At 73.1% G+C, this 55,497-nt stretch carries 55 protein-coding genes, 1 other RNA gene and 1 pseudogene (2 of these 57 only partly in view); 30 read left to right on the forward strand and 27 right to left on the reverse strand.

Annotated features, from left to right (window positions below):
- Positions 1-762, reverse strand: partial view of a DUF2330 domain-containing protein gene (locus IE124_RS03215; protein WP_189504781.1) — the 5' portion only. 363 nt of this gene lie to the left of the window's left edge; only the first 762 of its 1,125 coding nucleotides appear in the window; the start codon lies at positions 760-762; the stop codon falls past the left edge of the window.
- Positions 763-831: 69 nt separating this feature from the next.
- A complete protein-coding gene (locus IE124_RS03220) occupies positions 832-2,079 on the reverse strand; it encodes a cytochrome P450 (RefSeq protein ID WP_189504508.1) in 1,248 nt (415 codons plus the stop codon).
- A gap of 230 nt (positions 2,080-2,309) precedes the next feature.
- Between IE124_RS03220 and IE124_RS03225 the strand changes: the two genes are divergently transcribed.
- The gene (locus tag IE124_RS03225) at positions 2,310-3,479 is read left to right on the forward strand and encodes a steroid 3-ketoacyl-CoA thiolase (RefSeq protein ID WP_189504510.1); all 1,170 of its coding nucleotides are present in this window, start codon (positions 2,310-2,312) and stop codon (positions 3,477-3,479) included.
- On the opposite strand, the gene IE124_RS03230 is transcribed toward IE124_RS03225, so the two are convergent.
- From IE124_RS03230 to IE124_RS03265, 8 genes are all read right to left on the reverse strand, one after another.
- Positions 3,463-4,698: an NAD(P)H-dependent flavin oxidoreductase gene (locus tag IE124_RS03230; RefSeq protein ID WP_189504512.1), complete on the reverse strand. Its 1,236-nt coding sequence runs from the start codon at positions 4,696-4,698 to the stop codon at positions 3,463-3,465. The genes IE124_RS03225 and IE124_RS03230 overlap by 17 nt on opposite strands.
- A 174-nt stretch (positions 4,699-4,872) precedes the next feature.
- The gene (locus IE124_RS03235) at positions 4,873-5,274 is read right to left on the reverse strand and encodes an aggregation-promoting factor C-terminal-like domain-containing protein (protein WP_189504514.1); all 402 of its coding nucleotides are present in this window, start codon (positions 5,272-5,274) and stop codon (positions 4,873-4,875) included.
- 286 nt (positions 5,275-5,560) lie between these two features.
- Positions 5,561-6,466, reverse strand: a complete 906-nt coding sequence (locus tag IE124_RS03240) for an ECF transporter S component (RefSeq protein ID WP_189504516.1) — start codon at positions 6,464-6,466, stop codon at positions 5,561-5,563.
- Entirely contained in the window at positions 6,463-8,256 is a 1,794-nt protein-coding gene (locus IE124_RS03245) for an ABC transporter ATP-binding protein (RefSeq protein WP_189504518.1), read from the reverse strand. Before IE124_RS03245 ends, IE124_RS03240 begins: the two co-directional genes overlap by 4 nt.
- The gene (locus IE124_RS03250; RefSeq protein WP_189504520.1) at positions 8,253-9,395 is read right to left on the reverse strand and encodes an energy-coupling factor transporter transmembrane component T; all 1,143 of its coding nucleotides are present in this window, start codon (positions 9,393-9,395) and stop codon (positions 8,253-8,255) included. Before IE124_RS03250 ends, IE124_RS03245 begins: the two co-directional genes overlap by 4 nt.
- A gap of 7 nt (positions 9,396-9,402) precedes the next feature.
- Positions 9,403-10,137 carry an SCO2322 family protein gene (locus tag IE124_RS03255; RefSeq protein WP_229832068.1) on the reverse strand — a complete coding sequence of 245 codons (735 nt, stop codon included), beginning with the start codon at positions 10,135-10,137 and terminating at the stop codon, positions 9,403-9,405.
- Entirely contained in the window at positions 10,134-11,405 is a 1,272-nt protein-coding gene (locus tag IE124_RS03260; protein ID WP_189504522.1) for an SCO2321 family membrane protein, read from the reverse strand. Before IE124_RS03260 ends, IE124_RS03255 begins: the two co-directional genes overlap by 4 nt.
- Positions 11,406-11,684: 279 nt before the next feature.
- The gene (locus tag IE124_RS03265; protein WP_189504524.1) at positions 11,685-12,722 is read right to left on the reverse strand and encodes a Strvi_7410 family MBL fold metallo-hydrolase; all 1,038 of its coding nucleotides are present in this window, start codon (positions 12,720-12,722) and stop codon (positions 11,685-11,687) included.
- Positions 12,723-12,853: 131 nt separating this feature from the next.
- Between IE124_RS03265 and IE124_RS03270 the strand changes: the two genes are divergently transcribed.
- The 4 genes from IE124_RS03270 (at position 12,854) to IE124_RS03285 (ending at position 15,886) form a co-directional block, all read left to right on the forward strand.
- Positions 12,854-14,314: an aldehyde dehydrogenase gene (locus tag IE124_RS03270; protein ID WP_189504526.1), complete on the forward strand. Its 1,461-nt coding sequence runs from the start codon at positions 12,854-12,856 to the stop codon at positions 14,312-14,314.
- Positions 14,314-14,547, forward strand: coding sequence for a ferredoxin (locus tag IE124_RS03275; protein WP_189504528.1), 234 nt, complete (start codon positions 14,314-14,316; stop codon positions 14,545-14,547). Before IE124_RS03270 ends, IE124_RS03275 begins: the two co-directional genes overlap by 1 nt.
- A gap of 119 nt (positions 14,548-14,666) precedes the next feature.
- Entirely contained in the window at positions 14,667-15,245 is a 579-nt protein-coding gene (locus tag IE124_RS03280) for a hypothetical protein (RefSeq protein ID WP_189504530.1), read from the forward strand.
- A gap of 98 nt (positions 15,246-15,343) precedes the next feature.
- Positions 15,344-15,886, forward strand: coding sequence for a hypothetical protein (locus tag IE124_RS03285; RefSeq protein ID WP_189504531.1), 543 nt, complete (start codon positions 15,344-15,346; stop codon positions 15,884-15,886).
- 278 nt (positions 15,887-16,164) lie between these two features.
- Here IE124_RS03285 and IE124_RS03290 read toward each other — a convergent pair whose 3' ends face one another.
- Positions 16,165-16,833 carry a TetR family transcriptional regulator gene (locus IE124_RS03290; RefSeq protein ID WP_189504533.1) on the reverse strand — a complete coding sequence of 223 codons (669 nt, stop codon included), beginning with the start codon at positions 16,831-16,833 and terminating at the stop codon, positions 16,165-16,167.
- Between the two features lie 262 nt (positions 16,834-17,095).
- On the opposite strand from IE124_RS03290, the gene IE124_RS03295 reads away from it, so the two are divergent.
- The 4 genes from IE124_RS03295 (at position 17,096) to IE124_RS03310 (ending at position 21,221) form a co-directional block, all read left to right on the forward strand.
- Entirely contained in the window at positions 17,096-18,466 is a 1,371-nt protein-coding gene (locus IE124_RS03295) for a glycosyltransferase family 4 protein (RefSeq protein WP_189504535.1), read from the forward strand.
- A gap of 79 nt (positions 18,467-18,545) precedes the next feature.
- The gene (locus tag IE124_RS03300) at positions 18,546-19,280 is read left to right on the forward strand and encodes a class I SAM-dependent methyltransferase (RefSeq protein ID WP_189504537.1); all 735 of its coding nucleotides are present in this window, start codon (positions 18,546-18,548) and stop codon (positions 19,278-19,280) included.
- Positions 19,277-20,368, forward strand: a complete 1,092-nt coding sequence (locus IE124_RS03305) for a prenyltransferase/squalene oxidase repeat-containing protein (RefSeq protein WP_189504539.1) — start codon at positions 19,277-19,279, stop codon at positions 20,366-20,368. Before IE124_RS03300 ends, IE124_RS03305 begins: the two co-directional genes overlap by 4 nt.
- 277 nt (positions 20,369-20,645) lie before the next feature.
- Positions 20,646-21,221, forward strand: coding sequence for a hypothetical protein (locus IE124_RS03310; protein ID WP_229832070.1), 576 nt, complete (start codon positions 20,646-20,648; stop codon positions 21,219-21,221).
- A gap of 38 nt (positions 21,222-21,259) precedes the next feature.
- Here IE124_RS03310 and IE124_RS03315 read toward each other — a convergent pair whose 3' ends face one another.
- The 3 genes from IE124_RS03315 to IE124_RS03325 all read right to left on the reverse strand — a co-directional run bounded on the left by IE124_RS03315 (position 21,260) and on the right by IE124_RS03325 (position 24,317).
- Positions 21,260-22,270 (reverse strand): LLM class F420-dependent oxidoreductase, encoded by a 1,011-nt coding sequence (locus IE124_RS03315; RefSeq protein WP_189504541.1) that lies wholly within the window; start codon positions 22,268-22,270, stop codon positions 21,260-21,262.
- A 114-nt stretch (positions 22,271-22,384) separates the two neighbouring features.
- Positions 22,385-23,263 carry a DUF5336 domain-containing protein gene (locus tag IE124_RS03320; protein ID WP_189504543.1) on the reverse strand — a complete coding sequence of 293 codons (879 nt, stop codon included), beginning with the start codon at positions 23,261-23,263 and terminating at the stop codon, positions 22,385-22,387.
- 112 nt (positions 23,264-23,375) lie between these two features.
- Positions 23,376-24,317, reverse strand: coding sequence for an N-acetylmuramoyl-L-alanine amidase (locus IE124_RS03325; RefSeq protein WP_189504544.1), 942 nt, complete (start codon positions 24,315-24,317; stop codon positions 23,376-23,378).
- Between the two features lie 234 nt (positions 24,318-24,551).
- Here IE124_RS03325 and IE124_RS03330 point away from each other — a divergent pair, with 234 nt between their 5' ends.
- A complete protein-coding gene (locus IE124_RS03330) occupies positions 24,552-26,402 on the forward strand; it encodes a hypothetical protein (protein ID WP_229832072.1) in 1,851 nt (616 codons plus the stop codon).
- 85 nt (positions 26,403-26,487) lie between these two features.
- On the opposite strand, the gene IE124_RS03335 is transcribed toward IE124_RS03330, so the two are convergent.
- The 3 genes from IE124_RS03335 to IE124_RS03345 form a co-directional block, all read right to left on the reverse strand.
- On the reverse strand, positions 26,488-26,754 hold the full coding sequence (locus IE124_RS03335) for a hypothetical protein (RefSeq protein ID WP_189504546.1): 267 nt from the start codon (positions 26,752-26,754) through the stop codon (positions 26,488-26,490).
- Between the two features lie 87 nt (positions 26,755-26,841).
- On the reverse strand, positions 26,842-27,471 hold the full coding sequence (locus tag IE124_RS03340; RefSeq protein WP_189504548.1) for a class I SAM-dependent methyltransferase: 630 nt from the start codon (positions 27,469-27,471) through the stop codon (positions 26,842-26,844).
- Positions 27,472-27,518: 47 nt separating this feature from the next.
- Positions 27,519-27,947, reverse strand: a complete 429-nt coding sequence (locus IE124_RS03345) for an ATP-binding protein (protein ID WP_229832074.1) — start codon at positions 27,945-27,947, stop codon at positions 27,519-27,521.
- A gap of 84 nt (positions 27,948-28,031) precedes the next feature.
- On the opposite strand from IE124_RS03345, the gene IE124_RS03350 reads away from it, so the two are divergent.
- From IE124_RS03350 to IE124_RS03360, 3 genes are read left to right on the forward strand one after another with little or no spacing between them, the layout of a single operon-like run.
- Positions 28,032-28,871: a helix-turn-helix domain-containing protein gene (locus IE124_RS03350; protein ID WP_189504550.1), complete on the forward strand. Its 840-nt coding sequence runs from the start codon at positions 28,032-28,034 to the stop codon at positions 28,869-28,871.
- Entirely contained in the window at positions 28,840-29,115 is a 276-nt protein-coding gene (locus IE124_RS03355; protein WP_189504552.1) for a DUF397 domain-containing protein, read from the forward strand. Before IE124_RS03350 ends, IE124_RS03355 begins: the two co-directional genes overlap by 32 nt.
- Positions 29,116-29,117: 2 nt before the next feature.
- The gene (locus tag IE124_RS03360; RefSeq protein ID WP_189504555.1) at positions 29,118-29,576 is read left to right on the forward strand and encodes a hypothetical protein; all 459 of its coding nucleotides are present in this window, start codon (positions 29,118-29,120) and stop codon (positions 29,574-29,576) included.
- A 68-nt stretch (positions 29,577-29,644) separates the two neighbouring features.
- Here IE124_RS03360 and IE124_RS03365 read toward each other — a convergent pair whose 3' ends face one another.
- Together IE124_RS03365 and IE124_RS03370 are read right to left on the reverse strand one after the other, a co-directional pair.
- On the reverse strand, positions 29,645-30,049 hold the full coding sequence (locus IE124_RS03365; RefSeq protein ID WP_189504791.1) for a DUF4259 domain-containing protein: 405 nt from the start codon (positions 30,047-30,049) through the stop codon (positions 29,645-29,647).
- A gap of 77 nt (positions 30,050-30,126) precedes the next feature.
- A complete protein-coding gene (locus tag IE124_RS03370; protein ID WP_189504557.1) occupies positions 30,127-30,528 on the reverse strand; it encodes a cupin domain-containing protein in 402 nt (133 codons plus the stop codon).
- Positions 30,529-30,652: 124 nt separating this feature from the next.
- Between IE124_RS03370 and IE124_RS03375 the strand changes: the two genes are divergently transcribed.
- From IE124_RS03375 to IE124_RS03400, 6 genes are all read left to right on the forward strand, one after another.
- On the forward strand, positions 30,653-30,979 hold the full coding sequence (locus IE124_RS03375; RefSeq protein WP_189504559.1) for an FKBP-type peptidyl-prolyl cis-trans isomerase: 327 nt from the start codon (positions 30,653-30,655) through the stop codon (positions 30,977-30,979).
- A 136-nt stretch (positions 30,980-31,115) separates the two neighbouring features.
- Complete coding sequence (locus IE124_RS03380) at positions 31,116-32,111, forward strand: GlxA family transcriptional regulator (protein ID WP_189504561.1); 996 nt, start codon at positions 31,116-31,118, stop codon at positions 32,109-32,111.
- A gap of 54 nt (positions 32,112-32,165) precedes the next feature.
- Positions 32,166-34,364 (forward strand): acyl-CoA dehydrogenase family protein, encoded by a 2,199-nt coding sequence (locus IE124_RS03385; RefSeq protein ID WP_189504563.1) that lies wholly within the window; start codon positions 32,166-32,168, stop codon positions 34,362-34,364.
- Positions 34,365-34,376: 12 nt separating this feature from the next.
- A complete protein-coding gene (locus IE124_RS03390; RefSeq protein WP_189504565.1) occupies positions 34,377-35,585 on the forward strand; it encodes a lipid-transfer protein in 1,209 nt (402 codons plus the stop codon).
- A 137-nt stretch (positions 35,586-35,722) separates the two neighbouring features.
- A complete protein-coding gene (locus IE124_RS03395; protein ID WP_189504567.1) occupies positions 35,723-37,195 on the forward strand; it encodes an MFS transporter in 1,473 nt (490 codons plus the stop codon).
- A gap of 10 nt (positions 37,196-37,205) precedes the next feature.
- Positions 37,206-38,543: a phospholipase D-like domain-containing protein gene (locus IE124_RS03400; RefSeq protein ID WP_189504569.1), complete on the forward strand. Its 1,338-nt coding sequence runs from the start codon at positions 37,206-37,208 to the stop codon at positions 38,541-38,543.
- A 19-nt stretch (positions 38,544-38,562) separates the two neighbouring features.
- Here IE124_RS03400 and IE124_RS03405 read toward each other — a convergent pair whose 3' ends face one another.
- The 3 genes and pseudogenes from IE124_RS03405 to IE124_RS35985 form a co-directional block, all read right to left on the reverse strand.
- Positions 38,563-39,204: a response regulator transcription factor gene (locus tag IE124_RS03405; protein WP_189504571.1), complete on the reverse strand. Its 642-nt coding sequence runs from the start codon at positions 39,202-39,204 to the stop codon at positions 38,563-38,565.
- 102 nt (positions 39,205-39,306) lie between these two features.
- Positions 39,307-39,792 carry an HIT family protein gene (locus tag IE124_RS03410; protein WP_229832075.1) on the reverse strand — a complete coding sequence of 162 codons (486 nt, stop codon included), beginning with the start codon at positions 39,790-39,792 and terminating at the stop codon, positions 39,307-39,309.
- Positions 39,793-39,946: 154 nt separating this feature from the next.
- Positions 39,947-40,126, reverse strand: a pseudogene (locus IE124_RS35985) (ATP-binding protein); the annotation flags it as partial.
- 355 nt (positions 40,127-40,481) lie between these two features.
- On the opposite strand from IE124_RS35985, the gene chsH3 reads away from it, so the two are divergent.
- The 3 genes from chsH3 (at position 40,482) to IE124_RS03425 (ending at position 43,450) form a co-directional block, all read left to right on the forward strand.
- On the forward strand, positions 40,482-41,336 hold the full coding sequence (gene chsH3, locus IE124_RS03415; protein ID WP_189504573.1) for an enoyl-CoA hydratase ChsH3: 855 nt from the start codon (positions 40,482-40,484) through the stop codon (positions 41,334-41,336).
- A 77-nt stretch (positions 41,337-41,413) separates the two neighbouring features.
- The gene (locus IE124_RS03420; RefSeq protein ID WP_189504575.1) at positions 41,414-42,490 is read left to right on the forward strand and encodes a Zn-dependent alcohol dehydrogenase; all 1,077 of its coding nucleotides are present in this window, start codon (positions 41,414-41,416) and stop codon (positions 42,488-42,490) included.
- A 15-nt stretch (positions 42,491-42,505) separates the two neighbouring features.
- On the forward strand, positions 42,506-43,450 hold the full coding sequence (locus tag IE124_RS03425; RefSeq protein WP_189504577.1) for a 3-oxoacyl-ACP reductase: 945 nt from the start codon (positions 42,506-42,508) through the stop codon (positions 43,448-43,450).
- Positions 43,451-43,777: 327 nt separating this feature from the next.
- Here IE124_RS03425 and IE124_RS03430 read toward each other — a convergent pair whose 3' ends face one another.
- The gene (locus IE124_RS03430; protein WP_189504579.1) at positions 43,778-44,917 is read right to left on the reverse strand and encodes a hypothetical protein; all 1,140 of its coding nucleotides are present in this window, start codon (positions 44,915-44,917) and stop codon (positions 43,778-43,780) included.
- A gap of 286 nt (positions 44,918-45,203) precedes the next feature.
- On the opposite strand from IE124_RS03430, the gene IE124_RS03435 reads away from it, so the two are divergent.
- From IE124_RS03435 to IE124_RS03450, 4 genes are all read left to right on the forward strand, one after another.
- The gene (locus IE124_RS03435; RefSeq protein WP_189504582.1) at positions 45,204-46,241 is read left to right on the forward strand and encodes an ABC transporter substrate-binding protein; all 1,038 of its coding nucleotides are present in this window, start codon (positions 45,204-45,206) and stop codon (positions 46,239-46,241) included.
- A 92-nt stretch (positions 46,242-46,333) separates the two neighbouring features.
- Positions 46,334-47,167, forward strand: coding sequence for a Nif3-like dinuclear metal center hexameric protein (locus IE124_RS03440; protein ID WP_189504583.1), 834 nt, complete (start codon positions 46,334-46,336; stop codon positions 47,165-47,167).
- Positions 47,164-47,907 (forward strand): zinc ribbon domain-containing protein, encoded by a 744-nt coding sequence (locus IE124_RS03445; protein ID WP_189504793.1) that lies wholly within the window; start codon positions 47,164-47,166, stop codon positions 47,905-47,907. Before IE124_RS03440 ends, IE124_RS03445 begins: the two co-directional genes overlap by 4 nt.
- Positions 47,907-49,472 carry a bifunctional RNase H/acid phosphatase gene (locus IE124_RS03450; protein WP_189504585.1) on the forward strand — a complete coding sequence of 522 codons (1,566 nt, stop codon included), beginning with the start codon at positions 47,907-47,909 and terminating at the stop codon, positions 49,470-49,472. The genes IE124_RS03445 and IE124_RS03450 overlap by 1 nt, the downstream gene beginning before the upstream one ends.
- Before the next feature lie 25 nt (positions 49,473-49,497).
- Here the strand turns inward: IE124_RS03450 and eda are convergent, their stop codons facing one another.
- Together eda and yaaA are read right to left on the reverse strand one after the other, a co-directional pair.
- A complete protein-coding gene (gene eda, locus IE124_RS03455) occupies positions 49,498-50,154 on the reverse strand; it encodes a bifunctional 4-hydroxy-2-oxoglutarate aldolase/2-dehydro-3-deoxy-phosphogluconate aldolase (protein WP_189504587.1) in 657 nt (218 codons plus the stop codon).
- A 61-nt stretch (positions 50,155-50,215) separates the two neighbouring features.
- A complete protein-coding gene (yaaA, locus tag IE124_RS03460; protein WP_189504588.1) occupies positions 50,216-50,983 on the reverse strand; it encodes a peroxide stress protein YaaA in 768 nt (255 codons plus the stop codon).
- 85 nt (positions 50,984-51,068) lie between these two features.
- On the opposite strand from yaaA, the gene IE124_RS03465 reads away from it, so the two are divergent.
- The gene (locus tag IE124_RS03465; RefSeq protein ID WP_189504590.1) at positions 51,069-52,511 is read left to right on the forward strand and encodes an RNB domain-containing ribonuclease; all 1,443 of its coding nucleotides are present in this window, start codon (positions 51,069-51,071) and stop codon (positions 52,509-52,511) included.
- On the opposite strand, the gene IE124_RS03470 is transcribed toward IE124_RS03465, so the two are convergent.
- Both IE124_RS03470 and IE124_RS03475 read right to left on the reverse strand, forming a co-directional pair.
- Positions 52,456-53,319: a hypothetical protein gene (locus tag IE124_RS03470; RefSeq protein ID WP_189504592.1), complete on the reverse strand. Its 864-nt coding sequence runs from the start codon at positions 53,317-53,319 to the stop codon at positions 52,456-52,458. The two genes, IE124_RS03465 and IE124_RS03470, sit on opposite strands and share 56 nt — an antisense overlap.
- Positions 53,316-54,077, reverse strand: a complete 762-nt coding sequence (locus IE124_RS03475) for a MerR family transcriptional regulator (RefSeq protein WP_189504594.1) — start codon at positions 54,075-54,077, stop codon at positions 53,316-53,318. The genes IE124_RS03470 and IE124_RS03475 overlap by 4 nt, the downstream gene beginning before the upstream one ends.
- A 133-nt stretch (positions 54,078-54,210) precedes the next feature.
- Between IE124_RS03475 and IE124_RS03480 the strand changes: the two genes are divergently transcribed.
- From IE124_RS03480 to IE124_RS03490, 3 genes are all read left to right on the forward strand, one after another.
- Positions 54,211-54,789, forward strand: coding sequence for a Uma2 family endonuclease (locus IE124_RS03480; protein ID WP_189504597.1), 579 nt, complete (start codon positions 54,211-54,213; stop codon positions 54,787-54,789).
- Positions 54,790-54,819: 30 nt separating this feature from the next.
- Positions 54,820-55,218: RNase P RNA component class A (gene rnpB, locus IE124_RS03485), an RNA gene on the forward strand.
- 187 nt (positions 55,219-55,405) lie between these two features.
- Positions 55,406-55,497, forward strand: the 5' end (the start) of a protein-coding gene (locus tag IE124_RS03490; protein ID WP_189504599.1) for an acyltransferase domain-containing protein. The gene runs 1,039 nt beyond the window's last position; only the first 92 of its 1,131 coding nucleotides appear in the window; the start codon lies at positions 55,406-55,408; its stop codon lies beyond the right edge, outside the window.

The raw sequence follows: 55,497 nt of genomic DNA on the forward strand, positions 1-55,497 counted from the left end.
CATCCGGTGGTCGGCGAGGACGTACAGGCCGAGCGTCTGCGGTGTCCGCGCGAGCCGGGACAGCCGCATGGGATAGACGAGTTCGGGGGAGGCGAAGCTGATCCGCAGCGGGGACAGCTTGCCCTGGAGGGACGCGCCCTTCTCCTGCGGGGCGAGACGGACGGCGACGTACTCCCACCTCCGGTCCACATACGGCCGGAGCGCGCCGGGGAGCCGTTCGGGCAGCTCGAAGCCGTTGGCGTGCAGCCAGTCGCCGAGCGCGGCGGGGTCGGTGGCGGTCAGCCGGGCCACGTCGAAGGGGCCGAGCCGCTCGCGGCCCACGACGCCGACGCCGGAGCCCGCGCCGGGCGGGGCGGCGCCGGCCGCGCCGTCGCCGTACGAGCTGTCGAAGGGCCAGTCGCCCTCGCGCGGCCAGAAGTAGTGCCGGTCGCGTTCTTCGGGCGCGGTGAGCGATTCGAGCGCGTCGAAGAGGGCAGGGTCGCCGAGGGTGACCTCGGCGCGGCTCGGTACCGGCATGATCCAGGCGGCCCGCCTGGCGTTCCCGTGGACGTTGAAGCGCATGACGATGGTCTCGGTGCGCCCGTCCCAGCGGACGGCCGACTCCTCCCGGTCGACGCCGATGCGCTCGGAGCTGTCCGGGATCATCGCGCCGCAGCCGCAGGCGTACGCCGGTGCGACGAGCGAGCCGATCTGGAGCGCGAGCAGCGCGACGAGCGTCGTCAGGATTCTGGTGGCCGGATTGCTTCCGTGTGTCCCCCGCATGTGGGGTCGGACGCGGCCGGAGACGTTCCGGTTCCGGCCGGTCACCGTTCCTCGGCGGGGTCCTGCCGATCAGGCCGACGTGCGGACCCTGAGTTCCTTCACCCCGTTCAGCCAGGCGGCCCGCAGCCGGCGCGGTTCGCCCACGAGCGTGAGGTCGGGCAGGACGTCCGCGATCGCGTTGAAGATCAGCTCGATCTCCTTGATGGCGAGGGACTTGCCGAGGCAGAAGTGCGGTCCGCCGCCGCCGAAGCCGAGGTGGGGATTCGGGTCGCGGGTGATGTCGAAGCGCTCGGGGTCGGTGAAGACCTCGGGGTCGTTGTTGGCGGAGGAGTAGAAGATGCCGACGCGGTCGCCCGCGCGGATCTTCTGCCCGCCGATCTCGGTGTCCTGCGTCGCGGTCCGCTGGAAGGAGACCACGGGTGTCGCCCAGCGGACGATCTCCTCGGCGGCGGTCGCCGGCCGCTCCCGCTTGAAGAGTTCCCACTGGTCGGGGTGGGTGAGGAAGGCGTGCATGCCGTGGCTGATGGCGTTGCGCGTGGTCTCGTTGCCGGCGACGGCGAGGAGGAGGACGAAGAGGCCGAACTCGTCGGAGGAGAGGTTGCCCTGGCCCTCGGCGGCGACGAGCTGGCTCACGATGTCGGCGGCCGGGCATTCCTTGCGGGCGGCGGCCATGGTCATCGCGTAGCCGATGAGTTCCATGGCGGCCTCGGCGCCGACCTCTTCGGTGATGGCGTACTCGGGATCGTCGTAGGCGATCATCTTGTTCGACCAGTCGAAGATCCGGGAGCGGTCCTCCTGGGGGACGCCGATGAGCTCGGCGATCGCCTGGAGGGGCAGTTCGACGGCGACCCGGGTGACGAAGTCGAAGCTGCCGTCGGGTCCCGCGCCCTGCCGGGCCTCCTCGGCGATGGCGCGGGCGCGGTCGCGCAGGGCCGTCTCCAGGCTCCGGATCGCCCGGGGCGTGAAGCCGCGCTGGACGATCTGGCGGACCCGGGTGTGCTCGGGCGGGTCCATGTTGAGCATGATCAGCTTCTGGACGTCGATCTGCTCCTGGGCGATGCTCTCGTTGAAGCGGATCACGGCGGTGTTGAGGTTCGAGGAGAACAACTCCGGGTGCGTGGAGACGTACTTGACGTCCGCGTGGCGCGTGACGGCCCAGTACCCCTCGTCCCTGAAGCCCGTGATGCCGGCCGGCTGCGGGCACCACCACACGGGGGCGGTCTTCCGCAGTTCGGCGAACTCCGGGAAGGGTATGCGCGTACGGAGCAGGTCGGGGTCGGTGGCGTCGAACCCTTCGGGGAGATGGGGGCAGGGCATCGGCAACACGCTCCATTATCTGATGGCCCATCAGAAACTGCCGGGAAAGTTAGTAACGACTTCGCCAAGTAGCAAGAGGCGGGGCGAGAACTGTTGCGGCCCGGACCCTTGCGTACCCGGGGTAGCAGTCATAAGACTGCACTCAGAACTAGAACGCGTACTAGTTCCCCCGGGACGCCGACCGGACGAGGTGCCGGGACACCTCGACCGGTCGAGGAGAGGACGAGCTCATGGCCGCGGAACCCGTCATCGTCGAAGCCGTACGCACCCCCATCGGCAAGCGCGGAGGCGCGCTCGCCAACCTCCATCCCGCCTACCTCCTGGGCGAGACCTACCGTGAACTCCTCGGCCGCACCGGCATCCACGCCGACTGCGTCGAACAGATCGTCGGCGGTACGGTCACCCACGCCGGCGAGCAATCCATGAACCCGGCGCGCACCGCCTGGCTCACCATGGGCCTCCCCTACGAGACGGCCGCCACCACCGTCGACTGTCAGTGCGGCTCCTCGCAGCAGGCCAGCCACATGGTCGCCAACATGGTCGCGGCCGGCGTCATCGACATCGGCATCAGCTGCGGCGTCGAGGCCATGTCCCGCGTCCCGCTCGGCTCCGGTTCCAAGCACGGCCCCGGCAAGCCGTTCCCCGACGAGTGGAACGTCGACCTGCCCAACCAGTTCGAGGCCGCCGAGCGCATCGCCCGCCGTCGCGGACTCACCCGCGAGCGAGTCGACTCCCTCGGCCTCCTCTCCCAGGAACGGGCCGCGGCCGCCTGGGCCGAGGAGCGGTACAAGCGCGAGACCTTCGCCGTCCAGGTCCCCACCACGGAGGCCGAACAGGCCGCGGGACAGGGCATGTGGCGGCTCGTCGACCGTGACGAGGGCCTGCGCGACACCAGCATGGAAGGCCTGGCCCGGCTCAAGCCCGTCATGCCGACCGCCGTCCACACCGCCGGGAACTCCTCCCAGATCTCCGACGGCGCCTCCGCCATCATGTGGGCCTCCAAGCGCATGGCCCGTGCCCTCAAACTCCGCCCGCGCGCCCGCATCGTCGCCCAGGCCCTCGTCGGCGCCGACCCGCACTTCCACCTCGACGGACCGGTCGACGCGACCCGCGCGGTGCTCGGCAAGGCCGGCATGTCGCTCAAGGACATCGACCTCGTCGAGATCAACGAGGCCTTCGCCTCGGTGGTCCTGAGCTGGGCCCAGGTCTTCGACCAGGACCTGGAGAAGGTCAACGTCAACGGCGGCGCCATCGCCCTCGGCCACCCGGTCGGAGCCACGGGAGCCCGTCTCATCACCACCGCCCTGCACGAACTGGAGCGCACCGACAAGGAGTTCGCGCTCATCACCATGTGCGCCGGCGGGGCTCTGGCCACGGGCACCATCATCCAGAGGCTGTGATCCCCGTTGTGGTCGGGATCCCTGTGCTGTCCGGGGTCGCCGTGGTGTCACGGATTCCCGTGGCGGCCGGCGCCCCGCCCAGGGCCCGCGTCGCCTGTGCGACGAGTGCGGTGAGGTAGGAACCCGCCGACGGGGACTCCTGGGCCAGGGCCGCCGCCTGCCCGGCCCACAGGTTCAGGTACTCGGGCCGGTCCTGGGCGGCGGCGGCCCGGCGGACGGGCTGCATCAGGGCGTTCTGCACGGGGTACGGCGGCACACGGCCCTCGTGGGCCGCCATGTCCCGGACGAAGCGGTTCGGGATGCCCCGGGCCGTGCGCCCGGAGAAGAGTCGGGTGAGCACGGTCGTCCGGGCCTCCGGGGTGCCGAGGGTCCGCCGGTGGGCCTCGCTCGCCCCCGACTCGCGGGCGGCGAGGAAGCCCGTGCCGATCTGGACCGCGTCCGCGCCGAGGGCGAGGGCGGCGGCGATCCCGCGGCCGTCGGCGATCCCGCCCGCCGCGACGACGGGGACGGACACCGCGTCCGCCACCTGCGGGACGAGGGAGAAGGTGCCGACCAGGGATTCCCGTACCGGCCGGAGGAAAGCGCCCCGGTGGCCGCCCGCGTCGCTGCCGGAGGCGACGACCGCGTCCGCCCCGGCCCGCTCCAGGGCCACCGCCTCCTCGACGGTCGTCGCCGTGCCCACCACGACGATCCCGCGCCGCCGGGCCTCGGTGACGAGGCGGCGCGGCGGCAGGCCCATGACCAGGCTGATCACCGGCGGCGACGCCGCGAGCAGGGCGTCGAGCTGCTCGTCGAAGTCCGGCCACGCCCGTACGTCCACGGCGCTCGGCGGTCGTGCGCCCAGCTCCTCGTAGTACGGCCGCAGGCGCTCGACGTGCTCCGCGTGCTCCGCCGTCATCGGTTCCGTGACGGCGGCGAGGGCCTCGGCCTCACCCTCCTGCGGGACCCAGAGGTTCACGGCGAAGGGCCGGCCGGTGGCCGCGCGGAGCCGGGCCACGAGCGCGGTGATCTCCTCGGGGGTGTGGATGTGGGCCCCGTACGAGCCGAGGCCACCGCCCTCGGACACGGCCGCCGCGAGCGCGACGGAGGACAGACCGCCGCCGAAGGGGCCCTGGACGACGGGGAGCGCGGTGCCGACGAGCTCGCCGAAGCGGCCGGGGGCGAGGGGGCCCGGCTCCGTGAGGAGCGGGAGCGGGTGCGGGGTGGGTACTGCGGACATGGGCAGCCTCCGGCGTCGTCGCGACGGGATCTCTGGCCCGCCGACCTCATGGACACTAGACGACCGGTCTACTAAATTTCCACAGCGGAAAGCGCCGCCGGCGAAACGCCGCAGGCCCCGCCCCTCCGAGAGGAGGGCGGGGCCTTGCGGGTGCGCTGTGCGGCGGCGGGACTCTTAGTACCAGCCGTTGGCCTGCCAGAACGCCCAGGCGGCGTTCGGGGAGCCGTAGCGCTCGTTCATGTAGTCCAGGCCCCACTTGATCTGGGTGGCCGGGTTGGTCTTCCAGTCGGCACCGGCCGAGGACATCTTCGAGGCCGGCAGGGCCTGGACCAGGCCGTAGGCGCCGCTGGAGGAGTTGGTCGCGGTGTGGTTCCAGTGCGACTCGTGCTCGACGATCTTGCTGAAGGACGCGTACTGCGAGGCGGGGACGATGTCACGAGCGAGCTCCTGCGGGCTGGCGGCCGAAACCGAGCCCGTCGTGCCGAGCACCGCACCCGAAGCGCCCAGCAGCACGGCTGCGGTGGCGGCGAAGGTCTTCTTGCGGGCGGCGACACGAGTGGTGAGCGAGCTGATCAACGTTTCTACCTAACGTCGGGAACAAGGGGCGTGCCAGGCGATTTCGGCAAGCCGGAACCAGAGCCCGGGAGTCCCGGGAACTGGGGGGAACCGGCCGTCCGAGGCGCTGCGGTGAGCACCGGCTGCCTGGCGACGTCCTCAACAGAACCAGGATCGGAACCTCGGCGCAACGACCCCCTGTACGAGGAAGGTTCGGACCCGGGCGGAAGGTCCCGGGGGGTGGGTAGGGCACGTTTCCGCAGGTCATGACGGGATCTGGGGCGATTTGAGAGGGTACGCCCGACTACTATTTCCGCTCGTACGTGACGTAGGTCCTGTGGGCCGCCTCACCCGGAGCGCCCCTTTTCGGGCCTTCGAATGTGACCTGGGCCTCGAAGTTCGCCCGTCGAGTGGCACGGCGCAGTGCCTTCAGAAGCGTGGATCCGATGGTGAGCGTGAGGACGACGGTCAGGGCGGCGCGGCCGAGGTCCCAGCCGAGGGAGGTGGCGACGAGGAAGGTCAGGAAGCGGACGAGGTTCTCGTGGAGGGGGGCGCCGGGCACGAAGTAGATCCCGCCGCTTCCGTCGCCCGTGGCCGTCTCTCCGCCTCCGATCGTCACCCAGCCGTACAGGTTGGTGATCGTGCCGTACGCGAACGCCGCCACGAAGCCGTACGCGGCGAGCATCAGCCGCTCACCCCGGCCCCGGAGTCTCTCGGGCGCCGGCAGCAGCCCGGCCCCCATCGTGAACCAGCCCATCGCGAGCATCTGCGTCGGCATCCAAGGGCCCACCCCGCCCGTGAGCAGGGCCGACGCGAACATCGTCACCGCGCCGAGGACGAAACCGAAGCCCGGCCCGAGGACCCGGCCGCTCAGCACCATCAGGAAGAACATCGGCTCCAGGCCCGCCGTACCCGCCCCCAGCGGGCGGAGCGCGGCCCCCACGGCAGCGAGCACCCCCAGCATCGCGATGGCCTTGGCGTCCATCCCGCAGTCGGAGATCGTGGCGATGACGACCGCGATCAGCAGCGGCAGCAGAGCGGCGAAGAGCCACGGCGCATCCGCCGAGTGCGTGGTGACGGCCGAGGACGCGTCCGCGAAGAGCGGCCAGCAGATGCCGATGAGCCCGATGAAGGAGACCAGGACCAGCGCGGTGATCGAGCGCGGGCCGAGCCGGACGGGGCGGCTGCTCCCGGGCTTCGCGGGGTGCTTCACAGCGCCCCCTCCACCTGTTCCACCGTGAGCCAGGGCTGCGGCGCGAGGATCTTGGCGACCTGCGGGGAGAAGGCGGGGGAGGAGACGACGACCTCGGCGGTCGGGCCGTCCGCGACCACCTCGCCGTCCGCGATGATCACCACCCGGTGCGCGAGCTCCGCCGCAAGCTCCACGTCGTGCGTGGCCAGCACGATCGCGTGACCGTCCGCCGCGAGGGCGCGCAGGTGCGTGACGAGGCGGGCCTTGGCCGCGTAGTCCAGACCGCGCGTCGGCTCGTCCAGCAGGAGGAGGGGCGGGCGGCCGGTCAGGACCACGGCCAGCGCGAGCGCGAGCCGCTGTCCCTCGGACAGGTCGCGGGGGTGCGTGTCGTCCGCGACCCCCGGCAACAGCTCGGAGACCAGATCCCGGCAGGTCCCGGGCCGCGCGCCCGCGTCGGCGTCGGCCGCCGCGCACTCGGCGGCGACGGTGTCCGCGTACAGCAGGTCCCTGGGCTCCTGCGGGACGAGTCCGACCTGGCGGATCAGCTCGCGGGGGGTGGTGGTGTGGGGGGTGCGGCCGGCGACACGGACGGTGCCGGAGGTCGGGGCGATCATGCCGACGAGGGTGGAGAGGAGGGTGGACTTGCCGGCGCCGTTGCGCCCCATGAGGGCGACGGTCTCGCCTGCCCGGACCTGGAGGTCGATGCGGCGGAGGGCCTCGACCCGTCCGCGCCGGACGCCGAGGCCTTCGGCGCGGACGAGGGGGGTGGGGTCGGTGGCCGGGGCGGGTGTGGTGGGGCGGGTGCGGCGCCGTAGGAACGGGAGGACTCCCCCACCCCGCCCCTTCCCGGAACCAGGGGCTCCGCCCCCGGACCCCCGCGCCTCAATCGCCGGCGGGGCTGACACGGCTCCCCGGGCCGAACGTGCGGCGTCCCACGAGGTCTCCCCCTCCGGGGAACCCGCCGAGCGGGGTGAATCCACCCGCCCCGCCGACTTCTCCTCCAGCCGCCCCTCCAGCCGCTCCTTCAGCTCGCCCGCTCTCCGCCTCGCGTCCCTCACCGTCAGCGGTAGCGGGTCCCAGCCCGCCAGGCGGCCCAGGCTCACCACCGGCGGGTGGACCGGGGAGATCGCCATGATGTCCGCCGGCGCGCCCATCACGCCCTCCGGCAGCAGGACGACCTGGTCCGCGTACTGGACGACCCGCTCCAGGCGGTGCTCGGCCAGGAGGACCGTCGTGCCCAGGTCGTGGACCAGGCGCTGGAGCACCGCGAGGACGTCCTCCGCCGCCGACGGGTCCAGCGCGGACGTCGGCTCGTCGAGGACGAGGACCTTGGGGTGCGGGGTGAGGACCGAGCCGATCGCGACGCGCTGGCGCTGCCCGCCGGAGAGCGTGGCGATCGGGCGGTCGCGGAGTTCCGCCAGGCCCAGGAGGTCGAGCGTCTCCTCGACCCGGCGCCGCATGACGGCCGGCGCGAGACCCAGAGACTCCATCCCGTACGCGAGCTCGTCCTCGACCGTGTCCGTCACGAAGTGCGCCGACGGGTCCTGCCCGACCGTCCCCACCACGTCCGCCAGCTCGCGCGGCGGATGCGTGCGGGTGTCCCGGCCGTCGACGGTCACCCGGCCGGTCAGCGTGCCGCCCGTGAAGTGCGGGACGAGGCCGGAGACCGCGCCGAGCAGGGTCGACTTGCCGACGCCGGACGGGCCGACGAGCAGGACGAGCTCCCCCTCGGGGACGGTGAGATCCAGGCCCCGCAGGGTGGGCTCGGCTTCCTCCTCGTACCTCACCGAGACGTTCTCGAAGCGGATCACGAGTCCTCCTTGGCGACGGTGACGGCGACGGTGTCCTGGGGGACGGGGGCCACGAACGCCGGGAGCAGGCCCACCAGGATCGAGACGGCCGGCCAGAGCGGCAGTTCCGGCGCCTCCAGCGGGACGACCCCGGGGTGCAGCGCGTCCGGTGCGTACGCGTTGGCCCAGATCATCAGGACCGCGACGGTCACCCCGGAGCCCGCGACCAGCCAGGCCCGCACGCCCCAGTGGTCGGGCCGGTACCGGGTCCGCACGGTCCGCAGCCCGCCGAGCCGGAGCCCCGCCATCGCCGCGAGGAGCCCGGCGGCCAGCAGCGGCAGCCCGTAGCCGGCGCCCTCCGCCGCGAGCAGGCCGTACGACCCGGCGCAGACGCCGAGCAGCCCGCCCAGGGTCAGCACGTTCGTCGTACGGCGTACGGACGCGGGGACCTGCGCCGTCCGGCCGTAACCCCGGGCGTCCATCGAGGCCGCCACCGCGATCGACCGCTCCAGGGCTCCTTCGAGCACCGGCAGACCGATCTGGAGCACCGCCCGGACCCCGCCCGTGGGGCGGCCCCGGAGCCGGCGGGCCGTCCGCAGCCGGACCACGTCGGCGACCATGTTCGGCGCGAAGGTCATCGCCACGACGACGGCGACCCCGGCCTCGTACAGCGCCCCCGGCAGCGACTTCAGCAGCCGCGCCGGGTTGGCCAGCGCGTTCGCCGCGCCCACGCAGATCAGCAGGGTCGCCAGCTTCGCCCCGTCGTAGAGGGCGAAGACCAGCTGCTCGGCGCTGACCCGGCCCCCGATCCGCACCCCTTGCGCCCACTCGGGCAGCGGCACCTCGGGCAGCGTGAACAGAAGGTGAGTCCCCGGGATCGGGGAGCCGAGCAGCAGCGAGAAGACGACCCGCAGGAAGACGACGAACAGCCCGAGCTTCACGAACGCCCCGTACGAGCGCGCCCAGGGCGCGTCCGTACGGCGGGCCGCCACGACGTACCCGGCGACGCCGACCAGCAGGCCGAGGAGCAGCGGGTTCGTGGTGCGCGAAGCGGCGACGGCCAGGCCGAGCGCCCACAGCCACCAGGCTCCGGCGTGGAGGGCGTTCGACCGGTTCGCTTCGGGGGCCGTGAGCGTCCGGCGGCCAAGGGCGGGGCTCATGCGGGGCTCATCCGCGGCGGCGGGCCTTCCAGATCGCGGCGCCACCGAGCGCGAGCACGGCCGCCCCGCCGGCGAGCACGCCGAAGGAGGGGCCGCCGCCGCTCTTGCCGCCGGAGTCGGCGGCGGAGGCAGGAGTGGTGGCAGGAGCGGTGGGGCCTGCGGAAGCGGAACGGGAAGCGGACGGCGCGGTGGGCTGCTCCTCGCCCTCCGCGACCTGCTCGCCGCAGCCCCGCGCCGGATATCCGGCGATCCCGCACAGCATGGCCGCGCCGTCGTACCGCAGCGGCTTCGCCACCGCGGCCAGCGCCTCCGCGCCCGTCGCGTCCTCATGGACCTGCGCGCAGTCGCTCGTCACCGGCTTCGCCGGGGGCTGCTCACCGGCCGGGGCGTCCTCCGGGCCGCCGAAGTCGACGACGACCGCGACGCGCTTGCTGCCGTCCTTCTTCTCCACGCCCGCGCAGATCTCCGAGAAGTCGGGGGCGGCGGAGGGCCGGGAGGTGTCGCTCGTGCCCTGGCTGAGCGCGAAGCGGAAGCCGATCGTGTCGCCGTCGGCGGGACGGGCGGTGGCGGGGCCCTGTGTGGCGTAGGTCCAGGTCTTCCCGCCGTCGCTCTCCCAGAACGACCAGTAGCGGTAGCCCGCGGCCTGCGCCGGCGCCGCCGCGACGGCGGTGAGTACGAGGACGGCCCCGGCCGCGACGGCACCGCTCCGGGCGGCTGCGCCGCCGATCCTGCTCCTCGTCACTTCTTGCGGCCGCTCACGAGGAAGCCGATGCCGACGCCGACGACCATGCCGATGCCGATGATCCACCAGACGTCGAAGCCGGACTCGTCCTCGCTCGTGGACGCGTCGGAGGTGTCCGGGGTCTTGGGCTCCGGGCCCAGGGCGTTCAGCTGCTCGACGAGGTCGGCCGAGCCGAACTCGCGCGGGTCGGTCTCCGTCGCGCGGGCGGTCAGGATCAGCTGCGCGTACGCGGCGGGGCCGCTCTCCTTCGCCCACGCGGCGGAGTTCTTCTCCAGCCACTCCATCGCGGGCTGGGCCTCCTTCGTCGCACCGGACGCGGCGAGCGCCAGGACCGCGTCGGCGGTGTTGCCGAAGTCGGGCTTCTCCGTCGTGTCGGTGGATCCGGGCATCGGCGGGGCGGTGAGGTGGCCGGTCTTCGCGAGGGCCTTCGCCAGGTAGGAGGCGCCGTTGAGCGCGGCCCGCTCGGCGGTCGGCTTCGGCAGGTCCTGGCAGGTCGGGGACTGCTCGGGGGAGGACTTGGTGGAGACGACGCTCTTGCCGAGCCCGGCGAGGGTCGCGGCGGCGGTGGCGTCCGCGTTGGCGAGGAGCTTGCCGGTCTTGTCGGGCTGGTACGCGAAGGCTCCGGCGCCGTCCTTGTCGGAGCAGGGCACCGCGAAGGTGAGGAGCGCGTCGTAGGGGGTGCGGCCCTCGACGGAGGTGTAGGAGCCGGGCTTGATGCCGGTCGCGGCGAGGGCGCCGATGACGAGCGAGGTGGAGTTGGCGTCGCTGGGGCTGCCGGGGGCGTAGCCCCAGCCGCCGTCCTTGTTCTGCACGGACCGCAGCCAGCCGTCGCCGGCCTTGACGGCCTTGTCGACCTTCTCCGGGAACATGGACTCGCGGCGGACGGAGCCCAGCGCCTGGACGGCGAGGGCGGTGGCGTTGGTGTCGCGCATCGTCTTCGCGTCGCAGGGCACGGTCGTGTCCGCGCGGTAGGCGCTGAAGGAACCGTCGGCGCACTGCTGGTCGAGCAGCCAGTCCACGGCCAGGCCGGCGGGCTGGAAGCCGGCGCCGCGCTGGGCGAGGAAGGCGTAGGACTGCCGCCACACACCGTCGTAGGTCGGGTCCTTCGTGCCGTACAGACCACTGGAGGCACCGGAAGCGGAGGGGGAAGCGGAGGCCGGGTCGGACGGCGAGGGCGCGGCGGCGGCCGGCAGGGCCAGGGCCGCTCCGGTGCCGAAGACGACGGCTGCGGCGGCGAGCGCGGCTGCGCTGCGGCGGACGGTGTTCATGGGGCCCTCTCCTGCGGCCGGGCACCGGCACGCCACAGGGGCACCAGGCTCCGGCTCCGTATTCCTCGACGGTGCCGGCGTTCACGTCCCGGACGGGGCAGTCCGACTCACCACCCTTTGAGGGGGTGGATCACGGTTGCGGGTCAGTGCCGGATTCCCACCGGCTTCCCCCCGTACGGGCATGATGACGACCCGCTCACTCTACCGGCCCGTACGCCCGCGGCCCGGTGGGTGCGAGGCGCCTCACACAGCGCCGCACACAGGGCCTCGCGCCGGGCCTCACACCGCGACGTACGTGACCGGGTCCGTGCCCGTCACGGCCTCCGCGCGGCCCAGCTTCACCAGGCGGCGGACGTGGGCCTCGGCCTCGCTGACGGCGATGTTCCGTGAGCCGTGGGGGATCTCGGCCCAGGGGCGGTTCCACTCCATCCGCTCGGCGAGCTGCCACGGGGTGAGCGGGGTGGCGAGCAGGGCGAGGAGCCCGGTGAGCCGTTCCTCGTGGTGGGTGAGGAGCTCGTCGACCCGGCCGGCGGCGTCGGCGAAGGCGTACTGGTGGGCGGGGAGGACCTCGGCGACGCCGAGGCGGCCGATGCGTTCGAGGGAGTCGAGGTAGTCGCCGAGGGGGTCGGTCTCGTGGGCGTCGCCCGGGTTCTCGTACAGGCCGATGTGCGGGGAGATCCCCGGCAGCAGGTGGTCGCCGGAGAAGAGCCGGCCGTGACCCGGCAGCCCGGCGGGGTGCTGCTCCTCCAGGTGGAGGCAGACGTGGCCGGGGGTGTGGCCGGGGGTCCAGATCGCGCGCAGCCGCCGGCCGGTGAGGTCGAGGAGCTCGCCGGGGACGATCTCCCGGTCGGGCACGGCGGAGCGCAGCCCCGGCAGGGTCCGCATCCGGCCGGCGGCGCGGGCGGCCCGCAGTGGGGCGACGTGCTCCTCGGGGGCGCCGACGGCGGTCAGCTTCTGGGTCATGTAGTCGAGCCAGGTGCCCGGCTCGGCCTCGCGGGTGCGGCGGACGACGGCCGTGTCGGCGGCGTGCATGGCGATCCAGGCCCCGGACTCCTCGCGGACCCGGCCGGAGAGTCCGTGGTGGTCGGGGTGGTGGTGGGTGATGACGACCCCGTGGATCTCCTGGACCGAGAGCCCCAGCGCGCCGAGTCCGGAGGTGAGTTCGGCCCAGGAGGTCGGGTCGTCCCAGCCGGTGTCGACGAGCACGGGGCCGCGGTCGGTGTCGAGCACGTGGACCAGGGTGTGGCCGAGCGGATTGTCCGGGATGGGCACCCGCAGGGACCAGACGCCTCCGCCGTGCTCGGTCACCTGGGTCATGTGCCCTCATCTCTCCAAGACCGTACGGAGCTTGCTCGACTCGTTGCCCATGGTAACTAGAACTGGTATCAGTTCTGAAGCACCGTCAGAAAGTCATTCAGGGAACTTCATCTCCTCGGGAGGCAGCGGTCATGACCGAGCTTGTGGAGCACGGAAAGCTGTTCATCGGCGGGGAGTTGACCGATCCGCTCGGTAACGGGGTGATCGAGGTGATCTCGCCCCACACCGAGGAGGTCATCGGCCGCGTGCCGCACGCCTCCGAGGCCGATGTCGACCGGGCCGTCGCCGCCGCCCGCCGGGCCTTCGACGAGGGACCCTGGCCGCGGATGGCGCTGGAGGAGCGGATCGCGGTCGTCACCCGCATCAAGGACGCGATCGCCGTCCGCTACGAGGAGATCGCCCGCTCCATCAGCTCGCAGAACGGCTCCCCGTACTCCTGGTCCGTCCTCGCCCAGGCTCTCGGCGCGATGATGGTCTGGGACGCGGCGATCACCGTCGCCCGGGACTTCGCCTACGAGGAGCGGCGCGGCGGCGTGCTCGGCCCGCTGCTCGTGCGGCGCGAACCGGTGGGCGTGGTCGCGGCCGTCATCCCGTGGAACGTGCCGCAGTTCACCGCCGCCGCCAAGCTGGGGCCCGCGCTGCTCGCCGGCTGCGCGGTCGTCCTCAAGCCCTCGCCGGAGGCGCCCCTCGACTCGTACATCCTCGCCGAGATCGCGGCCGAGGCGGGGCTGCCCGAGGGTGTGCTCAGCATCCTGCCCGCCGACCGGGAGGTCAGCGAGTACCTCGTCGGGCACCCCGGCGTCGACAAGGTCTCCTTCACCGGCTCGGTCGCGGCCGGCCGGCGGGTCATGGAGGTCGCGTCCCGCAACCTCACCCGGGTCACCCTCGAACTCGGCGGGAAGTCGGCCGCGGTGATCCTGCCGGACGCGGACCTCGACACCGCCCTCGCCGGGATCGTCCCCGCCGCCTGGATGAACAACGGCCAGGCGTGCGTGGCCCAGACCCGCATCCTCGCCCCGCGCTCCCGCTACGAGGAGATCGCCGAGGCCTTCGCCGCGGCGGCGGGCGCGCTCGTCGTCGGCGACCCGCTCGACCCGGCCACCCAGGTCGGCCCGCTCGTCGCCCGGCGCCAGCAGCAGCGCTCGCTCGACTACATCGGCATCGGCCAGGCGGAGGGTGCCAAGGTCCTCGCGGGCGGCGGCCGGCCTGCCGGGCTCGACCGTGGCTGGTACGTCGAACCGACCCTCTTCGGCGGCGTCGACAACTCCATGCGGATCGCCCGCGAGGAGATCTTCGGCCCGGTCATCTGCCTCCTGCCGTACGAGGACGAGGCCGAGGCCCTGCGGATCGCCAACGACTCCGACTTCGGGCTCAGCGGCAGCGTCTGGACCGGGGACGTGGAGCACGGCATCGACTTCGCCCGCGGGGTCCGCACGGGCACCTTCAACGTCAACACCTTCAGCCTGGACATGCTCGGCCCCTTCGGCGGCTACAAGAACTCCGGCCTGGGACGCGAGTTCGGCCCCGAGGGCTTCGGCGAGTACCTGGAGCACAAGATGATCCACCTGCCGGCCGGCTACGGGGACGCGTGATGGGGGACCGCTGGCACGTCGAGGTCGACCGCGGCGTCTGCATCGGCTCCGGCATGTGCGTCAACCATGCCCCGGACGGCTTCCGCCTCGACAGCGCCCGTCAGTCCCACGCGCGGGAGCCGGAGTCGGACGCGGGCGAGAGGCTGCTCGCGGCGGCGGAGGGCTGTCCGGTGGAGGCCATCATGATCACTCTCGCGGACGGCGGGGAGCCGGTCTTCCCACCGGAGGAGTAGCGGGGCCGGTGGGCCTCCCGGTGGCCCCGCCCGCGCCGCCGGAACCGCCGTGACCTGCGCGTACCGCGTGTGTGAGACTCCCTCGGCACACGTACGTACGCGCAGGGAGCGGGGCAGGCATGCGGGGTCGGGACAGCCGGTGGGCGAAGGTCGCGGGAGCGACGGCGGTGTTGCTCCTCGGGGCGGGGTGCGGGGCCGGGAGCGGGGGAGGGGACTCGGCCTTCGGTCGTGAGGCGGCGCACGCCGAGATCGTCGCCGCCGTCGAGAAGGCGGGTCTGCCGAAGTCCGACCTGCCAGGGATCGGCGGGCCGACCCCCACGGATTCCACGCCGGCGCCCACGCCGTCCACGGAGCGGGAGCGGCTGCAGGAGCGGGCCGCCGCGTGCAGCGCCTCGTGGCAGTACCTCGGCCCTCCCGTCGACGGGTCGCGCCCCGGCGTCGAGAAGGCGGTCGCCGCCCTCGTCGGCGAGGACTGGGTCCAGGGCGAGCGCCAGGTGGAGAAGCTCGACGAGAAGGGCGGCACCATGCTCCAGATCACGCTCAGGAAGCGGGGCTGGGTGCTGTACGCCCGGCACACCGGCGCGCAGGGGCTGGGCATGGAGATGATCGCCCTGCATGCGACGGAGACCGCGTGCATGAACCGGTTCACCGAGCAGGAGCAGAAGGTCCTGTTCGGGGAGGACGCCGAACAGGGCTGACGGGAGGTGTCCTTCGTACGCCGTCCGTTTCCACGTGCAAAACTAGGTCGCTGGAAACGGGGGCAAGAGGTCGCCGTGCATGCGTATTTGGGAGTGTTGTGCGCAAGCTGACGTGGGTGGCCGCGGCCGCCGGTGTGGTGCTGCTGGTCGCCGGCTGCGGAAGCGAGGGCGGCGGCGCGGACAAGGGCGGTTCGTCCTCCGGTGGTTCGTCCGCGGCCGGTGCGGACTCGGCGGGTGGCTCCGGCGGTTCGGACGGCGAGCGGCTGACCGGGGCCGCGGTCACCGCGGAGCTCACCGCCGCGGCGACCGGGGCCGGCTTCGCGCAGGACGCCTCGGGCGAGCAGATTCCGGCCGAGGTCAAGGACTGCATGGTCAGCTGGACGGCCGACGCCGAGAAGGCGGCGGACCCGGCGAAGTCCTACACGGACACCGTGGCGGCCCTCAACAAGGGCGGCTGGACGGAGGAGCGCAGCTCCGGCCAGGGCGGCTCCGTGATCAAGTCCCTGAAGAAGAGCAGCTGGCAGCTCCAGGCCAGCAACCACTCGCAGGGCCCGCTGAAGCTGGTCATGTTCGTCGCCGTCGACAGCGGCCCGGAGTGCGCCGCGGCCATCGCGGAGGAGAACGCGAAGGCCAAGCAGTAGGGACCCGATGCCGTGCGTGCCCCCGGAGCGTGAACCGCCGGGGGTGCGGGCGGCGTTCCCCGGCCGACTGCCGGGCCCTGCCCGAGTGGCGTGCCCCCGTGGACCGCCGGGGACTGCCTTGGCGGTGTTCCCCGGCTGACCGCCGGCCCTTGCCTTGGTGGTGTTCCCCGGCTGACCGGCGGGGACTGCCTTGGCGGTGTTCCCCGGCCGACTGCCGGGCCCTGCCTTGGTGGTGTTCCTCGGCTGACCGCCGGGCCCTACCCGAGTGGCGGGACCCGTCAGCGCTTCCCCGGCCCCGGCCCCGGCCCCGGCCCCGGCCCCGGAGCCGGAGCCGGAGTGGGGGCCGTCAGGTCGATCAGCCGGCAGACCGTCTCGATGTCGATCTTGACCTGGGCGATCGAGGCGCGCCCCGACAGCCAGGTGATCAGCGCCGAGTGCCACGTGTGCTCGATCACCCGCACCGCCGACAGCTGCTCCGGGCTCGGGCGTTCGGCCCCCATCGCGTCCAGGATGATCGCGGTCGTCAGTCGCGAGACCGTGTCGACCTCGGGGCTCACCCCGCGGTCGGCGAAGGTCAGCGCCCGCACCATCGCGTCGGCGAGCTGCGGCTCGCGCTGGAGCGCCCGGAAGGCCCGCATGAGGGTCTCCGCGACCCGCTCCGCCGGGTCGGCGCCCGCCGGCGGACGTTTCCGCAGCGTGGTGTGCATGTGCTGGAGCTGGTCCTGCATCGTCGCGACCAGCAGGTGGATCTTGGACGGGAAGTAGCGGTACAGCGTGCCGAGGGCCACCCCGGCCGCCTCCGCGACCTCCCGCATCTGCACGGCGTCGAAGCCGCCCCGCGCCGCGAGCTGCGCGCTGGCGTCCAGGATGCGGCGCCGCCGCGCCTCCTGGCGCTCCGTGAGCGGCGGCGCCGAGGGGCTGAGGTCCGCCCTGTTGTCTGCGGTCATGGGTTCCCGTTCCGTGCGGTGGAGCGGCGGTGGAGGCAGCGGTGGAAGCGGCGATGCGGAGCGACAGTATGGCGGTCCGGCCGTCGTGGCGCGAATCACCTGTTCCGGCTCTCACCAGGGAGCTACCTGCCGGTAGATTCTGTCCTCCTTGAACGATCAAGAAGATCGTCCGAGGAGATCGAGAACGATCAAGTCTGTAACTTGTTCTAGATTAGCGCGAGCGGTTACGCTCCGGCGAAACACGCTCGAAGGGGGTCGCCGCATGACCGCGGAAGCCATAGAGGCAAGCCCGGCCGGCCCCCGGCAGGGTGTCACCGCGGACGGTGACGGCCCGTTGCGGATCGCTCTCCTCACGTACAAGGGCAACCCCTTCTGCGGCGGTCAGGGCGTCTACGTCCGCCACCTCTCCCGCGAGCTCTCCCGCCTCGGTCACAGCGTCGAGGTCATCGGCTCCCAGCCGTACCCCACGCTCGACGACGGCGTACCGCTCACCGAGATCGCCAGCCTCGACCTCTACCGCTCGCCGGACCCCTTCCGGACGCCGAAGCGCGAGGAGTACCGGGACTGGATCGACGGCCTCGAAGTCGCGACCATGTGGACCGGCGGCTTCCCCGAGCCGCTCACCTTCTCCCTGCGGGCCCGGCGCATGCTCGCCGCCCGCCGCGGGGACTTCGACGTCGTCCACGACAACCAGACCCTCGGGTACGGGCTCCTCGGCGGCCCCAAGGCCCTCGGCGCGCCGCTCGTCACCACGATCCACCACCCCATCACCGTCGACCGGCAGCTCGAACTCGACGCCGCCGCCGACTGGAAGCGCCGCGCCTCCGTCCGCCGCTGGTACGCCTTCACCCGCATGCAGAAGCGCGTGGCCCGCCGGTCGGAGTCCGTCCTCACCGTCTCCGGCACCTCCCGCCAGGAGATCGTCGAGCACCTCGGCGTACGCGAGGACCGCATCCGGGTCGTCCACATCGGCGCCGACACCACGCTCTGGTCCCCGGACCCGGCCGTCGCCGAGGTCCCCGGCCGGATCGTCACGACCTCCAGCGCCGACGTCCCCCTCAAGGGTCTGGTCTTCCTGATCGAGGCGCTCGCCAAGCTCCGCACCGAACACCCCGACGCCCACCTCGTCGTCGTCGGCAAGCGCGCCGAGGACGGCCCCGTCGCCCAGGCCATCGAGCGGTACGGACTCGGCGGCGCCGTCGAGTTCGTCAAGGGCATCAGCGACGCCGAGCTCGTCGACCTCTACCGCTCCGCCCAGGTCGCCTGCGTCCCCTCCCTCTACGAGGGCTTCTCGCTGCCCGCGGCCGAGGGCATGGCCACCGGCACCCCTCTGGTCGCCACGACCGGCGGCGCGATCCCCGAGGTCGCGGGAGCCGACGGCGAGACCTGCCTGGCGGTGCCCCCGGGCGACGCGGGCGCGCTGGCGGCGGCGCTCGGCCGGGTGCTCGGCGACCGTGAACTCCGGGCGCGGCTCGGTGCGGCGGGGCGGGCCAGGGTCCTGGACCGCTTCACCTGGGCCCGCGCGGCCCAGGGGACCGCCGAGCTCTACCGCGAGGCCGTCGCCCGCCAAGGCGCGATCCGGGCCACCGGCCAGGGCGCCCGGCCAGGCGCCCGCCAGGGCCTCCGCGGGTGACCACCGCGCCCGAGGGCCCGGCCCATCAGCTTCCGTCCCACCCGCACCACCCCCGTCCCGACCGCGAAGGCAGGCCCTCGTGCTGACCGTCGACTTCACCCGCTTCCCGCTCGCCCCCGGCGACCGCGTGCTCGATCTGGGCTGCGGTGCGGGCCGGCACGCCTTCGAGTGCTACCGGCGCGGCGCCCAGGTCGTGGCCCTCGACCAGAACGGCGAGGAGATCCGCGAGGTCGCCAAGTGGTTCGCGGCGATGAAGGAGGCCGGCGAGGCCCCCGCCGGGGCGACCGCCACGGCCATGGAGGGCGACGCCCTCAACCTGCCCTTCCCCGACGAGTCCTTCGACGTCGTGATCATCTCCGAGGTCATGGAGCACATCCCGGACGACAAGGGCGTCCTCGCCGAGATGGTCCGCGTCCTCAAGCCCGGCGGCCGGATCGCGATCACCGTCCCCCGCTACGGCCCCGAGAAGATCTGCTGGGCGCTCTCCGACGAGTACCACGAGGTCGAGGGCGGCCACATCCGCATCTACAAGGCCGACGAGCTCCTCGCCAAGATCCGGCAGGCCGGCCTCAAGCCGTACGGCACCCACCACGCGCACGCCCTGCACGCCCCGTACTGGTGGCTGAAGTGCGCCTTCGGCGTCGACAACGACAAGGCCCTGCCGGTCCGCGCCTACCACAAGCTCCTGGTCTGGGACATCATGAAGAAGCCCGCCCTGACCCGGATCACCGAGCAGCTGCTCAACCCGGTCGTCGGCAAGAGCTTCGTGGCGTACGCGACCAAGCCCCACCTCCCCAAGGCCGACGCCAAGTGACGAGCCCCGAGCGGATCGCGGAGCACCTCGTCCTGCCCGGCGTGCTCACCGCGGAGCAGGCCGCCGAGACCGTCTCCGGGATACTCGCCGTCCAGCGCGAGGACGGGGCCGTGCCCTGGTTCCGGGGCCACCACCTCGACCCGTGGGACCACACCGAGGCCGCCATGGCCCTCGACGCGGCCGGCGAGCACGCCGCCGCGGCCCGCGCCTACGAGTGGCTCGCCCGCCACCAGAACGCCGACGGCTCCTGGTTCGCGGCCTACCACGACGGCGACCCGGACGACGTCACCGACCGGAGCCGGGAGTCCAACTTCGTCGCGTACATAGCCGTCGGCGTCTGGCACCACTACCTGTCCACCGGTGACGACGCCTTCCTCGACCGGATGTGGCCCGTCGTCTACGCGGCCGTCGAGTTCGTCCTCGGACTCCAGCAGCCCGGCGGCCAGATCGGCTGGAAGCGCGAGCCCTCCGGCGAGGCCGTGAACGACGCGCTCCTCACCGGCTCGTCCTCCATCCACCAGGCGCTGCGCTGCGCCCTCGCCATCGCCGAGGTCCGCGAGGAGTCGCAGCCCGACTGGGAGCTGGCGACGGGCGCGCTCGGCCACGCGATCCGCCGGCACCCCGAGCGCTTCCTCGACAAGTCCCGCTACTCGATGGACTGGTACTACCCGGTCCTCGGCGGCGCGGTCACCGGCCCCGAGGCCACGGCCCGGATCGAGGCCGCCTGGGACGCCTTCGTCGTGCCCGGCCTCGGTGTCCGCTGCGTGATCCCCAACCCGTGGGTCACCGGCGGCGAGTCCTGCGAACTGGCCCTCACCCTCTGGGCGATGGGCGAGTCGGACCGGGCCCTGACGATCCTCCAGGACATCGGCCACCTGCGCGCCGAGAACGGCATGTACTGGACGGGGTACGTCTTCGAGGGCGAGACGGAGAGCGACAAGGCCGTGTGGCCGGAGGAGCAGACCGCCTGGACCGCGGGCTCGCTGCTGCTCGCGGTGGCGGCGCTCGGCGGGGAAGAGGCGACGGTCGCCGTCTTCGGCGGCGAGCGCCTCCCCACCGGCCTCGAACCGGACTGCTGCGGGAGCTGACGGCGGCCGGACGGCAGGCCGTTCCGTACGCGAGCCTGTGCCGGATCCGTACGGGGCCTGTGCCGGCTCTCCGTACGGGGTCCTGCGCCGGATCCGTACGGACCCTTGTGCCGGCTCCGTACGGGGGCCTGTGCGGGCTCCCTCCGTACGGGGGGCCTGTGCGGGCTCCCTCCGTACGGGGGCTCTCCGCGTGGAACCCGTACGGAGTCGCCCGGGTGGCGGACCTCCCGGGCCGGGGTGAGGCTGACGACGCCGCTACCCCCAGGGAGGTCCCGCCGTGCCCCGAACCGCTCCCGAGTCCAGAAGGGTGTCCCGCCCCTTCACCCGGGGCGTCGTCGCCCTGGTGCTGTCCTGCACCCTGCTCCTGACGACTGCCGCCTGCGGCGACGACGACACGCAGAGCGCGAGCGCGGCCACGACCCCGACGGCCTCCGCCACCTTCGAGCAGCAGAAGCTGGCCAAGACCCGGTTCGTGGCCAACGCGGGGCTGGCGGCGGGTGCCGCGTACCAGTGGATCGTGAAGCCGTACCGCGCGGGCAAGTTCACGAAGGGCGCGGACGGGCGGACGATCGCCCTCGTGAAGGCGGGCCTCGCGGGCGCGTTCACCTACAACCGGCTCAAGGCGGCGGTGAACAACGCCAAGGGCGACCCGCTCCTCTCCAAGGCGGTCGCGCCGCTCTCGGCCGGCATCGAGTCGCTCAAGGACCTCGGGACCAAGCTCCGGAAGGGCGAGGCGGGTGCCGCGGACGTCGGCGCCTTCGAGTCCGTCATCAACAGCGTCAAGGACGCGGGCAAGAGCGCCGGCGCCGAGGTGGTCGACCAGGTGCCCAGTACGTCCCAGCTCGGCGGATAGGGGCGGAGCTCCGGTCAGGAGTTCAGTAATTCAGCAGCTCAGCAGTTCAGCTCCGCCAGGACGCGGAGCGTCGCGGGGTCCGGTGAGGTGACCAGCAGGTCCGTCACAGGGCCCCGCCGCCATGCGTCGAGGCGTTCGGCGATCCGCTCGCGCGGGCCGACGAGCGAGATCTCGTCGGCGAAGGCGTCCGGGACGGCGAGCACCGCCTCCTCGCGCCGTCCCGCCGCGAACAGCTCCTGGATGCGGGCGGCCTCCTTCCCGTACCCCATGCGTCCCATGAGGTCGGCGTGGAAGTTGCGGGCGGCGTGCCCCATGCCGCCGATGTAGAAGCCGAGCATCGCCTTCACGGGCAGCAGCCCGGCCGTCACGTCCTCGCAGAGCTGCGCGCGGACCATCGGCGCGACGGTGAAGCCCTCGGGGAGCGTCCCGGGCAGCGCGTACACCTCGGCCCAGCGGTCCGGGGACCAGTAGAGCGGCAGCCAGCCGTCGGCGATGGTGAGGGTCTGCGCGATGTTCTTCGGGCCCTCGGCGCCCAGGAGGATCGGGAGATCCGCCCGGAGGGGGTGGGTGATCGGCTTGAGGGCCTTGCCGAGGCCGGTGCCGTCCTCGCCGGCGTACGGGTGGGAGTGGAAGTGCCCGTCGAGCGTGACGGGTCCCTCGCGGCGCAGGACCTGGCGGATCACGTCCACGTACTCGCGGGTGGCGGTCAGCGGGGAGCGGGGGAAGGGGCGGCCGTACCAGCCCTCGACGACCTGCGGCCCGGAGAGGCCGAGCCCGAGCATCATCCGCCCGCCGGAGAGGTGGTCGAGCGTGAGGGCGTGCATCGCGGTCGCCGTCGGGGTGCGGGCGGCCATCTGCGCGACGGCCGTCCCGAGCCTGATGCGCGAGGTGTGCGCGGCGATCCAGGTCAGCGCGGTGAAGGCGTCGGAGCCCCAGGCCTCCGCCGTCCACACGGAGTCGTAGCCGAGCCGCTCTGCCTCGCGGGCGAGGTCCAGGTGGGCGGCGGAGGGGCCGCGGCCCCAGTAGCCGAGGGCGAGTCCTAGGCGCATGCCGAGACCTTTCTGACGATCCGTCAGCTCACTTCCCGGGACGGGACTGTACGCCAACGGCCCCCCGCCCGGAAGGGATTCCGGACGAGGGGCCGTCGTGTGGGCGCTACGGGGTCAGCCGCGCTGGATGCCCGTGGTGTCCTGCAGGACGCCACGGCGGCCGTCCTGCGTCTGGGCCACCAGGGCCGGGCCGCGCTGCTCGACCGCCAGGTACCAGGTACCGGGGGCCAGTTCGGCGATCGGGGCCTGCGAGCCGTCCTCCGCGTAGAGCGGGCGGGCGACCGGGACCGCGAACCAGAACGGCGCGAAGTCCCCGGCGGGCTGCGCCGCCTGGGGCTGCGGGGCCGGGACGGCGGCCTGCGGCTCCGGGGCGTGCGGCTGCGGAGCGTGCGGCTGAGGGGCGCCCTGCGCACCGAACGGCTGGCCCGCACCGTGCGACGGGTCCTGCGGCGCGCCGGCACCGAACTGCTGCTGCGCACCCGGGTAGCCGTAGCCGCCGGGGACGCCCGGCTGACCCGGCTGACCGGGCTGCATGCCGTACGGCTGCGGGGTCTGCGGGCTCGGCGCGCCCACGAGCGGGGCCTTGAGGGCGGGCACCAGCGGACCGGCGACGGCGGCACCGGCGAGCACGAGCGAGGCGATCAGGCCGAGGATGAGGCCGGCGCCCGCGTTGTTCGACTCGAAGATCCACATGAGCAGGTTCCAGGCGGCGGCGATGGTGAACGCGGTGCCGACCTGGCCCAGCTCAAGACCGGCCACCTTGCGCTGCTGCGGCAGGGCGCGGGAGGCGACGACCAGCGCGGCGCCGGCGAAGCCGAGGAAGAAGGCGCCCCAGCCGAGGTAGGACACCTCCCACGAGTTCGGGGTCTCGTACTGCTCGCAGAGCGCGTCGGGCCCGTCGCAGCCTGCGACACCCAGGAACGAGGCGATGAGCAGCACCACCGCTGCACCGATCAGCACGCCATCGCCTCGGGTGAGGGAGCGGATATTCACGTAAGAGTCCTTCGTCGGGTCGTCGTCGCGTCGTCGTCGCGTCGGGCTGGCGCTCAAGGTCGTGGCACGGGGGCGGCCCCATGTTACGGAGCGAATCTATCGCTCGCCGGTTCTACCCGTTGAGGTAGGTGGCGATGCCGTCCGCGATGCCCTGGGCGGCCTTCTGTCGCCATGCCGCCGATGTCAGCAGCGCGGCGTCCTTCGGATCACGCATATTGCCGCATTCGACGAAGACCTTGGGCACGGTTGAGAGATTCAGGCCGCCGAGGTCCTTGCGGACGTCCAACCCCGTACCTCCGCCGAGGTAGTTGGAGGGCTTCGTCCCGGTCGCGCGGGCGAAGCGGTCGGCGACGGCCTCCCCCAGCTCACGGGAAGGGCCGACGATCGGACCGGTGTCCGCCGCGCCGGAGCTCACGCGTGCGGGAAGGATCACATGGAAGCCGCGGTTGCCGACGGCCGAGCCGTCCGCGTGGACGGAGACGACCGCGTCGGCGCGGGCCGCGTTGCCGATCGCGGCCCGCTCGTCGATGCAGGGGCCCCAGGGGCGGTCGGCGTCGTGGGTGAGGACCACCTTCGCGCCGCGCGCGGTGAGGAGGTCCCGCAGCCGGTGCGAGACGTCCAGGGTGAAGTCGGCCTCCGTGTACGCGGCCTTCGAGGCGGTGCCGTTCGTGGACGTGCCGGTGGTGTCGCATTCCTTGCGGGCCGTGCCGATGTCCACCTTCGCGTTGATCTCCCGGGAGTGCCGGAAGTTCCCCGGGTTGTGGCCGGGGTCGACGACGACGGTCCGCCCGGCGAGGGAGCGGGACTCCTGCGACCCCGAGGGGGAGGAGGGGGCAGCGGTCGTCGGAGTCGCGGCGGAGGCGCCGGGTGTCGTGGGCGTGACGGGTGTGGTGCTGACGGCGGGTGGCGGAGTCTGCGTCGCGCCCTTCCCGGACGCGGCGGAGCCCTCGGAGGCCTGGGAGGCGCCGCAGCCGGCGAGCGCGGCGCAGCAGCCCGCGAGGGCCAGCGCGAGGGCGAGGGTACGGGGGGCGGTCTTCCGGTGGTCGTACGGCACCCCGCGACTTTAGGCCCTGTAGGGGGTGAATGCCGGTAGCGGGTAGGTCGCAGCTTGGTCACCGGCTTCGCGGAACCGTGGACGCGTGTGCGTGGACGGTGAAGGGTAGGTGGAAGGAGTTGCGGTGGGGTGTCACCGCGCATTGGCCCACGAGGGGGAACCGTGGTGGGGGAAGAACCGAACGACGCACGTCCCGAGCCGTCCGACCGGGTGCCGGGAGCGGGAGACGGAACGTTGAACAGACCGCCGCAGGACGGTGGTACGGGCGGGGGCTTCGGTGCTCCTGCGCCCTGGGAGGCCCCGCCGCCCGGCGGCCCGGCACCCGGACCCGCGAGCGCCGCCGCCCCGGGAGCCTCCGGATCCTCGGCCCCGCCGCCCGGTTTCGGCCCGCAGCCCGGCGGCCCGCAGCCCGGCTTCGGCCCGCAGCCCGGCTTCGGCCCGCCGCCGGGCGCCGGTGCCGGTGCCGGGCAGGGATTCGGAGCGCCCGGGTCCGCGCCCGCGACCGCGACCGGCTGGGCCGGCGCGGGGACGCTGCCGCCGCCGCCCGGTGCTCCGCCCGGGTACGGCCCGCCCTCCGGCCAGGGGCCGCGCGGTGAGGCGAACCCGGCGCAGGCCGCCCTGATCGGCCTGCTCAACCTCTCGTGCCTGGGCCTCGGCTACGTCCTCCTGCGCAACTGGATCGGCGCCGCGCTCTGCTGGGTCGCCACCGTGGCCCTGCTCGTCCTCGCGCTCCCCGCCGACGTCGACGGCGTGCCCATGGGCCTCCTCGTCGGCTACGGCGTCTTCCTGCTGGCCGTCGCCGCCGACGGGGCCCGGCGCGGACTGCGCGCGAACCTCAGGATCGGCGCCTCCTTCCGGCGCCTGGCCCTCCCGCTCGCCGTCGTGCTGCTCGCCGTCCCCGCGGGCGGTTCGCTCGCCTACGGGGCGGCCCGCGACGAGGCGCGCGAGCAGGCGCTGCTCGACCGGCTCACCGCCGCCGACGCCCAGGTGACGTCGGCGGACGGCCTGGCCTTCGACCGGGCCGAGCCGCTCCTCGCCAAGGCCCTGGACGAGTACGAGGACCTGGGCACGAAGCACGCGGGCTCGCGGGCCGGCAAGCTCGTCCCCGCGCGGCTCGACGCGTACTACAAGACGGTCGCCGGCCCGTACGAGAAGAAGACGTACTGCGAGGCGATCGCCCCGCTCAAGCACCTTCGGGGGCTCGCCGACTCCTTCGACAAGGGCCTCCTGGGCTCCCGGCCCGCCAAGACCGACGAGCCGCTGGCGCACTCCCTCTACGAGTGCGGGACGGCCGCGCTCGCCGTGGCGACCGCCAAGCCGACGGCCGCCGAGAGCCTCAACGAGCTCCTCGGCACCTTCCCGAAGTCGTCCCACGCCACCCGCGTCGAGCCGGCCGTCCGGGAGGCGGTCAAGAAGCGCACGAGCGTGCTCGACACCGTCCCCGAGCCCTGCGACACCACGGTCGAACTGCGCACGCTCCGGACGACCCTCAGGGACATGACGGACGCCTCGCTCGACGGCGTCACGCGCGAGGCCGTCGAGGGCCTCCAGCGGGGCGACTTCGCCTGCGGGACCGACCAGTTCAAGGACAAGGAGTACGAGGAGGCGGTCAAGACCATGACCGAGTACGCGACGGCGTACCCGGACAGCCCGCAGGCCGCGCACGCCCGCTCCATCGCCATCGCGGCCGAGATCGCCGACGAGGAGCCGGCGGCCGGCAAGCGCCTGCCGCCCTCGGAGGCTCCCGGCGGATCGCGGATGGTCCTGGTCGTGAGCAACGACGGCCCGGGCGCGGTGGACCTGCTCTACACGGGCCCGACGACCGGCAAGGTCACGCTCAAGACCTGCACGACCTGCACCAAGTACCCCGGCCCGATCTTCTCGCAGGGCAAGAAGATCAAGGCGTGCCAGGGCCCCGCCTCCAAGTACCCGAAGGCGACCCTGCTGCTGCCCGCCGGTGACTACCACTTCCTCCAGAAGCGCGCGGGCACCGGTTCGTCGTACAGCGACACCAAGACCAGCAAGGTCAAGATCGAACCGGGCTACAGCTACACCAACTGCCTGTACGTGACCTCGGGCTACTGACCCCCGCGTACCCGGCGCCGGCGTACCGGCACCCGCGTACCGACGGCCGTTCCCCGAGGAGGGGGCGGCCGTCGGGCCGTCCCGCCTACCGCGTACGCCTCCGCAGGACGACCAGCCAGCCGGCCCCGCCGACGAGGGCCGTGGCACCCAGGCCGAGGACCACACCCTCGCCGACGCCGAACGCCTTCATCTCCTCGTACGTGCGGGAGGTGGCGACGGTGGCGCGAACCGTCGTGCACACGTCGCCCGGGGACATCTCCTCCCCGTCGCAGTGGGGGGTTCGCAGGCTGTTGAGGGTCATGAGAAGCAGAAGGATCCCGAGCCCCGTGATGGCAACCGGTGGCTTGCTCATGACACAGTCCCCCGTCGTGTGTGCGTGCGGGGACATCCTGCGGCCGTGCGGGACGTGTCGTCCAGGTGCATGCCGGCCCGGAGAAGGTCAGCGGCGGCGCAGGACCCGCAGCGAGTCGGTGACCGAGACCTCGTCGAAGTCACCCGACTCCAGGGCCCGGAGGTAGATCCGGTACGGCGCCTGGCCGCCGTCCTCCGGGTTCGGGAAGACGTCGTGGATGACGAGCAGGCCGCCGGGGGCGACCTTGGGGGCCCAGCCCTCGTAGTCGTTCGTGGCGTGCTCGTCGGTGTGCCCGCCGTCGATGAAGACCAGGCCGAGCTGCCCGCCCCACGCCTTCGCGACCAGCGGCGACCGGCCGACGACCGCCACGACGTGCTCTTCGAGCCCCGCCTTGTGGAGCGTCCGCCGGAAGGTCGGCAGCGTGTCCATCAGCCCCACCTCCGGGTCGACGACGGTCGGGTCGTGGTACTCCCACCCCGGCTGCTGCTCCTCGCTGCCCCGGTGGTGGTCCACGGTCACCGCGACCGTCCCCGCCTGCCGTGCCACGTCCGCGAGCAGGATCGTCGACCGCCCGCAGTAGGTCCCGACCTCCAGGAGCGGCAGCCCCAGCTTGGCGGCGTCCGTGGCCGCCTCGTACAGCGCGAGGCCCTCCCCGACGGGCATGAAGCCCTTCGCGGCCTCGAAGGCGGCAAGGATCTCGGGCGCGGGCACGGACATGATGGGCTCCTACTGGCGAGTACGCGGTTACGGGCGCCTATCGTGCCCTACGCCCGTCCCGGCGCGCCCTCCGCGTCGCACTCGAACCACACCGTCTTCCCGGCGGCGGTCCCGTCGACCCCCCACCGGTCCGTCACCGCCTCCACGAGCGCCAGCCCCCGCCCGCTCTCCTCCAGCGGACCGGCGAGCTTCGCGAACACGGCCCCGGGGACGGAGTCCGCGACCTCCACCCGCAGCCCGTGCGGCTCCCGCAGGATCAGCACAGAGCACCGCCGGCCCGGCACGTGCCGGACGACGTTGGCGACGAGCTCGGTGAGCGCGAGAGTCGCCGGGTCGGCGAGGTGGCCGAGCGCCCAGCGCGTGAGGTAGACGCGCAGGATGCGGCGCATGTGACCGGCGGAGTGCTCACCCACGGTGAACCCCATCCGGTAGCTGGTGGCAAGAACCGGGGGATAGAGGTCAGTTGCGTGATTCATGCCACCAGGGTGGGGCGGCGTCGTTACGCTCGGCTACGGACTGAACGCAACGCCTCACCGTGTGAGCTTGGGGGTGACCTCGCCGTGGTCAACATCCGCAGCCTGGATCCCAGCGCCTCGCCGCTGGACTACTACGGATCGGAACTCCGCCGCCTGAGAGAGGAGGCGAACCTCGGGCAGGCGCAGTTGGGTTCGATCCTCTACTGCACGGCCTCCCTCATCGGCCAGATAGAGACGGCGAAGAAGGTGCCCACCCGCCAGTTCTCGGAACGGCTGGACGCAGCGCTGATGACGGGCGGGGTGTTCACCCGGCTGGTGGGGCTGGTCCTGAAGAGCCAGCTGCCGACGTGGTTCCAGCCGTACGCGGAGCTGGAGGCGAAGGCGACGTACATCTCGACGTACCAGTCGCAACTGGTCTACGGCCTGCTCCAGACGGCCGCGTACGCCCGGGCGGTCCTGAGCGTTGAAAACCCGGGCCGGCTCGACGAGATGGTGGCGGCCCGGATGGAACGCCAGCGGATCCTGGAGCGGGAGCTCCCGCCGGTGCTGTGCGTGGTCCTCGACGAGGCGGTGCTGTACCGGGAGATCGGCGGGGCGGGGGTGATGCGGAACCAACTCGGCCACGTGTTGGGTTTCCGTGACCACCCGTGGGTGCAGGTGCAGGTGCTGCCCTTTGCGGTCGGTCAGCACCCGGGTCTGCTGGGTTCGTTCACCCTTCTGCGCTTTGAGGACGATCCGGATGTCTTCTATTCGCCGGTTTACGGTGGAGGACACATGGCCGCAGATACGCAAGTGATCAGGGAACGGACCGTCGGCTACGCTCGGCTGCAAGCCTCGGCCCTCTCCAGGGAGGACTCGGCGGCGCTGATCGAACGCGCGATGAAGGAGCGGTATGGGCACCAGCCAGGAACTGCGGTGGCGTAAGTCCTCCTACAGCGGCCCCGACGGCGGCGAGTGCATCGAGTGCGCCCCCCTCGGCACCGCAGCCTGGCATAAGTCCTCCTTCAGCGGCTCCGACGGCGGCGACTGCATCGAAGTCGCCGACCTCACCGCCCACATCGCCGTCCGCGACTCCAAGAACCCCGAAGGCCCCGCCTTCCTCGCCCGCCCCGCCGCCTTCACGGCCTTCGTGCGCGCCGCCGTCGAGGGGCGTATCGGCGGGCGCTGATCATGACGACCCTCATAGGGACGATGATCCTCGCCATCGGCCTGCCGGCCTGGGCGGGGATCACCTACGTCGGGCTGGTCCGGGCCCGCAGGGGCGACGACCTGCCCCAGCCCGATCCGCCCCGGCTCCGCCGCACGCCCGCCAAGAAGGCGGCCTGGGTCGCCGTGCTCGCCTACCTCGTGGGCGGGGCGCTGCACCTGTACGGGCTGTCGTACCTGCCGTTCCTCTTCCCGGAGGACGCGTGCTGGTTCAACGCGGGGTACATGGGCGTCCCCGACTCCAGCAGCGCGCTCCCCGTCAGCCTGGTGTGCGCGGGCGAGGAGATCGTCCCGTGGTGGCTGAACCCCGCGCTGCTCGTTCTCGCGGTCACCGCCGTCGGCGCGACCGTCACGAGCGCCGTCCTCGCCCTGCGGCGCCGCGCCGCGCGGCGAGCTCTCCGGCCGGCGGATTCCCGTTCGTGACGGATTCGTCGTGACGGCCCGATGACACCGAAGCCCCGCCGGACGATTGCCGGCGGGGCTTCCGGTCGTCAAGGGGCGAGGACCGCCCGGAGCTTCCGTATGCCCGCCTTCCACTCCTCGCCGTCCGACTCCTCCCACAGCTCCAGCAGTTCCGACTCCGGGCCGAGTACGCGGTCGAGGGCGGCCACGGCCAGCGGACGGAGGTCCGTCGGGAGTTCGGGCAGGGGCTTCTTCGGGGCGTACGAGGTGGTGACCGGGTCGCCGCCGGGGCACTGCGCGGCGAGCAGGGCGGCCGAGGCGACGGCCTTCACCGCGAAGTAGGAATCCAGGAAGGTGTCGTCGCCCGTCGCGGTCACCTCCTCGAAGGCCGCGCGCAGCACCTCCGCCTTCTTCTCCGCCGGTGCCTCGTCCACCCGGTACGAGAAGTCGGCGGCGGTGTCGTTGTCGAAGGGGCCGATGTCCCACGTACCCATGGCGTGCTCGCTTTCGCTGTCGTTCAGGTCTCCGGGCATCGTGGCAGGCCCCACTGACAACGGGCCCTCAAGGCCCGTCAGGTGCCGAGCGCGTGGCCGGTCGTCGCGTCGACGTGGGCCGGAAGCTCGTCGTGGCGGTCGCCGACCGTCGACGTGCCCGTGGGCTCGAACATGAGGATGGCGGCGCCCTCGGGGGCGTACGGCCTGTGCTCCGTGCCGCGCGGGACGGTGAAGACCGAGCCGCGGGGGAGGCGGACCGTGCGCTCCCCGGCCGGCTCGCGCAGCGAGAGGTGCAGCTCGCCGTCGAGGACGAGGAAGAACTCGTCGGTGGTGTCGTGGGCGTGCCAGACGTGCTCGCCCGCGACCTTGGCGACGCGGACGTCGTAGTCGTTGACGTGCGTGACGACGCGGGGGCTCCACAGGGCGTCGAAGGAGGCCAGGGCCTGGTCGAGGGCGATGGGGTCGCTGCCGTTGCTCATACGGGGATCGTCGCCGGTGGGGCGTGGGTGGTGTGAGTGCCAGGAATCGCATATGTCGCACGAATCCTCGCAGGTACGTATCGTCGCCATGGCCACACGGCCACTCACCAGAGAAGAGGAACCCATGGGAGTCACGCGAGAAGTCATCGAGGCGGGGGACGGCCAGAACTTCCCCAAGCCCGGAGACGTGGTGACGATGCACTACACCGGCACGCTGGAGAACGGGAACAAGTTCGACTCCTCCCGGGACCGGGGCGAGCCCTTCGTCAGTCAGATCGGCGTCGGCCAGCTCATCAAGGGCTGGGACGAGGGCGTCCCGCAGATGTCCGTGGGCGAGCGCGCCAAGCTGACGATCACCTCCGACTACGGCTACGGCGACCGGGGTGTGCCGGGCGTCATCCCGCCCAAGGCCACGCTCGTCTTCGACGTGCAGCTCATCAAGATCAACTAGGGTCCGCCCCTACCCGCCCGGCAGCGTCCGGGCGTGGCTTCGTTCCCCCGGCCACGCGCCGGGGGAACGCCCGCCGGGCGGGCCGGCGCCTCCCCGGCCGGTGGAGCGCGGACCGCGTGAATGCCAGGAGAAGCCCATGCCGCCGCACGCGTCCTCGCAGGGGACCCACGCCGACCGTCTTCACCGGGTCGTCGTGATCGTCGACGCCAACTCGAACCCCTTCGAGCTCGGCTGCGCCACCGAGGTCTTCGGTCTGCGCCGCCCCGAGATCGGCCGCGAGCTGTACGACTTCCGCCTCTGCTCGCCCGAGCCGGACACCCTCATGCGGGACGGGTTCTTCACCCTCTCCGGGGTCGCCGGTCTGGAGGCGGCCGAGGCGGCGGACACCGTGATCGTCCCCAACCGGCCCGACGTCGAGGTGCCCCGCCGGCCGGCGGTGCTCGACGCCGTGCGCAGGGCGCACGCGCGCGGTGCGCGGCTCGTCGGCTTCTGCAGCGGTGCCTTCACGCTCGCCGAGGCCGGGGTGCTCGACGGACGGCGGGCCACCGCGCACTGGCAGTGGGCGGAGGACTTCCGGGTGCGCTACCCCGCCGTGGCGCTCGAAGAAGACGTCCTCTTCGTCGACGACGGCGACATCCTCACCGCCGCCGGCAGCGCCGCCGCGCTCGACCTCGGGCTGCACCTGGTCCGTCGCGACCACGGCGCGGAGATCGCCAACGCGGTCAGCCGGCGCCTGGTCTTCGCGGCCCACCGGGACGGCGGGCAGCGGCAGTTCGTGGAGCGGCCCGTGCCCGACATCCCCGACGAGTCGCTCGCTCCCGTCCTGGCCTGGGCGCAGGAGCGCCTCGACGAGCCCCTGACGGTCGCCGCCCTGGCCGCGCGCGCCGCCGTCAGTCCCGCGACCCTGCACCGCCGCTTCCGGTCGCAGTTGGGCACGACCCCGCTGGCCTGGCTCACGGGGGAGCGGGTCGCCCTGGCCTGCCGTCTCATCGAGCGGGGCGAGGCGCGCCTCGACGCGGTCGCACGGAGCAGCGGGCTCGGTTCGGCCGCGCACCTGCGGGCCCTCATGCGCCGCGAGACGGGGCTCGCCCCGTCGGAGTACCGCCGCAGGTTCGGCCCCGGATTCCCCTGATCTCCACGTCATCTGACCTTCCGTCAGAATGGAACGTGTTCTAGTCTGCGGCGCATGGGCATCGCCATCACGCACGAACAGCGGGAGCTCGCCCGATCCGTCCGCGGCTGGCTCACCCGCGCCGTACCTCCCGAAGAGGTCCGCAAACACCTGGACGTCCCCGGCGCCGCCGCCGGCCGGCCCGCCTACTGGGACGCGGCCGTCGGGCAAGGGCTCCTCGGGCTCCACCTCCCCGAGGAGTACGGCGGCGGGGGCGGCGGTCTCGGAGACCTCGCCGTCGTCGTGGAGGAGGCCGCCAGGGCGCTGCTGCCCGGGCCGTACCTGCCCTCCGTCCTCGCCGCCGAGGTCCTCCACCGCGCAGGCCGGCAGGACCTGGCCGCCTCGATCGCGAGCGGGGAGCGGATCGCGGCCGTCGCCCTCGGCGGCACCGGCAGCCTCACCGCCGTCCGCACCGCGAGCGGCTGGCTCCTCGACGGCACCTCACCCCCCGTCCTCGGCGGCGGCCAGGCCGGGCTCGTGATCCTCCGGGCCGCCACCGCCGACGGCTCCGTCCGGCTCGCCGTCGACGTCACGGACACCGAAGGACTCGCCGTCCGGGCCCACGAGAGCGCCGACCCGACCCGGCCCACCGGCGAGATCACCGCCCGCGCCGCCCCCGTGCCCGCCGCGCGCGAACTCGCCCTCGACACCTCCCTCGTACACGACCTCGCCGCCGTCCTCCTCGCCGCCGACGCCTGCGGCACCGCCGCCCGCGCCGTCGAGACCGCCGCCGAACACGCCCGCACCCGCGAGCAGTTCGGCCGGCCCATCGGACAGTTCCAAGGCGTCAAACACCTCTGCGCCGACATGCTCGTCCGGCTCGAACAGGCCCGCGCCCTCACCTGGGACGCCGCCCGCGCCGGAGAGGACGCCGCCCGAGCCGGAGGCGACGAGGACGACGCCCGCTCCCTCACCGCCGCGCTCGCCGCCGCCACCGCCCTCGACGCCGCCTACACCTGCGCCAAGGACTGCATCCAGATCCTCGGAGGCATCGGCTTCACCTGGGAGCACGACGCCCACCTCCTGCTCCGCCGCGCCGTCGTCGCCCGCCAGCTCCTCGGCACCGGCGACCACCACCGCCTCGCTGCCCTGCGGCACGCCGCCGACGGCGTCCGACGCGGCCTCCGCCTCGACCTGCCGCCCGAGGCCGACGCCTACCGGAGCGCGGCCCGCGAGGCCGTCGCCCCCGCCGTCGGGCTCGAACCGGCCGCCGCCCGGCGCGCCCTCGCCCCCACCGGCTACGCCGCCCCGCACCTCCCGGAGCCGTACGGACTCGGCGCGGACCCGCTCCGGCAGCTCGCCGTACAGCGGGAGCTGGAGGCCGCCGGGATCACCCTGCCCGGGCTCGGGATCGGGGCCTGGGTCGTCCCCTCGCTCCTCAGCTACGGCACCCCCGAGCAGCAGGAGACGCACCTCGGTCCCACCCTGCGCGGCGACCGGCTCTGGTGCCAGCTCTTCTCCGAGCCGGGCGCCGGCTCCGACCTCGCCTCCCTCCGCACCCGCGCCGAGCGGACAGAGGACGGCCGCTGGAGGATCACCGGACAGAAGGTGTGGACGAGCGCCGCCCAGTGGGCCCACCACGGAATCCTGCTCGCCCGCACCGACCCCGCCGCCCCCAAGCACAAGGGGCTGACCTACTTCCTCGTCGACATGCGGAACACGCCCGGCATCGACATCCGGCCGCTCAAGGAGATCACCGGGGACTCCCTCTTCAACGAGGTCTGGTTCGACGACGCGATCCTCCCCGCCGACGCCTTCGTCGGCGAGGTGAACGACGGCTGGCGGGTCGCCCGCAACACCCTCGGCAACGAACGCGTCCACATGGCCGACCAGGTCGCCTTCGACACCGGGCTCGAAGCCCTCATCGAGCGGGCCGCGCAGCACGACAGCTCCGTCCGCGCCCGCATCGGCGGCCTCGTCGCCGAGGCACACGCCCTCGCCTGCATCGGCCTGCGTACCACCCTGCTCCAGGTCTCCGGCCTCGAACCCGGCGCGGGCGCCAGCGTCCGCAAGCTCGTCCAGACCCTCCACCAGCAGAAGGTCGCCGAACTCACCCTCGAACTCCTGGGCCCCGAGGGCGCCCTGCGCGAGGGACCCGGCGAACGGGCGCTGCACGGAATGCTCATGTCCCGCTGCCTCACCATCGCGGGCGGCACCACGCAAGTACAGCTCAATGTCGTCGCCGAGCGCCTGCTCGGCCTGCCGAGAGACTGAGGGGGACCCGCGATGACCACCAAGGCATACGTCGTCGGCGTCGGGATGACGAAGTTCGAGAAGCCGGAGACCCGGGACTGGCAGTACTGGGACATGGCGAAGGAGGCGGGCACCGCCGCCCTCGCCGACGCCGGCATCCCGTACGAGACCGTGGAACAGGCGGCCGTCGGCTACTGCTTCCAGGCCTCCACCGCCGGCCAGCGGGCCGTGTACGAACTGGGGCTGACCGGCATCCCCGTCTACAACCTCAACAACAACTGCGCGACCGGCTCCACCGCCCTCATGACCGCCCGGCAGTTCGTCGAGGGCGGCATCGCCGACTGCGTCCTCGCCCTCGGCTTCGAGAAGATGACGCGCGGGGCCCTGGGGGGCGGCTCCGGCTCCGGCGACTTCGCGACCTCTCCCGTCGCCCGGCACTACGGCATCATGGCCGCCGCCCACGGCTTCGAGATGTCCCCGCCCACCGCGCAGATCTTCGGCAACGCGGCCCGCGAGCACATGGAGCGGTACGGGACGACCGAGGTGCAGCTCGCGGCCGTCGGCGCCAAGAACCACCAGCACTCGGCCGCCAACCCCAACGCGCAGTTCCAGGACGTCTACACGGTCGACGAGATCCTCGCCGCCAGGACCGTCCACCAGCCGCTCACCAAGCTCCAGTGCTCGCCCACCTCCGACGGCGCGGCGGCGGCCGTCGTCGTCTCCGAGCGGTTCGTCGAGGAACACGGGCTGCGCGGGAGGGCGGTGGAGATCGCCGCCCAGGCGATGACCACCGACACCGGGGAGTCCTTCGCCTCCGGCTCCTGCATCGACGCCGTCGGCCGCCCGATGTCCCGGGCCGCCGCCCGCCAGGTCTACGAGCGCTCCGGGCTCGGCATCGAGGACGTCGACGTCATCGAGCTGCACGACTGCTTCTCGATCAACGAACTGCTCACCTACGAGGCCCTCGGCATGTGCGAGGAGGGCGCCTCCGGCAAGCTCGTCGAGTCCGGCGCCACCACGTACGGCGGCCGCTGGGTCGTGAACCCCTCCGGCGGGCTCATCTCCAAGGGCCACCCGCTGGGCGCGACCGGGCTCGCGCAGACGGCGGAGCTGGTGTGGCAGCTGCGGGGCGATGCGGGGCCGCGGCAGGTCGCCGGGGCGAGGGTCGGGCTCGCGCACAACATCGGCCTCGGCGGGGCGGCGGTGGTGACGCTGCTGCGGAAGGCGCAGGGAAAGGCCTGACGGAAGCCGCGGCGGAAGGCGTGACGGAGGCCGCGGGGGCGGGCGCAGGGGGCTCGGAGCCGGGGTGACCGTGCGGCGGAGGTCGTAGGGCGGAATGCCCATGTACGGGGCCCGACAGGTCTGCGACCATCACATTCATGCCGCAGACCGACTCCGCCACGAGCGACACCAGCACGCCCTCCACCCCCCGCACGCCCCGCCCGTGGCTGGTCGTCCTGACCGCCTGCGCCGCCCAGTTCCTGGTCGTCCTCGACGTCTCCGTCGTGAACGTCGCACTGCCGTCCATGCGGACCGACCTCGGTCTCTCCGCGTTCGGGCTGCAGTGGGTGATCAGCGCGTACTCGATCGCCTTCGCCGGCTTCATGCTGCTCGGCGGCCGGGCCGCCGACCTCTACGGGCGGAAGGCGATATTCCTGCTCGGGCTCGGGCTCTTCACCGCCGCGTCCGTCGTCGGCGGCATCGCGCCGGAGGGCCAGTACCTGATCGGCGCCCGCGCCGTGCAGGGCCTCGGCGCCGCCCTCCTCTCGCCCGCCACGCTCACCCTCGTCACCGGGGCCGTCGAGGCCGGACCCGCGAGGACCCGGGCCATCGGCACCTGGACCGCGGTCGGCGCGGCGGGCGGCGCCGCGGGCGGCTTCGTCGGCGGGCTCCTTGTCGACCTGCTGTCCTGGCGCTGGGTCCTCCTCATCAACGTCCCCATCGGCGTCCTCGTCCTCGCCGCCGCCGCGCTCTGGCTCCGCGAGGGCCGCACCGGCACCGGCAACCGCCACCTCGACCTGCCGGGCGCCGTGCTCGTCACCGGCGGGCTCGCCACCCTCGCGTACGGCATCGTCCAGACCGAGGAGGCGGGCTGGACCGACCCGGCCACCCTGCTCACGCTCCTCGGCGGCCTCGTCCTCCTCGCGGTCTTCGTCGCCGTCGAGGCGCGCACGGCGGCCCCGCTGATGCCGCTGAAGATCTTCCGCATCCGAGCCGTGTCGGGGGCCAACGTGGCGATCCTGCTGTGCGGTTCGAGCTCCTTCGGCATGTGGTACTTCATGACGGTCTACGCGCAGAACGTCCTCGGCTACACCCCGATCCAGGCCGGCCTCGCGCTCGTCCCCAGCTCCCTCAGCGTCATCCTGGGCTCCAAGCTGGCCCCGCGCCTCATGCCGGCCCTCGGCGCCCGGAACGTCGCCGTGGCGGGCGCGCTCATCGGGGCGGCGGGCTTCGCCTGGCAGTCGACGCTGACGGTCGACGGCACCTTCCTCGGGACGATCCTCGGCCCCGGCGTCGTGATGATGGTGGGCCTCGGCCTGGCCACCACCCCGCTGGCGACGCTCGCCACCTCCCACGCGGGCCCGGGGGACGCGGGCCTCGTCTCCGGCCTGGTCAACACCTCCCGCACGATGGGCGGCGCCCTCGGCCTCTCGGTCCTCTCCACGGTCGCGGCGGCGGGTGCCCTGTCGGCCCCCGTCTCGTTCTCCGACTACTCCGTGATCGGCACCCCGGACTCGTCGTACCTGGTCCCGGGTTACGCCATGGCCTTCCGCGTCTCGGCGGGGATCCTCGTGGCGGCGTCGGTCCTGATGCTGGCCTGGCTCCCGAAGGGGACGAAGCGCACCGGGTGACAATGCCCGAGTGATATCGATCAAGAAGAAGAGCCGGCGCCGGAACCGGAGCGGAAACCGGAGCCGGAACCAGAACAAGTTCAGAACGGCCGTGACCGCCCTCGCCGTCGGCGCGGCTCTGACGGTCGCTCCGTCGGCCTCGGCGGATCCGGTCCTGGCCGTGACCACCGGCGCCCTGTTCAACGAGCCGAACAGCACCGACGCCGCCGCGCGGGGACGGATCCTCTTCCACCTGGGGGACCTCGTCGACGGCACGGAGGCGGGATCGTCCATCCGGATCTCCCTCTACCTCTTCCAGTCGGTCTACCTGGCGAACAAGCTCGGCGACGCCCACGAGCGGGGCGTCACCGTCCAGGTCGTCGTCGACGCCGACAGCCGGTCCACGGGGCTCGACACCCTGAAGACCCGGCTCGCGGACCCGGCCGGCAGCCCCGACTCCTGGGTGCGGACCTGCAAGCCGGAGGAGGCCTGCCTGGCCCTGGACCCGGGCACCACGGAGGCCGACCCGAACGGCACCTACGACAACGTCAACCACAACAAGTTCTTCCTCTTCTCCCGTACCAAGGGCAAGGGCGACATCGCGGTCGACGACGTGGTGGTGCAGTCCTCCGGGAACCTCACGAGCCAGGACACCGACGACTGGTGGAACGACGCGCTGACGGTCGTCGGCAACCCGGCCCTGTCCGCCGCGTACGGGCAGTACTTCGCCGATCTGGCCGCGGCCGCCGCCGGGCAGAAGCCGCAGGTCGCCGACTACGCGCACGACACCCAGGCGGGCAAGGCGAAGGTCTACTTCTTCCCGAGGTCCGGCACCGACACGATCGTCAACATCCTCGGGACGGTGGCGCCGGTCGGCACCCCGGACTCCTGCGGCGGCAACTCCACGGGCTTCGGCACGACCGACGGCCGTACGAAGATCCGCATCGCCCAGGGCCACACCACCCGCACCGACGTCGCCCGGAAGCTGTGGGAACTCGCCAACGCGGGCTGCGACATCGGGATCGTCTACCGGTCCCTCGACAACTGGACCACCGACGACAAGCCCATGGGCCAGGTCGCCAACTGGCTGACCAGGCCGGTGACGGGCAAGGGCCGCATCACCCTGCACCAGCTGGACAACGACAAGCGCGGCGGCTCCGACTCCCACACCAAGTACCTGCTGATCGAGGGCACGTACTACGGGGGCGTGAACAAGAAGATCGTCTTCACCGGCAGCCACACCTACACGACGACGGCGCTCCGGTACAACGACGAGACGCTGCTCAAGTACGAGGACGCGACGGTCTTCGACGCGTACGTGAGGAACTTCGAGGCCCAGCGGACGGCGGCCCGGACCGAGGGCCTGTAGTCGTGGACGCCGGCGGGTCCTACAGCCACCCCTGCTGACGTGCCGCCCGCACCGCCTCCATGCGGTTGCGGGTGGACGTCTTGCCGATCGCCGAGGACAGGTAGTTGCGGACGGTGGACTCGGAGAGGTGGAGCCGGGCCGCGATGTCCGCGATCGTCGCCCCGTCCACCGAGGCGGCGAGGGCCTCCCGCTCCCGGCCCGTCAGCGGGTTCGGCCCCGCGCCGAGGGCGGCGGTCGCGAGGGCCGGGTCGATGACCGTCTCGCCCCGGAGGACCCGGCGGACCGCCTCGGCCAGCTCCTCCACGGGCCCGTCCTTCACCAGGAACCCGGCCGCACCGGCCTCCATCGCCCGGCGCAGATAGCCGGGGCGGCCGAAGGTCGTGAGGATCAGGACCCGGCAGTCCGGCACCTCGTCGCGAAGCTCGGCCGCGGCGTCGAGCCCGCTGCGCCCGGGCAGTTCGATGTCGAGGAGCGCCACGTCGGGCCGCGAGAGCAGCGCGGCGTCGACGATCTCGTCGCCCCGCCCCACCTGCGCGACGACCTCGATGTCCGGCTCCATCCCGAGCAGCAGGGCCAGCGCACCGCGCGTCATCCCCTGGTCCTCGGCGAGGAGGACGCGGACGGACTTCGCGGGGCGGTGGTCCTGCGGCATCTCGGTCATGAGAAACAGCGTAGGTCCGCCGGCTTCCCGCCGCCGTGCTCCGGCGGATCAGGCGCGCACCGGCCGACGCCGGATTCGGGAGTGCGGCGGACCCTCGGCGGATCAGGCGTGCTGCGGTTCCCCGTCGGCGGCCGACCGCCGGCCTCCGTAGGAGGCGACCAGCGCGTCCGCCACGATCGCCGCGTCCGCCTCCGCCACGTCCTCCGGGTACTCCGGCAGGAGGTCGTCCCAGACGACCATCCACGACCCGTACATCTGGGCCTGCCCCTCGGGGCGGGCGAAGAACCAGATGTGCAGATGGGCGCCGCCGTCTCCGATGCGGTAGACGTGGGCCCGTGAGATGTGCGGCAGGGCCTGCACATGGCGGGCGATGTGGGTGCTGAGCACGCCCAGTTCGGCGGCCAGTTCGTCCGGCAGGTCCGCCAGGTCGTGGTGGTCGAGCGGATGCAGCATCAGCACCAGGGGCACGCCGACCTTCGCGATCCGGGTGAGCCGCCAGCGCTCGTTGAACCAGATCCCCTCGTCCCGGCCGCGGCAGGAGTCGCAGTCCGAGGGGTCCTCGCCGTGCCGAGGAGGCTCGGGCAGCACCGGCGGGGCGCAGCGGCGCGACGCGCAGGCCGTCCGGCTCGAAGGGGCTGATGTCCCACCCCGTCATACGGGCCAGCGGGAGCCGCCGTTCGCCGTCCGCGGCGGTGGTGGCGTGGTCGTAGAACTCGTCAGGTCGCAGTGCCATGACGGAAGGCTACTGGTGTTCGAGCGAGGGGGGTTGGGCGGGAAGTTCGGTGGGGAGTTCCGCCGTGATCCGGAATCCGCCTCGTGGTGCCGGGCCCGAGGTCAGGGTGCCGCCCGCCGCGGCCAAGCGTTCGCTCAGGCCCCGCAGGCCGCTGCCCGGTGTGCCGGGCGTCGGGCCGCGGCCGTCGCCTTGGAGGCGGCCTCGAAGGCGACCGCGGGTTCGTTCGTCATGCCGACGACGCTACGGATCCGGGCACCCGGGGCGGCAGGCGTGAACGTACGGACCTGTCGGTGACAAATGTCCTGGGTGCCGCCCCTGACCTCTTTCTGACGTACCGTCAGAGAGGCGGTGCCGGGAGGGTTCCCAACTTCTAGCGCCTCAGCTATACATGGGATCCACCGACCTGGAACGCGTTCTAGAACGGCCGCGTCCGGGACGGTCCCGCACGGCCTCGGTGCGGCCGACGGTGCGGACGGTCGCATCGAGGTCTTTCCCCGCCACCTCGCCCACGAGGAAACACTCGCCCACGAGGAGCAGCAGCCCGATGCCGATCGACCCCGCCAAGGCCGTCGCCGCCGAACCCCGCAGCGCCGAGATCTCCTGGGACCACAAGGACGTCCAGCTCTACCACCTGGGACTCGGCGCGGGCAGGCCCGCGACCGACCCCGACGAGCTCCGCTACACCCTGGAGTCCAGGCTCCACGTCCTCCCCAGCTTCGCCACCGTCGCGGGCGCCGGCATGGGCGTCGTCGGCGGGCTCTCCGCCCCCGGCATCGACATCGACCTCGCCGCCGTCCTGCACGGCGGCCAGTCGGTCACGCTCCACCGGCCCGTCCCCGTCAGCGGCCGCGCCGTCTCCACCTCCCGCGTCGCCGCCGTCTACGACAAGGGCAAGGCCGCCGTCCTCGTCCTGCGCAGCGAGGCCGCCGACGCCGACGGACCGCTCTGGACCAGCGACGCCCAGATCTTCGTCCGCGGCGAGGGTGGCTGGGGCGGCGACCGCGGTCCCTCCGAGCGGCTCGCGCTCCCGGAGCGGCAGCCGGACGCCACCGCCGAGCGCCCGATCCGCGAGGAACAGGCCCTGCTCTACCGGCTCTCCGGGGACTGGAACCCGCTCCACGCCGACCCCGAGTTCGCCAAGCTCGCCGGCTTCGACCGGCCGATCCTGCACGGGCTCTGCTCGTACGGCATGACTCTCAAGGCCGTCGTCGACACCCTCCTCGACGGGGACGTCACCCGGGTCCGCTCGTACCGCACGCGCTTCGCCGGGATCGTCTTCCCCGGCGAGACCCTGCGCCTGCGGATGTGGGCGGCCGAGGGCCGCGTCCAGGTGGCGGTCACCGCCGTGGAGCGCGACGACGCCCCCGTACTCGCCGACACCGTCGTCGAGCACTCCTGATCCGCAGATCCGTACCGAGTAGATCCGTACCGAGCAGATCCGCACCGAGTAGATCCGTACCGATTGGAGCCGCACCCATGCGCGCAGCCGTACTGCACGAGATCGGCCAGGACAAACTCGAGGTCCTCGACGACGTCGAGGCGGTGGGCTTCGGCCCCGGGAAGGTGCGCATCCGGGTCCGGGCCACCGGCCTCTGCCACTCCGACGTCTCCGCGATGAGCGGCGTCCTCCCGCAGCCCGCCCCCTTCATCCCCGGCCACGAGGGCGCGGGCGAGATCCTCGACATCGGCGACGGCGTCGCCGGGCTCACCCCGGGCCAGCGGGTGCTGCTCTGCTGGCTGCCCGCCTGTGGCACCTGTCCCGCCTGCAAGCGCGGCCAGACGCAGCTCTGCCTGGCCGGCTTCATGAACGCCGGCACGCCCAACTTCAAGCGCCCCGGGGGCGACGTCTTCGGCTTCGCCGGCACCGGCACCTTCACCGAGGAGGTCGTCGTCGACGCGGGCTGCGCCGTCCCGATCCCCGACGACGTGCCCTACGACATCGCGGCCCTCATCGGCTGCGGCGTCACCACGGGCCTCGGAGCGGCCATCAACACCGCGAAGGTGGAGGCCGGTTCGTCGGTCGCCGTCATCGGCTGCGGCGGCGTCGGCATCTCCGCCATCCAGGGCGCCAAGCTCCAGGGCGCCGCCCAGATCATCGCCGTCGACCCCGTCGAGTCCCGGCGGGAGGCGGCGCTGCGCTTCGGCGCCACCGAGGCCATCGCCCCGGACGCGCTCGCCGACGCCAAGCAGCGGATCACCGCCGGAGAGGGCTTCGACTACGTCTTCGAGGTCGTCGGCAAGTCCGCCACCGCCCGCACCGCCTACGACACGACCCGGCGCGGCGGCACCCTCTGCATCGTCGGCGCCGGCGCCCTCGACGACCACCTCCAGCTCAACATGTTCGAGCTGTTCTTCGACGAGAAGCGGATCCTGCCCTCCATGTACGGCGGCGGGGACGTGCTCACCTCGTACGAGCGGACCATCGCGCTCTGGCGGGCCGGCCGTGTCGACCTGGAGTCGCTCATCACCCACCGCGTACCGCTGGCGGGGATCAACGAGGCCCTGGAGCAGATGCGTACGGGCACGGCACTGCGCACCTGCATCGAGATCTGAGAGGACTGCAGCGAGATGTCACTCCCCCTTGAGGGCTTGAGCGCGATCGTCACCGGCGCCGGACGGGGGCTCGGCCGTGCCGAGGCGCTCGAACTGGCCCGGCTCGGCGCCGCCGTCGTCGTCAACGACTACGGCCAGGCCGGCCGCGACGGCTCCGGAGAGGCCTCCGCCGCGCCTGCCGAGGAGGTCGCCGCGGAGATCCGCGCGGCGGGCGGCCGGGCGGTCGCCCACCTCGGCGACGTGTCCGACTTCGAGACGGCACGGGGCCTGGTGGACCTGGCCGTGGCCGAGTTCGGGAAGCTGGACGTCCTGGTCAACAACGCGGGCATCCTGCGCGACCGGATGGTCTTCTCGATGAGCGAGGACGAGTGGGACTCCGTCGTACGGGTCCACCTCAAGGGCCACTTCAACACCACCCACTTCGCCGCGGTGCACTGGCGGGGCCGGTCCAAGGCGGGGGAGGCCGGAGTCTACGGCCGGATCGTCAACACCTCCTCCGAGGCCTTCCTCGCCGGCTCGGCCGGCCAGCCCAACTACGCCGCTGCCAAGGGCGGCATCGTGGGCCTGACGACCTCCTCGGCGCTCGCGCTCGCGCGCTACGGGGTCACGGCCAACGCGATCTGCCCGCGGGCCAGGACCCGCATGACGGAGGACGTCTTCGCCGGCTTCGCCGAGCCGGCGGCCGAGGGGGACCTCGACCCGCTGTCCCCGGAGCACGTGGCGCCCCTCGTCGGCTATCTCGCCTCCCCGGCGGCGGCCGGGGTCAACGGCCAGCTGCTCGTCGTCCACGGCGGGATGGTGGCGGTCGTGGACCGGCCGAAGGTCGCGGCCAAGTTCGACACGGCCAAGGAGGCCTTCACCTATGAGGAGCTGGACTCCGTCCTGACCCCGCACTACGCGTCCCGGCCGGCGGGCGAGACCTTCGCCGCGTCGGAGGTGCTGGGCCTGAAGAAGGGCTGACGGGGGCAGGGCCGTCCGCGAGGCCGGCCCTGGGTGGGGAACGGCGATGGGCCCCGGGGAGACCCGGGGCCCATCGCCGTGCTCACTGGACCGCTCGCTGGACTACTCGGTCACTGCGCGTCGGGTTCGCGGCGGTGCCGGCCGTGCGGCGAGGACGTGGAGTCCTCCGCCGGGGACGCCTCACCGCGGTGCCTTCCGGAGCCGTTCGGCTCCCTACCCTCCGTGCTTGCTTCCGACATGCTGGAACTCACCCCGTATGAATCGGTCTTTCGGTGTCGCTGTGCAGCCAGTGAGTTTAGTGATGCCGACCGACAAGAGCAGAACCGTTCAGCCCGCGGGTCGACGGTCCGTCAGGGGCGCCTGCTGGAGAGGTACCGGGCGGCACACCCGGGGCTCGTCGACGGCCACCACCACCGGTACCGGCTCCGGCTCGGGCGGAGCCTCCAGGTCCGCGAGGCCGCACGGCGCCCCGGCCGTCGCGTACGGCAGGCGCAGCACGCCCTGCGCCGTCCACAGCCCCGCGCCGGCCAGCCAGCCCGCGGGCGCGGCCGACTGGACCAGCCGGCGCGAGGAGGGCTCCCAGGTCCCCACCCAGCTCCCGCCCGCCGCGTCGATCCGCAGCGCCACCGAGCAGCTCTCCGGCATCAGGACCTGGCCCGGCTGCACCGCGAAGGGCGTCACCGTCGCGTCGTCGAGCTTCAGGCACTCCGGGAACCGCACCGGCAGCAGGCTGCCGAGCACGCCCCAGCCGAGCCGCTCGCGCCCCGGCGACGGCGCGTCGGAGCCGATGAGGAGCAGCCCGCTGTCCGGGTCGGCGAGGAGCAGCCGGTCGTCGCTCTCCTCGGTGATCTGGAGCAGCGGCGTCACCTCGCCGCCCCGCTCCAGGTCGACGGCGACGGCCTTCACCGGTCCGTCGTCCAGCCGCCGGTCGAGCGAGAGCATCCGGCCCGTGCGGTCGAGCCACACCCCGCCCGTGCAGCGGCCGCTGACCTCGGCGACCTGCTCGGGGCCGAAGGCGCCGCCGGCGACGAGCCACAGCGTCGTCGTGTCGGGGCCGGCGCACATCGCGTACGCGCAGATGCCGTCCGGCGAGGGCGGCAGCAGGACCAGCCGCTCGGAGCCGGGTGCCTCGACCGAGCCGAGCTGGAGCTCCCCGGTGGCCGGGCCGGTGGGGTAGAGCAGCGAGAACGTGGTCCGCCGCCCGTCCACACGGCGGGCGACGAGGACCCGGCCGTCCGCGAGGGGCAGCAGCTGGGTGTGCGGCTCCTCCGGCTGACCGAGGGGGAGCGGGACGGCGTACGGCTCGGGGCCGTCGAGCGTCCACCGCTCCACGTACAGGGCGTCACCGGCACCCGTGAGCCTGGCCGCGTACGCGCCGTTGGCCGTGATCGTGAAGCCGGCCGACCCTGTGGGGTCCTTGTCGCGGTCGTCGTCCTCGGCCGCGGTCTCGATGGCACACGCTGTCATCGACTCGTCACCTCCGGCCACGAAGCTAGTTTTCGCACTTCCTGCCGAACAACACGAGCCCGGTCACTTCACACATAAGGGTGGTCGTGCGGCGGTTCGGCTGTGGGTCAGGGGGCGGCTGTGCTGGAGTGACCCGTGATGAGTAAGGTAAGGCGAGCCTAAGCGGAGCCCGTGGCTCCGGTGCGGTCGCGCCCGTATCCCCCGTACGGACGCGTGTGTCGAAGCACGCGGCGCGCCACGGAAACACGGAGCGGCGCGCCACAGAAGCACGTACAGGAGCCTTCTCATGTCCTTCCGCCGTCGCGGCACCGCCACCGTCGTCGCCCTCGCCACCGCGCTCTCCCTCGCGGCCTGCGGAGGAGGGGACGAAGGGTCCGGCACCTCCGCGAAGGAGGACGCGACCAAGAAGAAGGACGTCGCCACCGGCGGCAAGGACTTCGGCGACGCCGCCGCCAAGACCGCGGCCATGGGCACCGACGCGAAGCCGGGCCGGTTCCCGCGCACGCTCACCCACGCCCTCGGCACGACCGAGCTGAAGGCCGCCCCCAAGCGGGTCGTCGTCCTCGACGTCGGCGAGCTCGACAACGTCGTCTCCCTCGGCGTCCAGCCCGTCGGCTACGCGCCCTCCGAGGGTGACGACGGCATCCCCGGCTACCTCAAGAAGGACGCGGGCGCCCCGAAGTCCGTCGGCACCATCAACAACCTCAACCTGGAGGCCATCGCCAACCTCCAGCCCGACCTCATCCTCGGCAGCCAGCTCCGCGCCGCCGACAAGTACGACGAGCTGTCGAAGATCGCGCCGACCGTCTTCTCCATCCGCCCGGGCTTCACGTGGAAGGAGAACTACCTCCTCAACGCCGCCGCGCTCGACAAGACCGCCGAGGCGAAGACGAAGCTCTCCGCCTACGAGGCGAAGGCGAAGCAGCTCGGCACGGACATCGGCGCGGACAAGCCGACCGTCTCCATGGTCCGCTACCTCCCCGGCAAGATCCGCCTCTACGCGAAGGCCTCCTTCATCGGCACGATCCTGGACGACAGCGGCCTGCCCCGGCCCGAGAACCAGCGGATCGACGAGCTCGCGGCCGAGATCAGCCCGGAGAAGATCGACGACGCCGACGCCGACTGGATCTTCACCGGCGTCTACGGCGACGCCAAGGCCACCAAGAAGGACGCCGCCCAGACCAACCCGCTCTGGAAGAACCTGACGGCGGTCAAGTCCGGCCGGGCCAAGGACGTCCCGGACGAGACCTGGTACCTCGGCCTCGGCGTGACCGCGGCGAACAGCGTCCTCGACGACCTGCGCGGCTACCTGGTCAAGAAGTAGCCGTACGCCCGCCGGCCCGGCCCGTGGCCATTTCCCCGGGCTTGTCCACAGGCCAGGACGGCGGGGCGCGGGGGGCAGGTAGCCTTTCCTTCGTGCCCCGTCTGTCTGAAGTCATCGCCGCGCTCGACGCCCTCTGGCCGCCAGAGCGGGCCGAGTCGTGGGACGCCGTCGGGACCGTCTGCGGCGACCCCGACGCGGAGGTCGCACGCGTCCTCTTCGCCGTCGACCCCGTCCAGGAGATCGCCGACGAGGCGATCGCCCTCGGCGCCGACCTGCTCGTCACCCACCACCCGCTCTACCTGCGGGGTACGACGACGGTAGCGGCCGGCCACTTCAAGGGCCGCGTCGTGCACGAGCTCATCAAGCACGACATCGCCCTCCACGTCGCGCACACCAACGCCGACACCGCCGACCCGGGCGTCTCCGACGCCCTCGCCGGCGCGCTCGGCCTCCGGGTCACCGGCCCCCTCGTGCCCGAGAACAACCTCGGCCGGATCTGCGAGCTCGACCACCCCGAGACCCTCGCCGAGTTCGCGGCCCGCGCCGCGAAGCGGCTGCCCGCCACCGCGCAGGGCATCCGGGTCGCCGGCGACCCCGACATGATCCTGCGCCGTGTCGCCGTCAGCGGTGGCTCCGGCGACAGCCTCTTCGACGCCGTACGGGCCGCGGGCGTGGACGCCTTCCTCACCGCGGACCTGCGCCACCACCCGGTCTCCGAGGCCACCCAGCACGCGACCCGGTCGTCCGGGCCGCTGGGCCTGGTCGACGCCGCCCACTGGGCCACCGAATGGCCCTGGTGCGAGCAGGCCGCCGCCCAGCTCGACGAGATTTCCGACCGCCACGGCTGGGACCTCCGCGTCCACGTCTCGAAGACGGTCACCGACCCCTGGTCCTTCCACCACACCTCCCCTGGAGCCCCCAACTGAACGCCGCGCCCGCCGACCAGATCCGCCTCCTCGACGTCCAGGCCCTGGACGTACGACTCCAGCAGCTCGCCCACAAGCGGAAGTCGCTCCCCGAGCACGCCGAGATCGAGTCGCTGACCAAGGACCTCACGCAGCTGCGCGACCTGCTCGTCGCCGCGCAGACCGAGGAGAGCGACTGCGGCCGCGAGCAGACCAAGGCCGAGCAGGACGTCGACCAGGTCCGCCAGCGCGCCGCGCGCGACCAGCAGCGGCTCGACTCCGGCGCCGTGTCCTCCCCGAAGGACCTGGAGAACCTCCAGCGCGAGATCGTCTCCCTCGCCAAGCGCCAGGGCGACCTCGAGGAGATCGTCCTGGAGGTCATGGAGCGCCGCGAGTCCGCCCAGGAGCGCGTCTCCGAGCTGACCGGCCGGGTCTCGGCCGTCCAGGCCAAGGCCGACGACGCCACCGCCCGGCGCGACGCCGCCCAGGGCGAGCTGGACGCCGAGGCCGCCTCCGTCACCAAGGAGCGCGAGCTCATCGCGGGCTCGGTCCCGGACGACCTGCTCAAGCTGTACGACCGTCTGCGCGAGAAGCAGGGCGGCATCGGCGCGGCCCGGCTGCACCAGCGCCGCTGCGAGGGCTGCCGCCTGGAGCTCGACGTCACCGAGGTGAACGAGATCCGCGCCTCCGCGCCCGACAAGGTCGTCCGCTGCGAGAACTGCAGCCGGATTCTGGTCCGCACCTCGGAGTCCGGTCTGTAATGACGTCTTCGCGTGAGCTGATCGTCGAGGCGGACGGAGGCTCCCGGGGCAACCCGGGGCCGGCCGGTTACGGGGCCGTGGTCCTGGACCCCGTGACGGGCGAGACGCTCGCGGAGGCGGCCGAGTACATCGGCGTGGCGACGAACAACGTCGCCGAGTACAAGGGCCTGGTCGCCGGCCTCAGGGCGGCCCTGGCGCTCTTCCCCGATGCCACCGTCCACGTCCGCATGGACTCCAAGCTGGTCGTCGAGCAGATGTCCGGCCGCTGGAAGATCAAGCACCCGGACATGAAGCCGCTGGCGGCCGAGGCGGGGCGGGTCTTCCCGGCGGGCCGGGTCCGCTACGAGTGGATCCCGCGCGAGCTGAACAAGCACGCGGACCGGCTCGCCAACGAGGCGATGGACGCGGGCAAACAGGGCCGCCAGTGGGAGCCGTCCGGCTCGACGGCCGCGCTGGACGCGGTCGCCGCGCGCAACGCCGCGGCCCTGCCGCCGTCGGGCCCGCCCGGCGACGCCACCGCGGGCGCGGCCAAGGCGCGCGCGGCCCTGGCGACGGCCGCGGGAACGCCCGACGGCTCCGCCCGGTCGGACGGTGCGGGTGCGGGTGCGGGTGCGGGTGCGGGTGCGGCTGCGGAGCGGGGTACGGCTGCGGGTACGGGACCCGGCGCGGGCTCCGGCACCGGCGCCTGGCCGGAGGCCGCCGCACGCACGGCGACCGCGGACGCGGACGCCGGTCAGGACGAGGGCCTGTTCGCCGCGGCCGAGGCCGCCGCTGCCTCGGGGGACTTCGAGGCGGAGGCGGGCGCGTCGGCCCCGACGGGCCGGGCCGCGCGCGCCCACGCGCCGGCCGCTCCGGCTTCCACCGCCCCGGCTTCCATCGCTCCGGCTTCCACCGCTCCGGCTTCCACCGCCCCGCCCCAGGGCTGGACCGGGCCCGACATGGGGGCGCCCGCGACCTTCGTCCTGCTGCGGCACGGCGAGACCGCCCTCACGCCCGAGAAGCGGTTCTCGGGCAGCGGCGGCACCGACCCCGAGCTGTCGGCGGCCGGGCTGCGCCAGGCAGAGGCCGTCGCCGCCGCGCTCGCCGCGCGCGGCACGATCCAGGAGATCGTCAGCTCGCCCCTCACCCGCTGCCGTCAGACCGCGGCCGCCGTCGCCGCCCGCCTCGGGCTCGACGTCCGGGTCGAGCGCGGGCTGCGCGAGACCGACTTCGGGGCCTGGGAGGGCCTGACCTTCGGCGAGGTCCGCGAGCGGTACCCGGACGACCTCGACGCCTGGCTGGCCTCCCCGAAGGCCGCGCCGACCGGCGGGGGCGAGAGCTTCGCGGCCGTCGCCCGGCGCGTCGCCGCCACCCGGGACCGGCTGACCGCCGCCCACGCGGGCCGCACCGTCCTCCTCGTCACCCACGTCACCCCGATCAAGACCCTGGTCCGGCTCGCACTCGGTGCCCCGCCGGAGTCGCTGTTCCGGATGGAGCTCTCGGCGGCCTCGATCTCGGCGGTGGCGTACTACGCCGACGGCAACGCGTCCGTACGCCTCCTCAACGACACCTCGCACCTGCGCTGAAGCCGGTTCACCGGTCTCACCGGTCTCACCGGGCCACGGGCGTCCCGGCGGGGGCCCGGAGCGCCGCCGCGCCGCGGGCGAGGGCCTCGACGCGGGGCCAGTCGTGGGCTGCGAGGGCGTCGGGCGGCAGCATCCACGTACCGCCGACGCAGCCGACGTTCGGGAGGGACAGGTAGGCGGGGGCGGATGCGAGGGTGACGCCGCCCGTCGGGCAGAAGCGGGCCTGCGGGAGCGGGCCCGCCAGGGACTTCAGGTACGGGACCCCGCCCGCCGCCTCCGCCGGGAAGAACTTCATGTCCCGCACCCCGCGCTCGACCAGGGCCACCACCTCCGAGGCCGTCGAGACGCCCGGCAGGAAGGGCACGCCCGAATCCCGCATCGCGCCGAGGAGCCGCTCGGTCCATCCCGGGCTCACCAGGAACCGGGCCCCGGCGCCGACCGCGTCCGCGACGCCGGCTGCGGAGACGACCGTGCCCGCGCCGACGACCGCCTCCGGCACCTCGGCCGCGATCGCCCTGACGGCGTCGAGCGCCGCCGGGGTGCGGAGGGTGACCTCGATCAGCGGGAGGCCGCCGGCGACGAGGGCGCGGGCCATCGGGACGGCGTCGGCCGCCTCCTCGATCACCACCACGGGGATGACGGGGAGGGCGGGTCCGGGGGCAAGGTCGAGCACGCTCGTCATGGGCCTCATCGTGCCCAGGGCGAGCGTAAGGCGCAACGAGCGTTGCGCAGGGCGCAACAGGTTAGTGGATCTCGTCCACCAGGACGTCCAGCGCCCCCGCCTTGCCGCCTTCCTCCACCACGTACCCCAGATCCCGCAGGGCCGCCGTCAGCTCCGCCGGCGACGCGGGCTCCGCACCCGCCTCCAGGAGGCTCCGGACGATCCGGCCCTTCGTCGCCTTGTTGAAGTGGCTGACCACCTTCCGGGTCGGGGCGTGCAGCACCCGCACGGTCGCCGTCCGCGCCGCCACCTCGCCCTTCGGCTTCCACGCCGACGCGTACGCCGACGAGCGCAGGTCCAGGACCAGGCCGTCCCCGGCCGCCTCCGGCAGCACCGACGCCATCGCGCCCCGCCAGTGCGCGCCCAGAGCGCCGAGCCCCGGCAGCTTGACCCCCATCGAGCAGCGGTACGACGGAATCCGGTCCGTCACCTTCACCGCGCCCCACAGCCCCGAGAAGACGAGCAGGGACCGCCCCGCGCGCTTCCGGGCCGCGGCGTCCAGCGTCGCCAGACCCAGCGCGTCGTACAGGACACCCGTGTAGACCTCGCCCGCCGGGCGCGCGCCCGCCGTCCGGAGCTCGACGTTCTTCGCGACCTCGCCGCGCAGCCCCTCGCTCAGCCCGAGGACCTCACGCGCCTTCCCCTCGTCGGCGGCGCACAGCTCGACCAGCTCCTCCAGAACCGCGGCCCGCGCCTCCGCGAGCCCCGGCAGGGACAGCGACTCCGGCTTGAGCGGCGCCCCGCGCCCCGAGGAGGCCTTGCCTTCGGAGGGCGGCAACAGCACGAGCACGGTGGTTCTCCTTCGTCCGTACGGGGTGGGGGTGCGGTCCAGCCTACGAGGTGCCGCACCCCACCCCTCGCCATACGCTCGGTCCATGCCCCGCCGCCACATCCACGTGACCGGCGCAGCCGAGGCTCCGCTGCGGGCCGCCCTGCGCGCACTCCGTACCGAGCTCGCGATCCCCGCGGCCTTCCCGCCCGCGGTCCTCGCCGAGGCCGAGGCCGCCGCGAAGAACCCCAGGCTTCCCGCGTACGACGCCACCGACCTGCCGTTCCTCACGATCGACCCGCCCACCTCCACCGACCTCGACCAGGCCATGCACCTGGCCCGGCGGGCCGACGGCGGCTACCGCGTCCACTACGCCATCGCCGACGTCGCCGCCTTCGTCGCACCCGGCTCCGCGCTCGACGCCGAGGCCCACCGGCGGGTCCTCACCCTCTACTTCCCCGACGGCAAGGTCCCCCTCCACCCCACCGTCCTCTCCGAGGGCGCCGCCAGCCTCCTCCCCGGCGAACCCCGCCCCGCGCTCCTCTGGCGCATCGACCTCGACGCCGAGGGCCGCAGGGTCGCCACCGACGTCCGGCGCGCCCTCGTCCGCAGCCGCGCCAAGCTCGACTACGCGGGCGTGCAGCGGCAGATCGACGCCGGCACGGCCGAGGAGCCCCTCGCGCTCCTCCGCGAGATCGGACGGCTCCGCGAGGCCCTCGAAGCGGAGCGCGGCGGGATCTCCCTCAGCGTCCCCGAGCAGGAGATCGTCGAGAGCGACCACACGTACTCCCTCGCCTACCGGGCGCCGCTCCCCGCCGACGGCTGGAACGCCCAGATCTCGCTGCTCACCGGCATGGCCGCCGCCGACCTCATGACCGCCGCCGGCACCGGCATCCTCCGCACCCTGCCCACGGCCCCCGACGGTGCGGTCGCCCGGCTGCGCCGCTCCGCGCGGGCCCTCGGCGTCGACTGGCCGCACCACGTCTCGTACGCGGACGTCGTCCGCTCCGCCGACCCCGAGAACCCGCGCCACGCCGCCTTCCTCCAGGAGTGCACCACCCTCCTGCGCGGCGCCGGCTACACGGTCTTCACCGACGGCCACGTCCCCACCCCGGCCGTGCACGCCGCCGTCGCCGACGAGTACACCCACTGCACCGCGCCGCTGCGCCGGCTCGTCGACCGGTACGCGGGCGAGCTGTGCGTGGCGGCGGTAGCCGGGAACGAACCGCCCGAGTGGGTCCGGGCCGCGCTCCCCCTCCTCCCCGACGAGATGGCGGCGGGCACGCGCCGCGCCAACACCGTCGAGCGCGAGAGCGTCGACATCGTCGAGGCGGCGCTCCTGAAGGAGCGGGTCGGCGAGGTCTTCGACGCGTACGTGATCGACGTGAAGGAACGCGAACCGGCCGTGGGCACCGTCCACCTGGAGGACCCGGCGGTCGTCGCCCGGATCGTCGGCGGCACCTCCCACCTGCCGCTGGGGGAGTGGCTGCGGGTCAGGCTCGCGGAGGCGGACCCGGGCTCGGCGAAGGTGCTGTTCGCGCCCGCGTGAGCGCGTCGGCCAAGGCGTCGGCCAGCGCCTTCGGGTCGTCGGCGTGGACGCGGACGATCCGTACGGGCCGGGGCCCGCCGAGCAGCCGGGGCGCGTCGACCGGCTCGGTCAGCTCGATCGTCAGGGAGGTCTGCGAGCCGACCGCGAGGTTCAGCTCGCCCTCGGTCTTCTCGTGCGAGAACAGCGACTCGCGGCGGACGGACGCGATCAGGCCGAGCGGTACGCGGACGTCGACGTGGGCCGCCTGCCGCAGGCGCAGGACGTCACCGGTCAGGACGTGCGGGCGGGTCACGGAGGCCGCGTGCAGGCCGAGGACGAAGAGCACGGTGTAGACGTCGAGGACGAAGACGATCGCGTGGACGACGGGCCAGCCGGCGAGCAGGTACGACACGCCGACGGTCTCGACGAGGCAGACGAAGGCGAAGCCGTACATGAGCGCGGCCTGGTCACGGGCGTGCGGGAAGACCCCGTCCGCGCCGGCGACCCCGTGCGGCCGCCGCGCGACCCACCGCACCAGGCTCGTCATCAGCCGCAGCTCGTGCCCGACGAGCCGCAGCACGGCCTCGGGGACGAGCTCGGCGACGGCCTCCCGGGCGGAGAGCCCGCGCCGGCGCAAGCCGAGGAAGACGAGCCCGGTGACCGTCAGGAGGGTGAGGGTCACCACCTCGGTGACGGCGAGGACGGCTCCAGGTATCCGCACCCCGGCGACGAGGCAGACCGCGAGGACGACCTCGGCGGGCAGCGCCGCGTACGCCACGAGCCGCAGGACGCGCAGGACGGGACGGAGCCGGTCGTCGGAGCCGTTCACCGGTCCTCCTCCTGCCGCTGCCGCTGCCGTTCCTGTACGAGCCGCATCGCGAGGCGGACGGCAGCGGACTGGGCGGGCGCGAGGTCGCCGAAGAAGGCGTCCGCGAGCCGGTTCGTCCCCTCGGCGGGCAGCTCCCCGCCCACCTCGTCGGGCAGACAGGCGGCAAGCACCCCGGCGGCCTCGGCCACCCGCGGATCGTCCGGCTCCGCCCCGGCGAGGGCGTCGAACCGCGCGTACACCTCGTGCGCGTACTCCGCCGTCCCGTGCAGCAGCCCCATCAGCCGGGCCCGCTCCTCCTCCGGGACGACGGTGTCGAGCAGCGCGAGGATCTCGCGGTCCTTCGCCGCCATCGGCGAGTCGGGCGCCGGGCCGAGCCCCGCCAGGAGCTCGCCGAGCTCCTCCGACACGGGCCCCTCGGCCGGCAGCAGCCCGCCCCGCGCCCGGTCCAGCAGCGCATTGAGCCGCTCCCGCCGCTCCCGGATGACGGCCTCCTGCCGGGCGAGGTCCTCCTCCAGCTCCCGCAGCACCTCCACGAGCCCCCTCCCCTCGTCGTCCGCGAGCACGCCCCGCACCTCGTCGAGCCCGAGCCCCAGCTCGGTCAGCCGCCGGATCCGCGCGAGCAGCACGGCGTCCCGGATCCCGTACTCCCGGTACCCGTTGGCCCGCCGCGCGGGCTCGGGCAGCAGCCCGGACTGGTGGTAGTGCCGCACGGCCCGCGGGGTGACCCCCACGAGCGCGGCGATCTCGCCGATACGCATGGCCCCAGTAGAAACCCTGACGCTGCGACAAGGTCAAGCGCGCTCCGGAGCGGTTCGTGGATCATGTGCCACGATCGAGGGAACGACCCCGATCCGACGGACGGCAGGTGCCTTGATGTCCGAGCCTGACGGCATGACTGCCATGCCGCATGAATCGCTCACGCAGGCGGACGTCCTGCTGGAGGGCTTCCTGGCGCTGGACACGCCGGAGGGCTTCCGCGCGGAGTTGATCGAGGGGGAGATCGTCGTGACACCGCCGCCGGACGGGGACCACGAGAAGTACATCAGCCGGGTTCTCAGGCAGGTGATCAGGCGGTCCGTCGTCGACATGGACGTCTCGGGCAACAAGGGGCTGAAGTCGCCGAGCGCCGTGGAGCGGCCGAGGAACCACGTCATCCCGGACCTCACGTTCGCTCCGGCCGATTCCGATCTGTTCGCGGGCGCCGACTCCTGGATGCCCGTCGACGGCGTGGCCATGGTCCTGGAGGTCACCTCCAGCCGGCCGAACGCCGATCGAGAGGCCAAGCGCCGCTGCTACGCCCGGGGCGGCATCCCGCTCTACCTGCTGGTCGATCGGGACACGTCCACGGTGACGCTCTTCACCGACCCGGAAAGCGGCGACTACCGCGAACTCCACGCCGTGCCCTTCGGCAAACCCCTTCCCCTCCCCGACCCCTTCGGCTTCGAACTGGAGACGGCCGACTTCCTCTGAAACGGCGGGTAGCATGGTCGGCACGGCAGACGAGCCGGGCGGGCGGCCGCGTGGAGATCCTCGGATCTTCCCGAGGAACGTCCGGGCTCCACAGAGCAGGGTGGTGGCTAACGGCCACCCGGGGTGACCCGCGGGACAGTGCCACAGAAAACAGACCGCCGGGGACCTCGGTCCTCGGTAAGGGTGAAACGGTGGTGTAAGAGACCACCAGCGCCTGAGGTGACTCAGGCGGCTAGGTAAACCCCACTCGGAGCAAGGTCAAGAGGGGACACTCCGGTGTCCCTGCGCGGATGTTCGAGGGCTGCTCGCCCGAGTCCGCGGGTAGACCGCAGGAGGCCGGCGGCAACGCCGGTCCTAGATGGATGGCCGTCGCCCCGACGACCGCGAGGTCCCGGGGCACAGAACCCGGCGTACAGCCCGACTCGTCTGTCGGCCCACGTAGGGAGGGCCCCCGGCCAGGTTTTTGACCTGGTCGGGGGCCCTTTCGTGGGGGTCTTCGGCGGGAACCGGCGGATCCGCTTCAGAATCCCTCCAGCGCTGCGCTATCGCCCCGCGCGACCTTCTTCACCACAGCAGTCGACGCTGAAGCGCTGCGAAGAAGGAGAGGGTTCCCGCGATGGTCTCCATCGACGCACCGCCGCCCACCCCCGTCGTCCTCATGCTGCCGGGGCAGGGCTCGCAGTACCCGGGCATGGGCCATGGCCTCTA

It is taken from the genome of Streptomyces narbonensis (genome assembly GCF_014649015.1).
Lineage (GTDB): Bacteria > Actinomycetota > Actinomycetes > Streptomycetales > Streptomycetaceae > Streptomyces > Streptomyces narbonensis.

Bases quoted from the DNA above. Each gene is read 5' to 3' on its own strand.
- IE124_RS03220 (WP_189504508.1), bottom strand. From the start codon at position 2,079: ATGCCCTGCCCCCATCTCCCCGAAGGGTTCGACGCCACCGACCCCGAC.
- IE124_RS03225 (WP_189504510.1), top strand. From the start codon at position 2,310: ATGGCCGCGGAACCCGTCATCGTCGAAGCCGTACGCACCCCCATCGGC.
- IE124_RS03230 (WP_189504512.1), bottom strand. From the start codon at position 4,698: ATGTCCGCAGTACCCACCCCGCACCCGCTCCCGCTCCTCACGGAGCCG.
- IE124_RS03250 (WP_189504520.1), bottom strand. From the start codon at position 9,395: ATGAGCCCCGCCCTTGGCCGCCGGACGCTCACGGCCCCCGAAGCGAAC.
- IE124_RS03260 (WP_189504522.1), bottom strand. From the start codon at position 11,405: ATGAACACCGTCCGCCGCAGCGCAGCCGCGCTCGCCGCCGCAGCCGTC.
- IE124_RS03265 (WP_189504524.1), bottom strand. From the start codon at position 12,722: ATGACCCAGGTGACCGAGCACGGCGGAGGCGTCTGGTCCCTGCGGGTG.
- IE124_RS03270 (WP_189504526.1), top strand. From the start codon at position 12,854: ATGACCGAGCTTGTGGAGCACGGAAAGCTGTTCATCGGCGGGGAGTTG.
- IE124_RS03275 (WP_189504528.1), top strand. From the start codon at position 14,314: ATGGGGGACCGCTGGCACGTCGAGGTCGACCGCGGCGTCTGCATCGGC.
- IE124_RS03280 (WP_189504530.1), top strand. From the start codon at position 14,667: ATGCGGGGTCGGGACAGCCGGTGGGCGAAGGTCGCGGGAGCGACGGCG.
- IE124_RS03290 (WP_189504533.1), bottom strand. From the start codon at position 16,833: ATGACCGCAGACAACAGGGCGGACCTCAGCCCCTCGGCGCCGCCGCTC.
- IE124_RS03295 (WP_189504535.1), top strand. From the start codon at position 17,096: ATGACCGCGGAAGCCATAGAGGCAAGCCCGGCCGGCCCCCGGCAGGGT.
- IE124_RS03315 (WP_189504541.1), bottom strand. From the start codon at position 22,270: ATGCGCCTAGGACTCGCCCTCGGCTACTGGGGCCGCGGCCCCTCCGCC.
- IE124_RS03335 (WP_189504546.1), bottom strand. From the start codon at position 26,754: ATGAGCAAGCCACCGGTTGCCATCACGGGGCTCGGGATCCTTCTGCTT.
- IE124_RS03340 (WP_189504548.1), bottom strand. From the start codon at position 27,471: ATGTCCGTGCCCGCGCCCGAGATCCTTGCCGCCTTCGAGGCCGCGAAG.
- IE124_RS03345 (WP_229832074.1), bottom strand. From the start codon at position 27,947: ATGAATCACGCAACTGACCTCTATCCCCCGGTTCTTGCCACCAGCTAC.
- IE124_RS03355 (WP_189504552.1), top strand. From the start codon at position 28,840: ATGGGCACCAGCCAGGAACTGCGGTGGCGTAAGTCCTCCTACAGCGGC.
- IE124_RS03360 (WP_189504555.1), top strand. From the start codon at position 29,118: ATGACGACCCTCATAGGGACGATGATCCTCGCCATCGGCCTGCCGGCC.
- IE124_RS03365 (WP_189504791.1), bottom strand. From the start codon at position 30,049: ATGGGTACGTGGGACATCGGCCCCTTCGACAACGACACCGCCGCCGAC.
- IE124_RS03370 (WP_189504557.1), bottom strand. From the start codon at position 30,528: ATGAGCAACGGCAGCGACCCCATCGCCCTCGACCAGGCCCTGGCCTCC.
- IE124_RS03375 (WP_189504559.1), top strand. From the start codon at position 30,653: ATGGGAGTCACGCGAGAAGTCATCGAGGCGGGGGACGGCCAGAACTTC.
- IE124_RS03380 (WP_189504561.1), top strand. From the start codon at position 31,116: ATGCCGCCGCACGCGTCCTCGCAGGGGACCCACGCCGACCGTCTTCAC.
- IE124_RS03385 (WP_189504563.1), top strand. From the start codon at position 32,166: ATGGGCATCGCCATCACGCACGAACAGCGGGAGCTCGCCCGATCCGTC.
- IE124_RS03390 (WP_189504565.1), top strand. From the start codon at position 34,377: ATGACCACCAAGGCATACGTCGTCGGCGTCGGGATGACGAAGTTCGAG.
- IE124_RS03395 (WP_189504567.1), top strand. From the start codon at position 35,723: ATGCCGCAGACCGACTCCGCCACGAGCGACACCAGCACGCCCTCCACC.
- IE124_RS03405 (WP_189504571.1), bottom strand. From the start codon at position 39,204: ATGACCGAGATGCCGCAGGACCACCGCCCCGCGAAGTCCGTCCGCGTC.
- chsH3 (WP_189504573.1), top strand. From the start codon at position 40,482: ATGCCGATCGACCCCGCCAAGGCCGTCGCCGCCGAACCCCGCAGCGCC.
- IE124_RS03420 (WP_189504575.1), top strand. From the start codon at position 41,414: ATGCGCGCAGCCGTACTGCACGAGATCGGCCAGGACAAACTCGAGGTC.
- IE124_RS03425 (WP_189504577.1), top strand. From the start codon at position 42,506: ATGTCACTCCCCCTTGAGGGCTTGAGCGCGATCGTCACCGGCGCCGGA.
- IE124_RS03430 (WP_189504579.1), bottom strand. From the start codon at position 44,917: ATGACAGCGTGTGCCATCGAGACCGCGGCCGAGGACGACGACCGCGAC.
- IE124_RS03435 (WP_189504582.1), top strand. From the start codon at position 45,204: ATGTCCTTCCGCCGTCGCGGCACCGCCACCGTCGTCGCCCTCGCCACC.
- IE124_RS03450 (WP_189504585.1), top strand. From the start codon at position 47,907: ATGACGTCTTCGCGTGAGCTGATCGTCGAGGCGGACGGAGGCTCCCGG.
- eda (WP_189504587.1), bottom strand. From the start codon at position 50,154: ATGACGAGCGTGCTCGACCTTGCCCCCGGACCCGCCCTCCCCGTCATC.
- IE124_RS03465 (WP_189504590.1), top strand. From the start codon at position 51,069: ATGCCCCGCCGCCACATCCACGTGACCGGCGCAGCCGAGGCTCCGCTG.
- IE124_RS03475 (WP_189504594.1), bottom strand. From the start codon at position 54,077: ATGCGTATCGGCGAGATCGCCGCGCTCGTGGGGGTCACCCCGCGGGCC.
- IE124_RS03480 (WP_189504597.1), top strand. From the start codon at position 54,211: ATGACTGCCATGCCGCATGAATCGCTCACGCAGGCGGACGTCCTGCTG.